The sequence below is a fragment of the Bradyrhizobium sp. JR3.5 genome (assembly GCF_054057015.1).
On the sequence record NZ_JBSRYV010000002.1, the window covers coordinates 4299868 to 4356473 of the forward strand.

The 56606-nt window shown below is 63.0% G+C and carries 51 protein-coding genes and 10 pseudogenes (2 of these 61 only partly in view); 26 read left to right on the forward strand and 35 right to left on the reverse strand.

Features of this window, described 5'->3' with window-relative positions; genetic code table 11:
- The 3 genes in view from ACVWW1_RS37525 to ACVWW1_RS37535 are tightly spaced (at most 14 nt apart) and all read right to left on the reverse strand, a layout consistent with a single transcriptional unit that may run on beyond the window.
- Window positions 1-2, reverse strand: partial view of a hypothetical protein gene (locus ACVWW1_RS37525; RefSeq protein ID WP_456659343.1) — a 2-nt sliver only. 301 nt of this gene lie to the left of the window's left edge; just 2 of its 303 coding nucleotides fall inside the window; only part of the start codon is in view: it crosses the left edge, with 2 bases visible at window positions 1-2; the stop codon falls past the left edge of the window.
- Between the two features lie 14 nt (window positions 3-16).
- On the reverse strand, window positions 17-1600 hold the full coding sequence (locus ACVWW1_RS37530) for a bifunctional aminoglycoside phosphotransferase/ATP-binding protein (protein WP_456659344.1): 1584 nt from the start codon (window positions 1598-1600) through the stop codon (window positions 17-19).
- Window positions 1597-2580, reverse strand: a complete 984-nt coding sequence (locus tag ACVWW1_RS37535) for a zinc-dependent alcohol dehydrogenase family protein (protein WP_456659345.1) — start codon at window positions 2578-2580, stop codon at window positions 1597-1599. Before ACVWW1_RS37535 ends, ACVWW1_RS37530 begins: the two co-directional genes overlap by 4 nt.
- A 131-nt stretch (window positions 2581-2711) precedes the next feature.
- Between ACVWW1_RS37535 and ACVWW1_RS37540 the strand changes: the two genes are divergently transcribed.
- From ACVWW1_RS37540 to ACVWW1_RS37550, 3 genes are all read left to right on the forward strand, one after another.
- Complete coding sequence (locus ACVWW1_RS37540; protein WP_456659346.1) at window positions 2712-3185, forward strand: Hsp20/alpha crystallin family protein; 474 nt, start codon at window positions 2712-2714, stop codon at window positions 3183-3185.
- A gap of 74 nt (window positions 3186-3259) precedes the next feature.
- Window positions 3260-3736, forward strand: a complete 477-nt coding sequence (locus ACVWW1_RS37545) for a CBS domain-containing protein (protein WP_176533362.1) — start codon at window positions 3260-3262, stop codon at window positions 3734-3736.
- On the forward strand, window positions 3718-6489 hold the full coding sequence (locus ACVWW1_RS37550; RefSeq protein WP_456659347.1) for a bifunctional acetate--CoA ligase family protein/GNAT family N-acetyltransferase: 2772 nt from the start codon (window positions 3718-3720) through the stop codon (window positions 6487-6489). Before ACVWW1_RS37545 ends, ACVWW1_RS37550 begins: the two co-directional genes overlap by 19 nt.
- On the opposite strand, the gene ACVWW1_RS37555 is transcribed toward ACVWW1_RS37550, so the two are convergent.
- Window positions 6459-6869, reverse strand: a complete 411-nt coding sequence (locus ACVWW1_RS37555) for a hypothetical protein (RefSeq protein WP_456659348.1) — start codon at window positions 6867-6869, stop codon at window positions 6459-6461. The genes ACVWW1_RS37550 and ACVWW1_RS37555 overlap by 31 nt on opposite strands.
- A 181-nt stretch (window positions 6870-7050) precedes the next feature.
- On the opposite strand from ACVWW1_RS37555, the pseudogene ACVWW1_RS37560 reads away from it, so the two are divergent.
- The 3 pseudogenes from ACVWW1_RS37560 (at window position 7051) to ACVWW1_RS37570 (ending at window position 10034) form a co-directional block, all read left to right on the forward strand.
- A pseudogene (locus ACVWW1_RS37560) lies at window positions 7051-8164 on the forward strand (MlaE family ABC transporter permease).
- Between the two features lie 2 nt (window positions 8165-8166).
- Window positions 8167-8905: pseudogene (locus ACVWW1_RS37565) on the forward strand (ABC transporter ATP-binding protein).
- 18 nt (window positions 8906-8923) lie between these two features.
- Window positions 8924-10034: pseudogene (locus ACVWW1_RS37570) on the forward strand (ABC-type transport auxiliary lipoprotein family protein).
- Between the two features lie 82 nt (window positions 10035-10116).
- Here ACVWW1_RS37570 and ACVWW1_RS37575 read toward each other — a convergent pair.
- From ACVWW1_RS37575 to ACVWW1_RS37585, 3 genes and pseudogenes are all read right to left on the reverse strand, one after another.
- Window positions 10117-11303: pseudogene (locus tag ACVWW1_RS37575) on the reverse strand (acetate/propionate family kinase).
- Between the two features lie 9 nt (window positions 11304-11312).
- Window positions 11313-13733 (reverse strand): annotated as a pseudogene (locus ACVWW1_RS37580) (phosphoketolase family protein).
- A 485-nt stretch (window positions 13734-14218) separates the two neighbouring features.
- Window positions 14219-14476 (reverse strand): hypothetical protein, encoded by a 258-nt coding sequence (locus ACVWW1_RS37585; RefSeq protein ID WP_176533355.1) that lies wholly within the window; start codon window positions 14474-14476, stop codon window positions 14219-14221.
- 210 nt (window positions 14477-14686) lie between these two features.
- On the opposite strand from ACVWW1_RS37585, the gene ACVWW1_RS37590 reads away from it, so the two are divergent.
- Window positions 14687-14923 (forward strand): hypothetical protein, encoded by a 237-nt coding sequence (locus ACVWW1_RS37590; RefSeq protein ID WP_456659349.1) that lies wholly within the window; start codon window positions 14687-14689, stop codon window positions 14921-14923.
- A 243-nt stretch (window positions 14924-15166) separates the two neighbouring features.
- A complete protein-coding gene (locus ACVWW1_RS37595) occupies window positions 15167-15460 on the forward strand; it encodes a hypothetical protein (RefSeq protein ID WP_456660856.1) in 294 nt (97 codons plus the stop codon).
- 2 nt (window positions 15461-15462) lie between these two features.
- Here ACVWW1_RS37595 and fixJ read toward each other — a convergent pair whose 3' ends face one another.
- The 4 genes from fixJ to ACVWW1_RS37615 form a co-directional block, all read right to left on the reverse strand.
- Window positions 15463-16071 (reverse strand): response regulator FixJ, encoded by a 609-nt coding sequence (fixJ, locus tag ACVWW1_RS37600; RefSeq protein ID WP_176533353.1) that lies wholly within the window; start codon window positions 16069-16071, stop codon window positions 15463-15465.
- Complete coding sequence (locus tag ACVWW1_RS37605; RefSeq protein WP_456659350.1) at window positions 16068-17498, reverse strand: PAS domain S-box protein; 1431 nt, start codon at window positions 17496-17498, stop codon at window positions 16068-16070. The genes fixJ and ACVWW1_RS37605 overlap by 4 nt, the downstream gene beginning before the upstream one ends.
- 101 nt (window positions 17499-17599) lie before the next feature.
- A complete protein-coding gene (locus ACVWW1_RS37610; RefSeq protein ID WP_456659351.1) occupies window positions 17600-17827 on the reverse strand; it encodes a hypothetical protein in 228 nt (75 codons plus the stop codon).
- A 1-nt stretch (window position 17828) separates the two neighbouring features.
- Window positions 17829-18185, reverse strand: coding sequence for a hypothetical protein (locus ACVWW1_RS37615; RefSeq protein ID WP_456659352.1), 357 nt, complete (start codon window positions 18183-18185; stop codon window positions 17829-17831).
- A gap of 699 nt (window positions 18186-18884) precedes the next feature.
- On the opposite strand from ACVWW1_RS37615, the gene ACVWW1_RS37620 reads away from it, so the two are divergent.
- From ACVWW1_RS37620 to ccoS, 12 genes are all read left to right on the forward strand, one after another.
- Window positions 18885-19634, forward strand: a complete 750-nt coding sequence (locus ACVWW1_RS37620) for a CBS domain-containing protein (protein WP_456659353.1) — start codon at window positions 18885-18887, stop codon at window positions 19632-19634.
- Window positions 19631-19840 carry a hypothetical protein gene (locus ACVWW1_RS37625; protein WP_456659354.1) on the forward strand — a complete coding sequence of 70 codons (210 nt, stop codon included), beginning with the start codon at window positions 19631-19633 and terminating at the stop codon, window positions 19838-19840. The genes ACVWW1_RS37620 and ACVWW1_RS37625 overlap by 4 nt, the downstream gene beginning before the upstream one ends.
- Window positions 19841-19928: 88 nt before the next feature.
- Window positions 19929-20291: a hypothetical protein gene (locus ACVWW1_RS37630; RefSeq protein ID WP_456659355.1), complete on the forward strand. Its 363-nt coding sequence runs from the start codon at window positions 19929-19931 to the stop codon at window positions 20289-20291.
- A 113-nt stretch (window positions 20292-20404) separates the two neighbouring features.
- Window positions 20405-20902 (forward strand): hypothetical protein, encoded by a 498-nt coding sequence (locus ACVWW1_RS37635; protein ID WP_456659356.1) that lies wholly within the window; start codon window positions 20405-20407, stop codon window positions 20900-20902.
- 26 nt (window positions 20903-20928) lie between these two features.
- On the forward strand, window positions 20929-22551 hold the full coding sequence (ccoN, locus tag ACVWW1_RS37640; protein WP_456659357.1) for a cytochrome-c oxidase, cbb3-type subunit I: 1623 nt from the start codon (window positions 20929-20931) through the stop codon (window positions 22549-22551).
- A gap of 8 nt (window positions 22552-22559) precedes the next feature.
- Window positions 22560-23294, forward strand: a complete 735-nt coding sequence (ccoO, locus tag ACVWW1_RS37645; RefSeq protein ID WP_176533347.1) for a cytochrome-c oxidase, cbb3-type subunit II — start codon at window positions 22560-22562, stop codon at window positions 23292-23294.
- A gap of 10 nt (window positions 23295-23304) precedes the next feature.
- Window positions 23305-23469, forward strand: a complete 165-nt coding sequence (locus ACVWW1_RS37650) for a cbb3-type cytochrome c oxidase subunit 3 (protein WP_050402627.1) — start codon at window positions 23305-23307, stop codon at window positions 23467-23469.
- Between the two features lie 6 nt (window positions 23470-23475).
- A complete protein-coding gene (gene ccoP, locus ACVWW1_RS37655; RefSeq protein ID WP_456659358.1) occupies window positions 23476-24348 on the forward strand; it encodes a cytochrome-c oxidase, cbb3-type subunit III in 873 nt (290 codons plus the stop codon).
- A gap of 96 nt (window positions 24349-24444) precedes the next feature.
- Window positions 24445-25902 (forward strand): cytochrome c oxidase accessory protein CcoG, encoded by a 1458-nt coding sequence (gene ccoG / locus ACVWW1_RS37660; protein ID WP_456659359.1) that lies wholly within the window; start codon window positions 24445-24447, stop codon window positions 25900-25902.
- Between the two features lie 15 nt (window positions 25903-25917).
- Window positions 25918-26418: a FixH family protein gene (locus tag ACVWW1_RS37665; protein WP_456659360.1), complete on the forward strand. Its 501-nt coding sequence runs from the start codon at window positions 25918-25920 to the stop codon at window positions 26416-26418.
- An 11-nt stretch (window positions 26419-26429) separates the two neighbouring features.
- Window positions 26430-28616: a heavy metal translocating P-type ATPase gene (locus ACVWW1_RS37670; protein ID WP_456659361.1), complete on the forward strand. Its 2187-nt coding sequence runs from the start codon at window positions 26430-26432 to the stop codon at window positions 28614-28616.
- The gene (ccoS, locus tag ACVWW1_RS37675) at window positions 28616-28783 is read left to right on the forward strand and encodes a cbb3-type cytochrome oxidase assembly protein CcoS (RefSeq protein ID WP_176533342.1); all 168 of its coding nucleotides are present in this window, start codon (window positions 28616-28618) and stop codon (window positions 28781-28783) included. The genes ACVWW1_RS37670 and ccoS overlap by 1 nt, the downstream gene beginning before the upstream one ends.
- On the opposite strand, the gene ACVWW1_RS37680 is transcribed toward ccoS, so the two are convergent.
- Window positions 28765-29187 carry a hypothetical protein gene (locus ACVWW1_RS37680; protein WP_456659362.1) on the reverse strand — a complete coding sequence of 141 codons (423 nt, stop codon included), beginning with the start codon at window positions 29185-29187 and terminating at the stop codon, window positions 28765-28767. The two genes, ccoS and ACVWW1_RS37680, sit on opposite strands and share 19 nt — an antisense overlap.
- A 106-nt stretch (window positions 29188-29293) precedes the next feature.
- Between ACVWW1_RS37680 and ACVWW1_RS37685 the strand changes: the two genes are divergently transcribed.
- Together ACVWW1_RS37685 and ACVWW1_RS37690 are read left to right on the forward strand one after the other, a co-directional pair.
- Window positions 29294-29617 (forward strand): hypothetical protein, encoded by a 324-nt coding sequence (locus ACVWW1_RS37685; RefSeq protein WP_456659363.1) that lies wholly within the window; start codon window positions 29294-29296, stop codon window positions 29615-29617.
- Window positions 29618-29672: 55 nt separating this feature from the next.
- Entirely contained in the window at window positions 29673-31016 is a 1344-nt protein-coding gene (locus tag ACVWW1_RS37690; RefSeq protein ID WP_456659364.1) for an NRAMP family divalent metal transporter, read from the forward strand.
- A gap of 324 nt (window positions 31017-31340) precedes the next feature.
- Here the strand turns inward: ACVWW1_RS37690 and ACVWW1_RS37695 are convergent, their stop codons facing one another.
- From ACVWW1_RS37695 to ACVWW1_RS37735, 9 genes are all read right to left on the reverse strand, one after another.
- Window positions 31341-31706, reverse strand: a complete 366-nt coding sequence (locus ACVWW1_RS37695; RefSeq protein WP_456659365.1) for a hypothetical protein — start codon at window positions 31704-31706, stop codon at window positions 31341-31343.
- Window positions 31707-31955: 249 nt separating this feature from the next.
- Window positions 31956-32901 (reverse strand): IS630 family transposase gene (locus tag ACVWW1_RS37700; protein ID WP_456659366.1). Its coding sequence is split into 2 segments (ribosomal slippage): window positions 31956-32564 and window positions 32566-32901, totalling 945 coding nucleotides; the frame shifts between segments, so codons are not numbered across the junction.
- 417 nt (window positions 32902-33318) lie between these two features.
- Complete coding sequence (locus ACVWW1_RS37705) at window positions 33319-34545, reverse strand: IS91 family transposase (protein WP_176396397.1); 1227 nt, start codon at window positions 34543-34545, stop codon at window positions 33319-33321.
- Window positions 34546-34565: 20 nt separating this feature from the next.
- On the reverse strand, window positions 34566-35426 hold the full coding sequence (locus tag ACVWW1_RS37710; RefSeq protein WP_029085027.1) for a tyrosine-type recombinase/integrase: 861 nt from the start codon (window positions 35424-35426) through the stop codon (window positions 34566-34568).
- 389 nt (window positions 35427-35815) lie between these two features.
- Entirely contained in the window at window positions 35816-36553 is a 738-nt protein-coding gene (locus ACVWW1_RS37715) for an amino acid ABC transporter ATP-binding protein (protein WP_456659367.1), read from the reverse strand.
- Complete coding sequence (locus ACVWW1_RS37720; protein WP_456659368.1) at window positions 36537-37190, reverse strand: amino acid ABC transporter permease; 654 nt, start codon at window positions 37188-37190, stop codon at window positions 36537-36539. The genes ACVWW1_RS37715 and ACVWW1_RS37720 overlap by 17 nt, the downstream gene beginning before the upstream one ends.
- Before the next feature lie 4 nt (window positions 37191-37194).
- Entirely contained in the window at window positions 37195-37812 is a 618-nt protein-coding gene (locus ACVWW1_RS37725) for an amino acid ABC transporter permease (protein WP_456660772.1), read from the reverse strand.
- Between the two features lie 50 nt (window positions 37813-37862).
- The gene (locus tag ACVWW1_RS37730) at window positions 37863-38657 is read right to left on the reverse strand and encodes a transporter substrate-binding domain-containing protein (protein ID WP_456659369.1); all 795 of its coding nucleotides are present in this window, start codon (window positions 38655-38657) and stop codon (window positions 37863-37865) included.
- A complete protein-coding gene (locus ACVWW1_RS37735; protein WP_207835353.1) occupies window positions 38657-39415 on the reverse strand; it encodes a GntR family transcriptional regulator in 759 nt (252 codons plus the stop codon). Before ACVWW1_RS37735 ends, ACVWW1_RS37730 begins: the two co-directional genes overlap by 1 nt.
- A 113-nt stretch (window positions 39416-39528) precedes the next feature.
- On the opposite strand from ACVWW1_RS37735, the gene ACVWW1_RS37740 reads away from it, so the two are divergent.
- Together ACVWW1_RS37740 and ACVWW1_RS37745 are read left to right on the forward strand one after the other, a co-directional pair.
- Entirely contained in the window at window positions 39529-40944 is a 1416-nt protein-coding gene (locus ACVWW1_RS37740; RefSeq protein WP_456659370.1) for an amidase, read from the forward strand.
- Window positions 40941-41777 carry a hydratase gene (locus ACVWW1_RS37745; protein WP_456659371.1) on the forward strand — a complete coding sequence of 279 codons (837 nt, stop codon included), beginning with the start codon at window positions 40941-40943 and terminating at the stop codon, window positions 41775-41777. Before ACVWW1_RS37740 ends, ACVWW1_RS37745 begins: the two co-directional genes overlap by 4 nt.
- A 277-nt stretch (window positions 41778-42054) precedes the next feature.
- On the opposite strand, the gene ACVWW1_RS37750 is transcribed toward ACVWW1_RS37745, so the two are convergent.
- The 8 genes and pseudogenes from ACVWW1_RS37750 to ACVWW1_RS37785 all read right to left on the reverse strand — a co-directional run bounded on the left by ACVWW1_RS37750 (window position 42055) and on the right by ACVWW1_RS37785 (window position 51272).
- Entirely contained in the window at window positions 42055-43047 is a 993-nt protein-coding gene (locus ACVWW1_RS37750; RefSeq protein WP_456659372.1) for an oxidoreductase, read from the reverse strand.
- A gap of 35 nt (window positions 43048-43082) precedes the next feature.
- Entirely contained in the window at window positions 43083-44015 is a 933-nt protein-coding gene (locus ACVWW1_RS37755; RefSeq protein WP_456659373.1) for a sugar-binding protein, read from the reverse strand.
- Between the two features lie 93 nt (window positions 44016-44108).
- A complete protein-coding gene (locus tag ACVWW1_RS37760; RefSeq protein ID WP_456659374.1) occupies window positions 44109-45191 on the reverse strand; it encodes an ABC transporter permease in 1083 nt (360 codons plus the stop codon).
- On the reverse strand, window positions 45191-45958 hold the full coding sequence (locus ACVWW1_RS37765; RefSeq protein WP_456659375.1) for an ATP-binding cassette domain-containing protein: 768 nt from the start codon (window positions 45956-45958) through the stop codon (window positions 45191-45193). Before ACVWW1_RS37765 ends, ACVWW1_RS37760 begins: the two co-directional genes overlap by 1 nt.
- A gap of 36 nt (window positions 45959-45994) precedes the next feature.
- Complete coding sequence (locus ACVWW1_RS37770) at window positions 45995-47347, reverse strand: carbohydrate porin (RefSeq protein WP_456659376.1); 1353 nt, start codon at window positions 47345-47347, stop codon at window positions 45995-45997.
- 306 nt (window positions 47348-47653) lie between these two features.
- Window positions 47654-48716 (reverse strand): annotated as a pseudogene (locus ACVWW1_RS37775) (ABC transporter permease).
- Window positions 48713-50242: pseudogene (locus ACVWW1_RS37780) on the reverse strand (sugar ABC transporter ATP-binding protein). Before ACVWW1_RS37780 ends, ACVWW1_RS37775 begins: the two co-directional pseudogenes overlap by 4 nt.
- Window positions 50243-50306: 64 nt before the next feature.
- A complete protein-coding gene (locus ACVWW1_RS37785; protein ID WP_456659377.1) occupies window positions 50307-51272 on the reverse strand; it encodes a sugar-binding protein in 966 nt (321 codons plus the stop codon).
- 241 nt (window positions 51273-51513) lie between these two features.
- Between ACVWW1_RS37785 and ACVWW1_RS37790 the strand changes: the two are divergent.
- Window positions 51514-52788, forward strand: a pseudogene (locus ACVWW1_RS37790) (ROK family protein).
- A gap of 79 nt (window positions 52789-52867) precedes the next feature.
- Window positions 52868-53626, forward strand: coding sequence for an SDR family NAD(P)-dependent oxidoreductase (locus tag ACVWW1_RS37795; protein ID WP_176533329.1), 759 nt, complete (start codon window positions 52868-52870; stop codon window positions 53624-53626).
- A 110-nt stretch (window positions 53627-53736) separates the two neighbouring features.
- On the opposite strand, the gene ACVWW1_RS37800 is transcribed toward ACVWW1_RS37795, so the two are convergent.
- The 6 genes and pseudogenes from ACVWW1_RS37800 to ACVWW1_RS37825 all read right to left on the reverse strand — a co-directional run.
- A complete protein-coding gene (locus ACVWW1_RS37800) occupies window positions 53737-54030 on the reverse strand; it encodes a hypothetical protein (RefSeq protein ID WP_456660857.1) in 294 nt (97 codons plus the stop codon).
- A 67-nt stretch (window positions 54031-54097) separates the two neighbouring features.
- Window positions 54098-55090: pseudogene (locus ACVWW1_RS37805) on the reverse strand (xanthine dehydrogenase family protein molybdopterin-binding subunit); the annotation flags it as partial.
- The gene (locus ACVWW1_RS37810; RefSeq protein ID WP_456659378.1) at window positions 55005-55526 is read right to left on the reverse strand and encodes a molybdopterin cofactor-binding domain-containing protein; all 522 of its coding nucleotides are present in this window, start codon (window positions 55524-55526) and stop codon (window positions 55005-55007) included. The pseudogene ACVWW1_RS37805 and the gene ACVWW1_RS37810, both read right to left, overlap by 86 nt.
- A 281-nt stretch (window positions 55527-55807) precedes the next feature.
- Window positions 55808-56110, reverse strand: a pseudogene (locus ACVWW1_RS37815) (xanthine dehydrogenase family protein molybdopterin-binding subunit); the annotation flags it as partial.
- Window positions 56111-56125: 15 nt separating this feature from the next.
- Window positions 56126-56584 carry a (2Fe-2S)-binding protein gene (locus ACVWW1_RS37820; protein WP_176533328.1) on the reverse strand — a complete coding sequence of 153 codons (459 nt, stop codon included), beginning with the start codon at window positions 56582-56584 and terminating at the stop codon, window positions 56126-56128.
- 15 nt (window positions 56585-56599) lie between these two features.
- Window positions 56600-56606: the final stretch of an FAD binding domain-containing protein gene (locus ACVWW1_RS37825; protein ID WP_456659379.1), read on the reverse strand. It continues 887 nt past the right edge of the window; 7 of the gene's 894 nt are visible here — the last part of the coding sequence; its start codon lies beyond the right edge, outside the window — the gene reads right to left on this strand; its stop codon occupies window positions 56600-56602.

The following is a 56606-nucleotide window of genomic DNA, read 5'->3' on the forward strand; positions in this document are numbered from 1 at the left end:
AATTCCGGATATTCCCTTAGGGGGCGTTCCGCACGTCGGAAGGCCACGGTTCGTTTTGAAAACAGGACATGCTGCGGTGGAGTGTCGTGGCGGCCGAACCGGAGGCGTCCACGATTTCCCAATCGATGTCGCCGGTATCAATCTTTGCTTGGGCGTTGACAACGTCGACCGTCGCATCGGAGGCGTCGTGCCGTCGCGATGCGACACGTTGCAGCCGCGCGGCGTCATCGGCAGTCAGAAATATCCCGCTGAGTTCGACCCTGGCGCTGCGGGCAACGACTTTTGCGGCGTCGCGTTCGGCTTGCTGCAGGAATGCGGCGTCGAGGATAACCGAGATTCCTTGCGCCAAGGCGTGCCCGGCACGATCCAGCATGGCCTGGTAGACGCGGTCGGATGCCTCGGGAGTGTAGGTCTCGGGCGGCAATGTGGCGTGCTCGGCGACGTGATTGAGCTGCTTGCGAATGACATCGGATCGCAGAACCAGGGCGCCCGGGGGCGGCGCGATCAGATACGCCATGTCGCGCGCCAGCACGCTCTTGCCGGTACCGGACTTCCCGCCAATTGCAAGCAGGCGGGACGGAGCCGGTTCAATGAGCCGGCGTGCAAGCTGGAAATACCGTTTTGCGTGGGCGGTGATCGTTTGGTCGCTTTGGTATTGTCGCTGCTTGGTGAAGAGCACGTTGGCGCGTATTCCAGCGCGCATCGACAGAAACAGCGGTACCAAGGACAGCGCGTTCGATTGTGCATCCCAGGTGGCTTGCACGTAGCTGTTGAACAATCTGTTGGCCGTCGGCTCCTGCCCAAAGTACAGCAGGTCCATCACGGGGAATGCGAGGTCATAGAGGACGTCGGTCGTCGCGATATTGGGGTCAAACTCGATCGCATCGAACAGAACGGGCTGGCCGTCGAGCAGGACGATGTTGCCGAGATGTGCGTCGCCGTGACAATGCCGGACCTGCCCAGCGGCGGCGCGGCGGCGCAGCAGTTCGAGGTTGCGCGCGAGGGCCTGATGACTCAGTTCGTGCAATCGATCGATTTCCTCTCGGGAGAGAACCGGCTCGGCGCAAAACTGCTCCATATTGCGCTTGATGATGACAGGGAGCGAGGCAAGCCATGGGGATCCTTCGCGTCCGGTTGCGGTCCGATGGGATTCGAGCAGGATGGCGGCCAGTCTCTCGCCAAGCTCCGGCCGGATTGCATCTTGCTCGGCAAGATGATCGAGCGTCTTGTTTTCGTCGAAGCGAGCCATTTCGACGGCCCATTCGACAACCGGTCCGGTCCCCCCGACCGCAAGCCCATCGCGCCCACGCGTGATCGGAACCACCCTGTGATAGATGGCGGGGGCGTTGCGCTTGTTGATGGCGATCTCATCCTCGCAGGCGCGCCGCCGCTTCTCCAGTGTCGAGAAGTCGAGATAAGGCAGCTTGACAGCTCGCTTGATCTTCAGAACACGCGAAGGTTCGAGAAAGACGATCGAACAATGGGTGTCGATCCGCTTTACCGGCACGGTCGGCTGGCCAGACCCGGCCAGGAACGACAATACAGCGGCTTGGCCAGTCTCGCCTGTGGCCGCGTCGGGTATTGATGTCGGCGTCGTCATGGTTTCAAAACGGCTGCGCCGACGAGCTTGCCGTCCCGCAAGCGCGCCAGTGCTTCATTCGCCTGGTCCAACGGAAAGACGGTGACGTGTGTCCGGATTCCAGCCTTTGCCGCCGTCTTGAGAAAGTCGACGCCATCTTGTCGCGTCAGGTTGGCAACGGAAACGATCTGCCGTTCACCCCAAAGGATGTCGTAGGGAAAGCTCGGAATATCCGACATGTGAATGCCGGCACAGACCACGCGTCCGCCTTTGCGCAGCGTGCGCAGCGCGAGCGGGACAAGCGGCCCGGTCGGGGCGTAGATGATTGCGGCATCAAGCTCGGCCGGCGGCCGATCTCCCGAAGCGCCGGCCCAGCATGCGCCGAGCGATAAAGCCAAGTGCTGGGCCTCGGTGTCGCCCGCACGGGTGAAAGCGTACACATCCCGCCCTTGCCAACGCGCCACTTGCGCGACGATATGTCCCGCCGCGCCAAAGCCGTAGATGCCGAGTTTGCGGCCATCGCCAGCCATCACCAGGGAGCGCCAGCCGATCAGGCCGGCGCAGAGCAGCGGTGCAAGCTCCGCGTCCTCGCCGTCTTCACCGAGCGGAAAGCAGTAGCGCGCGTCTGCCACCAGCTGGGTGGCAAAGCCGCCGTCCCGCGTATAGCCGGTGAACAGGGGGGCGTCGCAAAGGTTTTCCTTGCCTTCCCGACAGTAGGGACAATGCCCGCAGGTCGATCCGAGCCAAGGGACGCCGACGCGTGTGCCAAGATGCGCATGGTCAACGCCGTCACCGATCGCATCGATACGGCCAACCACCTCATGGCCGGGAACGATCGGATAGGCGATGTCGGGCAGTTCTCCGTCGACGACATGCAGGTCGGTGCGGCAAACGCCACAGGCGCCGACCTTGACGCGGACCTCGCCCGGTCCCGGAAGCGGGTCGGGCCGCTCCGTATATTGCAGCCGCGCGCCTCGCGCGGGCAGGATCATGGCGTGCATGACGGGACTCGCTTGGGTCTGTGCCCCTCCTTTGATCACATGACATTGGCCCGGTTTTGATCCCGGTCAACAGCCGAGTGGCTGCTCCTGACTAATGTTGGCACGCGAGCGACACTCAAAAGGAGGTACTGATGGTCAACGACATGATCCCCGTTCGAACCGAGCGCGCCGTGGCGCGGCGGGAGAGCAACCCCTTCACATTTCTGCAGCAGGAAATCGATAGGCTGTTCGATGGACTCGGCCGCAATTTTCCGGCATTCGCCGCGCCGCCGGCAATGATGCCGCGCATGGACGTCAGCGAGACCGACAAGACCGTCGAGATCTCCGCCGAACTGCCCGGCCTCGAGACCAAGGACGTTCAGCTCAACCTCGCCGACAACACCCTCACGATCCGGGGCGAGAAGAAGAGCGAGCGCGAGGAGAAGGACAAGGACTATCACCTGATCGAGCGCAGCTTCGGCGCGTTCTCGCGGTCCGTTGCATTGCCCGAGGGCGTCAAGGCGGAGGACGTCAGCGCCGAAATCGCCAAGGGCGTGCTCAAGGTCACCGTCAAGAAGCCGGCTCTCAAGCAGAGCAGGCAGATCGACATCAAGACGGCGGCGTAGCCGCCCTGCCGGGCGCGTCGCTCGTCAGGTAGCGATGCGCCCACGAAATAACCATCCATCCAAGGGGATCAGCCATGTACGAGTTTCTTCAGGAAACCGTCGCGAGCAACATGACGAGGTCGGTACGAAGCGTCGCTCCCGAAATGACCGTCAGCGACTTGTACCGGTTGTTCGCAAAAGACGACTATGACGCCTATCCCGTGCTCCGCGACGATGTCGTGGTCGGGTTCGTCACGAAACTCGACGCCCTGAAAGTGTTCGCCTGTCCGACAGATCATATCTTGCCACGTTACGACGATCGGATGGGAACGACGGTCGATGAGATCATGTCGTCCGATGTGATCGCGGTTGAGCCGGACACAAGTCTGCAGCGTGTTCTGCAGATGATGGTCGCACATCGGCTCAAGAGCCTGCCCGTGATTGATAACTATCGCCACCTGGTCGGGATCATTGCTCGCGAGGATGTCATGCGGGCGCTGGCACGCTGCACGAAGCGGCAGGCGCCTCCGCTCGTTCCTTGCGAGACCGTCCGATGTCTACGTTTGGCCTAGAACGGGTTCTTTCGCCTCGAACGGTCGCACTTGTCGGTGGCAGTTCGCGTCCATCTTCGCTCGGCCTGGCGGTGCTCATGAACCTCAAGGCGTGCGGCTTTTCCGGCCGCATCGCCGTGGTCAATCCGAACTACGCCGCGATCGACGGCGAGATTACGTCCCCGGATCTCAAGTCACTTCCATTCGTTCCGGACCTCGTTGCGATCACGGCGCCCGCGGCCGCGATTCCCGGCATCATCTCGGACGCTGCCGCGGTCGGTGTCGCCGGTGCGGTGATCCTGTCCGCCGGCCTCGGGCACGGCGCCGGCTCGCTTGCCGAGACGGTCGCGCTGACGGCGCGCATGCACGGCATGCGCCTGATCGGGCCGAACTGTCTCGGCGTCATGGTGCCGCGCGCAAAGCTCAATGCGAGCTTTGCCGCGCATCAGCCCGCCGAAGGGCGTCTTGCCCTGATCTCGCAGTCCGGGGCCGTCGCTGCAGCGATGATCGAATGGGCGGCAGAGCGGCGGCTCGGCTTCTCCGGCATCGTATCGATCGGAGACCAGCTCGACGTCGATGTCGCTGATTTGCTCGACTATTTCGCGCAGGACGATCACACCACCGCGATCCTGCTTTACCTCGAGGCCGTCAAGGACGCGCGCAAATTCATGTCGGCCGCGCGCGCCGCGGCGCGGCTCAAACCACTGATTGTCGTGAAAGCGGGCCGGATGGCCCAGGGCGCCAAGGCCGCCGCTACCCATACCGGCGCGCTGGCCGGTTCGGACGCGGTCTATGATGCAGCGTTCCGCCGGGCCGGCATGCTGCGCGTGTACGACCTTCGGGAATTGTTCGACTGCGCCGAGTTGCTCGGCCGCGGCTTCGTTCCGCGCGGCAACCGGCTGTCGATCCTGACCAATGGCGGCGGGCTCGGCATCCTCGCGATCGACCGGCTCGTTGAGCTCGGGGGTGTTCCAGCGAGCCTGTCGGCGGAGACGATTGCGGCGCTCGATCGGGTTCTGCCGCAAGGTTGGTCTCGCGCCAACCCCGTCGACATCTCCGGCGACGCCGATGCTGCCCGCTACGTATCTGCGCTCGACGTGCTGCTCGAGGACGCCAACAGCGACGCTGTGCTGGTCATGAATGTGGAAACGGCGGTCGCGCAGACCGAAGGAATCGCCGAAGCGGTGGCACAATGCGTTCGTGACCGTCGGACCAGGAAGAGTGACGTTGCCGCGCTGGTGCTTGCATCGTGGGATGGTGCCGACGAGCGCACCGCGGCAACCTTTGAAGCTGCCCGCGTCCCGCATTTTCCTACCGAAGATGACGCGGTGCGCGCTTTCATGTACCTGGTGAGATACCGCGAAGCCTCCGTCGCACTGACCGCAATCCCGCCCAGTATCGCCTCGACGTTTACGCCGAAAACGGCGGCGGCAAGGAGCGTGATAGCGAAGACGCTGTCTGAAGGGCGGGAATGGCTCGACCCGGCCGAGATCGTCGCCCTGTTTGAGGCTTACGATATTCCGATCGTTCCTACCGTCGCCGCCCGTGACGCCGACGATGCCGCAGACAAGGCCGCGCCGTTTCTGGCCCAGGGACTTGCGGTTGCGGTCAAGGTGTTCTCCCGCGACATCAGCCACAAGTCGGATGTCGGCGGCGTCATCCTCGGCTTGCGGACGCGCGAACGTGTCGCCGAGGCAGCGAGGGCAGTATTGTCGCGCGCGCGGAACGCGCGGCCGGATGCCGTCCTGCAAGGCGTGACGATCCAGCCGATGATCGAGCGGCGGGCGGCACGCGAATTGCTCCTCGGCATTGCCGACGATCCGACCTTTGGTCCCGTGATCGTGTTTGGCCGCGGTGGCACCGCGGTCGAGGTGATCAACGACAAGGCGCTGGCGCTGCCACCGCTCGACATGAACCTGGCGCGCGACCTGGTGAGCCGGACACGGGTCTCGCGGCTCCTGGCTGCCTATCGCGATGTGCCCGGTGTCCCGGCCGATGTCGTGCCCCTCACCCTCGTCAAGTTGGCGCAGATGGCGGCCGATATTCCGGAAGTCGCAGAGCTCGACATCAATCCGCTACTGGCGGACGAGGCCGGCGTGCTGGCGCTCGACGCACGCGTGGCAGTCCGCAGGCCACCGCGGCTGTTTGCAGGTCAGACGCGGCTCGCGGTGCGGCCTTACCCGTCGCAATGGGAAGGAGAGCTTGCCCTGAGGGACGGCTCGCGCGTCGTGATAAGACCGTTGCGGCCGGAAGATGAGCCCATGGTCGAGAGCTTCTTCAGGCGTGTAACGGCCGAGGATCTCAGGCTTCGTTTCTTCCAGGCAATGAAGAATTTTTCGCATACGTTCATTGCGCGGCTGACCCAGCTCGACTACGCGCGTGCGATGGCCTTTGCGGCGCTGGATCCGAGCACCGGCGCCATGGTGGGAGCAGTCCAGCTTCATTCGGACTCGCTCTACGAGAATGCCGAATACGCAATCCTGCTGCAGTCCGACCTCAAGGGCAGAGGATTTGGGTGGGCGCTGATGCAGCTTCTGATTCAGTATGCGAGGTCGGAAGGGCTGAAGCGGCTGTCAGGTGAAGTGCTGGCCGAGAACACCACCATGCTGAACATGTGCCATGAACTCGGGTTCACCGCCGTGACAGAGCCGACCGACCGCCGGATCGTCAATGTCGTCCTCGACCTCTCCCTTTCGGCCGTGGATGCCTTGGGGGCCGACATCCTGATCCGGCGCAGTCGCGATCAAAGCGGCGTGACGGAGACGACCCGATAGGGGTGCATGCCGTCCGCCTCATGAACGGAGACGTATTCGCCGAGCCGAAAGCGCTCGTTGCCGAAATGATATCCGGCTTCATCGGCTGTCAAACCGGCCACGTCGTAATGGAAGCGCCAGCTGCCGCCCGGACCATGAACGAGGTGACCGAGCTGATCGTCTTCCGTGGGGCGCTGACGAACGACGCGGCAAGCCTCGCGATGGGTTTTCCAGGTCTCGACATCGATCCGCGATGCCGTGTCGAGCGGGGCGACGATGATATAGCCGATCGCGGGCGCACCCTCGGGGTGATCATGCTCGCGCGCGCGCTCAAGCCGAACCTGCCTGAACGAGTGCGGCAACGCAGTGTTTTGCAGAGGCGTGAAGGCGGCGCGATTCATCAGAAATCTCCCTGAACATGCCCGAGCTGCCGGGCAATCTGTCAAATCATAAGGCCGCCGCTTGCCAGGCCGTTGATCTCGGTCAAGCGCATTCCGGGGCACGGTGAAGCCGATTGCGCTGGGTCAAACACAGCCGGCTCCAGCGCCCTAAGGTGAGGAGTTGCAAATTGGAGTCAGAATCTTGCTCAACGCCCCGGCCCTGACAGCGAATGCGGACGATCCGCGCGTGCTTACCGCATGTGGGGCCTGGAACGTTGCCAACGTCGAAGCGCTGGAGCGGCTGTGTACGAACGCCGCGCGTACCGACATCGGCTCGATCGATGTACGTCGCGTCACCGCGCTCGACACCGTCGGGGCCTGGCTTCTTGAAAGGCTCGCCCGCGGCGGTGCGGCCAGGGCAGCGCTCACGGGTGCCGATGGTCCATATGGCGACCTGCTGGAAGAGGTGCGAGGGCTGAACCGTTCCGGCCCCGCCGAACGCAGATCAGTCAACCCAGTGCTGCAGAGACTCGATCAGCTCGGCCGCGGCAGCAGGCGGTTGGCGTCCGATTCGGCAGCATTCCTGCATATGCTCGGCGCCTTCAGCGCAGCGCTGCTCGGCATTTTCAGGCATCCGCGATCGTTCCGATTGACGTCGACCGTCTATCAGCTCGGCCGGGGTGGGCTGGCAAGCGGTGCCGATCATGGTGCTGATCACGTTCCTGATCGGCGCCATCATTGCTCAGCAAGGCATCTTCCATTTCCGCCGCTTTGGCGCGGAATCCTATGTCGTCGACATGGTCGGCATCCTCGTGCTGCGCGAGATTGGCGTGCTGATCGTGGCCATCATGGTGGCCGGACGCTCGGGCAGCGCCTATACGGCCGAGATCGGTGCGATGAAGATGCGCGAGGAGATCGATGCGCTCAGCACGATGGGGCTCGATCCTGTCGCAGTCCTGATTCTGCCGCGGATCCTGGCACTGGTGGTGGCGCTGCCGATTCTCGCCTTTCTCGGCTCGCTCGCAGCGCTCTATGGCGGCGGGCTCATCGCCTGGCTCTATGGCGGCATGAGTCCGGCGATCTTCATCGCACGCCTTCACGACGCGGTTTCAGTCACTCATTTCGAGGTCGGTATCATCAAAGCGCCATTCATGGCACTCGTGATCGGGCTTGTCGCGGCGGTGGAGGGATTGAGCGTCAAGGGCAGCGCGGAGTCGTTGGGGCAGCAGACGACGGCGTCGGTCGTGAAATCGATCTTCCTGGTGATCGTGCTCGACGGATTGTTCGCGGTCTTCTTTGCTTCGATCGGGATGTAGCCATGGTCGACACGCCAGCGATCCATATCCGCGACCTCGTGGTCGGCTTCGGCGAGAAGATCATCCTCGATCATCTCGATCTCGACGTGAACGATGGCGAAATTCTCGGCCTCGTGGGGGCGTCCGGCGGCGGAAAGTCGGTGCTGATGCGGTCATTGGTCGGTCTGCTTCCGAAGCGGAGCGGGCAGATTGATTTCGCGGGCGACAGCGATGACGAACGCCGCTGGGGCGTGCTGTTCCAGCAGGGAGCGCTGTTCTCGGCCTTGACGGCTCGCCAGAACATCCAGTTTCCGCTGCGCGAGCGTGCGCGGCTTTCCCCGGGGCTGCTGGACGAAATTGCGGACGCCAAGCTCGAGATGGTCGGCACTGACGCGCGAAGATGGGGACAAGTATCCGTCTGAGCTCTCGGGCGGCATGACCAAGCGGGTTGCGCTCGCGCGGGCACTGGCGCTCGACCCCTCGCTCTTGTTTCTCGATGAGCCAACGTCCGGGCTCGATCCCATCGCTGCAGGCGAATTCGATACCTTGATCCGGACGCTACATCGGACGTTGCGTTTTACTGTGTTCATGGTGACGCACGACTTGAACAGCCTGCAAGCCATCTGCGACCGCGTCGCCGCGCTTGCCGACGGCAGGATCGCGGCCATCGGGCAGCTGTCATCGGTGCTCAAGTCCGATCACCCCTGGGTCCAGGCTTACTTTCACGGAGCCCGGGCGCAGAAGCTTGGCCTCGGCAATTAGGCAGAGAGAGAGACGCAAATGGAAATCCGCGCGCCCTACATTGTCGTTGGTGCATTCGTATTGTCGGCAATCGTCGCCGTGTTCGGCTTCGTCTACTGGCTGAACAATTTCGGCGGGATCGGAAAGGCGGGAGACATACCAGCTCGTGTTTACCGACCCCGTGCCTGGCCTTCTCGTCGGGGCGGGCGTTCTCTTCAACGGTATCCGCGTCGGCGAGGTCACGGCCCTTGAACTGGTCCCGGAACGCCCGCGCGAGGTTCGCGCCGGGATCGCAGTCGCCGAGCGCACGCCGGTGCATACCGATACGCGTGTCGGCCTCGACTTCCAGGGGTTGACTGGTGTCCCGGTGATCGCTCTGGAAGGCGGTGATGATCCCCAGGCGCCGCCGGCGCGCGAACCGCTGGTGGCCGAAAAGGGGGCCGGGCGGAGCATGACGCAGGCAGCCCGCGATGCGCTACGCCGGGTCGATGCCGTCCTGTCCGACAACGCCGCGCCGCTGCACAGCACGATCGACAATCTCAGCACGTTCGCTGAAGGGCTCGCGCGCAATACGCCGAAGCTCGATGGAATTGTGGCCGGACTCGAACGCATGACCGGCGGCGGTGCGCCCGCGCCGCGCAAGGTGGCGTATGACCTTCACGCGGTGGACAGCTTCGGCGCGCAACGCCATGCGAAGCTGCCCGAGCAGCTGGTCATGGCGGAGCCGACCGCGATCGCCCGCCTCCAGACCCAGCGCTTCTTGTTCACGCCGGATGAGGAAATTCAGGGATTCGAAGGTGCGCAGTGGAGCGATAGTCTCCCGGTGCTGGTGCAGGCGCGGTTGCTGCAGAGCTTCGAGAATTACGACGTCGAGCATGCGCCACTGCGCGCCGACAGCGGCGTAGAAGGTGCGCCGCGTCTGCTGATCGACCTGCGCCGGTTCGAAATCGTGCAGGGACCTCAACCGCGCGCGACGATCTCGTTGTCCGCGAAGATCGTGGATCGAAATGGTCAGGTAAAGGCTGCAAAGCTTATCGAGGGATCCGAGGGAATTAGCTCGCTGACGCCGTCCGAGGCGGCCGCCGCCTTCGATAAGGCTTTCGGCACCCTCGCGAGGGAGCTCGTGATGTGGGTTGCGGCGACGGACTGAACCGGATCGTTGCAGCGTCTCACAACGAACGTCCTGGATCAGACTTGCTCGGCGGCTGCCGCCAAGCCAAGGTCGTCTCGACCTAACGACCTGTGACCAGCAGGCTGCGGCAGTGCCGCGCAATACTGACTTCCTCATTGGTCGGAATGACCAGTACGTCGACAGGGTTGCCCTTCGCGGCGATACGCTGCGCGCCCTGAGCATTTGCGGCTGCATCGATGCTGACCCCGAGCCAGGAGAGGCGATCGCAGATGCGCTGCCGGATTTCCGGGGCGTGCTCGCCGATGCCGCCGGTGAACACCAGGCCATCGAGGCCGGCGAGGGTATTTGCCATCACGGCGACTTCTGCGGCGACACGAAATGTGAAGAGATCGACGGCTTCGCGAGCCGCAGGATCGTGGCTCGCCAGCAGGGCGCGCATGTCGGCTGACACCCCGGAGACGCCGAGCAGACCCGAACGTTCGTACAGCAGGTGCTGCACGTCATCGACCGACATTTTTCTCTTCCTGCATGAGATAAAGCAGCACGCCGGGGTCGATCGTTCCACAGCGTGTCCCCATCACGAGACCGTCGAGTGGGGTCAATCCCATCGTGGTGTCGACGCTGTCGCCCTTTCGCAAGGCACAGAGGCTCGCGCCATTGCCGAGGTGTGCCACGACGACGCGCTTGTCGGCCCATTGCGGCGCGATCGCGGCGAGCCGGCTGGCGACGTATTCGAAGGAGAGGCCGTGGAAACCGTAGCGGCGGATGCCGCGCTGCTCAAACTGCCGCGGGATGGCAAAGCGGCTCACCGGCGGCGCCAGGCCGTGATGAAAGGCCGTGTCGAAGCAGGCGATCTGCGTCAGCTCCGGCTGCAGTGACCGCACGGCCCGGACCGGCGCAAGGCAGCGCGGCTGGTGCAGCGGCGCCAGCGGCGTCAACGCCTCCAGCGCAGCGAGAGTCTGCCCTGCGATGACGACTGGCCCGTAGAACTCGCGGCCGCCATGGACGATGCGATGGGCCGACGGCGGCGAGGCTGCCGCCGTCGAGATAGTCCTCGATCCAGGCAAAGATATCGCCGAACAGGCCGTTGTCTTCCAACGTGCCGCTCGCGCGGCGCTTCTCGAACAGCGGCCTGCCCGAGGCATCGCTCATCACGATGCGCGGGACCTTCTCCTGCTCGTCAAGCAGGCCCTTGCATTGCAGCTCTGGCTCGGACGGCGTGATGTCGAACAGGCCGAACTTGATGCTGGACGAGCCGGCGTTAAGCACCAGGACGCTGTCGGACATGAGTGTGCCTCAGTCAACGGATTTGTGACCTGTCGCTCCATAGGGCCAGATCCAGTCACGGATTTGCGGCATGTCCTCGCCATGCTCGCGCACGTAGCGCGTATGCTCGATCAGGGCGTCACGGAACTGCTGCTTGACGTGGGCGGCCGCGATGTCGAGCCCCGGCACGCGTTCGATTGCTTCGATGGCGAGATGGAAGCGGTCGAGGCCATTCAACACCACCATGTCGAACGGCGTCGTGGTGGTGCCTTCCTCCGCAAAGCCCCGCACGTGCATTCCGTCGTGATTGGTGCGGCTGTAGGTCAGGCGATGGATCAGATAAGGATAGCCGTGATAGGCGAAGATGACAGGCTTGTCGCAGGTGAACAGGCTGTCGAAGTCGCGGTCGGACAGGCCGTGCGGATGCTGCTCCGTCGGCTGCAGCGTCATCAGGTCGACCACGTTGACGACGCGGATCTTCAACTGCGGCAGCGCCTTGCGGAGCAGATCGACGGCGGCGAGCGTTTCCAGCGTCGGAACGTCGCCGGCGCAGGCCATCACCACGTCTGGCTCGGCGTTGACTGCTTCGGTGCCGGCCCATTTCCAGATGCCGATGCCCGCTTCGCAATGGGTGATCGCATCGCGCATCGAAAGCCATTGCGGCGCGGGTTGCTTGCCGGCGACAATCACATTGATGCGGTCATAGGTGCGCAGGCAGTGGTCTGCGACCCAGAGCAGGGTGTTCGCATCGCCGGGATAGGCGGGAAGTAGACGCGGACGATGTCGGCCTTTTTGTTGGTGACGAGATCGACGAAGCCGGGATCCTGATGACTGAATCCATTGTGGTCCTGACGCCAGACATGCGAGGTGAGGAGATAGTTCAACGACGCGATCGGCCGCCGCCAGGGCAGCGCGCGCGAGACCTTCAGCCATTTGGCATGCTGGTTGAACATTGAATCCACGATGTGGATGAAGGCCTCATAGCAGGAGAAGAAGCCGTGGCGGCCGGTAAGCAGGTAGCCCTCGAGCCAGCCTTGGCAGAGATGCTCGCTTAGGACCTCCATCACGCGGCCGTCATGGGCGAGGTGGACGTCATAAGGTTCGATGCCCTCCATCCAGACCCGGTCGGTGGCCTCGAAGACCGCGTCGAGCCGGTTGGATGCGGTTTCGTCCGGACCCATGATGCGGAAATTGCGGGCCTCCGCATTCAGCTCCACGACCTCGCGCAAGAACTTGCCGAGTTCTCGCGTGGCTTCCGGCGACGGCGTCACCCGGAGCGGTCACCTCGACCGCATGCGCACGGAAATCCGGCAGCTTCAATTCCCGCTTCAGGAGGCCCCCGTTGGCGTGCGGGTTGGCCCCCATCCGACGGTGGCCTGCGGGCGCAAGGGCTTGCAATTCAGGCACGAGCCGGCCGCTCGAATCGAACAGCTTGTCGGGCTCGTAGGTGCTCATCCAATGTTCGAGCAGTTTCAGATGCTCGGGGTTTCCGCGCGGGTTGGCGATCGGCACCTGATGTGCACGCCAGAAGCCTTCGACCTTCAGCCCGTCGACTTCCTTCGGTCCGGTCCAGCCCTTCGGGCTGCGCAGCACGATCATCGGCCATCGCGGTCGCTTAAGGCCGCCGGTCTGCTGGTGCGCGGCTTGCTGGATCGAGCGGATGCCGGCGAGCGCGGTATCGAGTGTGTCGGCCATCAACCGATGCATGGCATGCGGATCGTCGCCTTCGACGAACAGCGGCTCGTAGCCGTAGCCGATGAAGAGGCTGCGGACTTCCTCATCATCCATCCGCCCAAGCACGGTGGGATTGGCAATCTTGTAGCCATTGAGGTGCAGGATTGGCAGCACTGCGCCGTCGTGCACCGGGTTCAAGAACTTGTTGGAATGCCAGGACGCCGCGAGCGGACCGGTCTCCGCCTCGCCGTCGCCGACGACGCAAACGGCAATCAAATCGGGGTTGTCGAACACTGCGCCATACGCGTGAACCAGTGCATAGCCGAGCTCACCGCCTTCGTGGATCGAGCCGGGCGTCTCCGGCGCCGCGTGGCTTGGAATGCCGCCGGGGAAGGAGAACTGGCGGAACAGCTTGCGCAAGCCGTCCGCATCGCGCGTCACCTCCGGATAGATTTCGGTGTAGGTGCCTTCGAGATAGGTGTTCGCAACCATGCCGGGACCACCATGGCCAGGACCGCAAATATAGATGACGTTGAGGTCGGAAGTGCGGATTGCGCGATTGAGGTGGGCATAGATGAAATTGAGCCCAGGCGTGGTGCCCCAATGCCCGAGCAGGCGCGGCTTGATATGCTCCGGCTTCAGCGGCTCTTTCAGGAGGGGATTCGCGAGCAGATAGATCTGTCCAACGGAGAGGTAATTGGCGGCGCGCCAATAGCGGTCGAGCAGCTCAAGATCATTCGTGCGTGCTTGCTCGTTTGGAGTGGTCGCAGATTGCATGTCGCTCTCCAGGGATTCAAAGATGACCTCAGCCGCCGCTATCGGTTCCACGTTAGAGGGCGAATATGACGGGAATGGCTTGAGCCAGCTCAAAAGATGCACGCCAATTCGGGCCGCAACGCCCACGTTTCTCCCAACGTCCATCAACACGGGACGTTCAAGGAACAGAAAGCTCGATGTCGGAAACGGAACCGGACCCCCGCGAGGTCAGTTTCGCTCGCGCTCCAGGAGTTCCGGTGATGCGTCGCTTCGTGAGCATTGCCTGCGCTGGCGCGGCGCTACGCGGTCGAGGACAACATCCATCACGTGCCTGCGTTCTGTCGTAAGCTCGCGCGGCGGGACAAAAAGATGCCCGGCAAAAGCGAGCCGGGCATTAAATACCGAGACAACCTCACGGGAGTATGGGTGCTCGTCCTGGTAGCTTGATGTAGTCATGCGACGGCCCGGGGCGGATTGATCCAGCGCAAGGAACCGAAGATTGCGCCTCACCGCAAATGGAGAGCGGATGGTTCTTGCTCCAGGTCGTTTGGCACCATTCCATATGTCCGCAGCACGGTGGTTCTCGTCTCCGGATAGCCGGTACAGACGATAGCTGCGGCACCAGCGTGGCCGAATGTCTTCCATAAGTGCTTGGCATGCTCTATCGCCGCTGCGGGGCTGCCGCACTTGGCCTGCTGGCCCGGAACGAGCCCGCCATCGGTCCGGTCGTACGGCAGGGCAATGAATTGCGTGATCCCGTCCATTGATGCCCCTTTTCTCGTTCGGTCGATGTCACCCAGCAAAGCATTGTGCGGTGACAGCCATTATTGATCTGCCTCAGCTCATTTCGTTTGATCCGGATCAAGGCGGAATAGGCGCGCATCTCGTTTGCTGTTGATGGGTTCGAAAGGGAGCTTGCTTGCCATTGAGCTTCCTCCTCTCGAAGATGGCTGGTCAGGGTCATGGGAAACCTCGTGTATTTTCCGGAATCGCGTCGGGCGAACCACGAAGAGGTGGCGTCGAGAGCGGACATTCGCCATTCCTTCCGTCAAGCGTTGTTGATGCTCGAACTGCAACTGCTCCAGATCGGCGGCTTGGTCGCCGTGTGTCCGGCCGGAGGGGCCAGGACGAAGCTGCAGCAGCAGCACGACCAACTACTTGGTCGCCTTGCGGTCACGCGACAGCATGCGCGAGCGCTGATCGGCGATTGATGTCGGCCCACATTGCGGGCGGCACCGTTCGCCGAGGCGCGACATTTCATCGGATTGACGATAGATCGTCCCGCTCGTCGCCATGCGAAAAATGAGCCCTGCTGCAGGATTCCGATAGGGGATTTTACGTGAGTTAAATCTCGCCGCCCAATAGTCCGCGCAGCCCCGGTGGCCGATATTGACTTGCCCACGCCCAGGTCAGATCGGGCAACCCGTTTGCGGTAAATCAGTTGGTGAAAAGCGATGAATTTCAGGATCTCTCTGGCGCAGCGCATCTACGCAATTGTTGGGCTGAGCTTTTGCGGGCTGACTGGGCTGGCCGCTATCCAGGCGGTATCGATCGAGTGCGCATTGCCGGACGCAGCGACAGGCGAGCCCGTCGAACTGGAGATCGATGGGCTCTCGTTCCGACTTGGCGGTGTCGTAGCGCGTATGGATCCCGGGTCGGTATTGATTAACCTGAATCAGTCGCCGGAAACTGCGCAAAAGTTGGCCGCGGTGCTCTCGGGCGGGCGTGCGCGCTCGGCAGCAGCTTAAGGTTAAAGCCCGGCAGCGATCGCGATCCGCATCAGCTCCGACATGCTGCGCACATTGGTCTTGGCCATCAGATTTGCTCGATAGACCTCGACCGTGCGCGGGCTGATGCCAAGGTCATGGGCGATCACCTTGTTGATCTTGCCCGCCACCAGCCCTCGCAAGACATCACGTTCGCGCGGCGAGAGGTCCACCAGACGAGCTTCAGCGTCGCGCTTGACCGTTTCGTCGGCCGGTGCCGCGGACTGTGTTTGCAGAGCCTCGCGGATCGCACGCAACAGCGCTTCGTCCTCGAACGGCTTTTCGATGAAGTCAACCGCGCCAGCCTTCATCGCCTCGACCGCAAGTGCGACGTCACCATGGCCAGTCATCAGAATGACGGGGCATGCCGCTGCGTCAGCCTTGAGTTTGCGGACCAGTTCGAGGCCGCTCATACCGGGCATGCGTATGTCGCATACGATGCAGTCGACCGTGCTGCTCTTGAGATGATCGAGAAAACTGGTTGCCGTCTCATAAGTCGTTACGGCAAAGCCGTTGACATCGAGCAGGAATGCCAGTGAGTCCCGCATCGCCGGATCGTCGTCGATGACAAGAATTGTATGCCGCGTCGTCATGCTTCTTCTCCGTCCTCCGCGAACGGGAGGATGAACTGAAAAACCGTGCCGCCTCCGGAGTTTGGCATCACATCGATGCGTCCACCATGGGATTCGATGATGGTCCGGCAGATCGAGAGGCCGACGCCCATGCCATGCTCCTTTGTCGTGATAAAGGGCTGAAACAGGCGGTCGGCGATGTCAGGGCTGATGCCCGGACCGGTATCGGCAATGGTGAACGTCGCTACACCGTTAGTCTTGGTGACGCCGACGGTCAATTCGCGGCGCGGGCTGGAGGCCATCGCCTCGATCGCATTGCGAACCAGGTTGAGCACGACCTGCTGAATCTGGATCTTGTCGACGATGATCGAGGGCATGTCCCGGTCGCTGCGGATCGCGAACCTGACTCCCTGCTCCTTGGCGCCGAGCAGCGCCAGTGCGACAGCCTCTTCGAGCAGGGTGGCGGGACTCTCCAGGGAGTGTTGGGTCTCGCCTTTGGCAACGAATTCGCGCAAGCGCTTGATGATGTCGCCGGCTCGCAGCGCTTGCTGTGCGGCTCGCTCGAGCGCGTCACGAATTCGCGTCGCGTCCGGTGTCTCCGGCGTCAGCAGCCGGCTCGCGCCGCGCATATAGTTGGTAATGGCGGATAGTGGCTGATTGATCTCATGGGCGATAGAGGACGCCATTTCGCCCATGGCGGTCAGCCGCGACACATGGACCAGCTCGGACTGCAGCTCCTGAAGCCGCCGTTCTTGCGCTCGACGCTCGGTGAGATCGCGGATAAAGCCGGTGAAAAAGCGTTCTCCACGTACCTTGGCTTCGCCGACGGCGAGTTCCATCGGAAAGGTCGAGCCGTCGCTCCGTTCTCCAACCACGATGCGGCCAATGCCGATGATGCGCCGTTCGCCAGTCGTAAGGTAGCGTTCGAGGTACCGGTCGTGCTCGCCGCGATATGGCTGGGGCATCAGCTTCGAGACGTTCTTGCCGACGACCTCGTCCGGTTTCCAGCCAAACAGCCGCTCGGCCGCCGCGCTGAAGGAACGAATAATACCGTGGTCGTCGATGACGATCATGGCGTCAGGGACCGTGTCGAGGATCGACTGTAGGTGGGTCTGCCGATTTCGCGCCTGATCGCTTTCCCTCAAGAGCCGGTCGCCCATGAAGCCGAGGATCGGGCCGAGGATCGCAAAGCAAGCGATATCCATCAGATTCGCAGGTTCAGTAACCAGGCTTGTCCCGAGGAATTTGACGCTGATGACGAGGCAGAGCAGGGTGGTGACGATTGCTGGGCCGCGACCGCCGGCGAAAGCGGCAAACAGCACGGCGGGCACATAGATGATCGTGAAGGTCCGGTCTTCGAAATAAATATCAAGCCCCGCGCGCACCGCGAATACGAGCGCTGCCGCTGCCACGGCAGTGCCATAGCGGTACCAGATGCGATCGGACATATTTCCCCGGCGAAGGCCTCAGCTGAATCAATACTACAACGTTCGGACGGCCGAAGCCACCGGCCGTTCGGCACGAGCTGGCCACGGCGGCGGGGACAGGTCTATCTGATCCAGGCGCGCCAATGCGTCGGCTGCACCATGACGCGTTCGGCGGTCGCCGCCTTTACCCAGCCGCCCGGGACGCGGCGGCATGGAAAGACGAGCTTGTGAATGGCGTTGCCCTCGATCACGGCGAGTTCAAGATCTCGACCGAAGGGGGCCACCGCGACCCCCTCCCATGTCGCGCTGACGCCTGCCTCGGGGCGTTCGGGAGCGTCGCGTGCTGGCACGTCAGGCAGCCTTCTGAGTACCCTCGTCGACACTGCTGGTCTTTCGTGCGAGCAGGTTCAGCTCGATCGTGCCCAGCGAACGTGCGGTCTCGATCGCGTACGTCGCGTCGTTCGCCCCGCGCGCGGTGACGCCTTTGGCCCAGTCCTGCAGAGCAGTGATCTTCTCGGCCACCGAGGCGGTGGAATTGAACCTGCGGAAAAGCTCCCAGGCTTCGTTCGATTCGATCTGGATCTGCTCGAACCAGTGCTGGTTTGCCTCGATCAGTTTCTCCGAGAATTCCGACTGGACCGCTATCGCCCGCTTCGCGTAGCTCTGGACGGCGTCGGAGACGGGACGGGCTTCGCTATGGTCTGTCATGTCCAAAATCCTTCGTTGAGGAAAGTATTGTTTCTCATGCCGGCCGCCTGCGCGTTGACGCGCGTCAACTTGATGGTGGTTTCCGGCCCGCGCTGGTTCTCGTGACCAGGCTAGCTGCGCTTGGGACTGACGACGGCACCGGTTCGCAGATTGATGAAGTGGACGCCGTCGCAGGCAGCGCAGGAGATCGAGTGCAGCTCGTCAGCCAGTGGCTCGGATGCGTCGGCGGGTAGCAAGCCTTGAACCCGATCGCCGGTATTTGGACACGAGAATATGATGGGGCGCCAAGCCCTTATGTCTGCCATTTGCACGATCCTGACGGATGAGCATCCTTAACGGTGGCGCGGCGCTCCGGTTTTGATGCAGGTCAAAATTCCGGCCGGGTGGTCGGATCGGGGCAGGCGGCGGCCTAGAACGGTTGGCGCCGATGGAGCTGGTGGGCGCTTGACCTGGCGGGCTGCCTTAGCGGCCGCCTTGGCGGCAAGCGCATCCAGGCGAACGTCACGACGACAATCGCCAGCACTCCCATCGAGGCAAGCAGGTTCTGCAACATGAATTTGATCTCCTGACAGAGCGTCAGCATCGTCGATCATCGGTCGCGGCGCCTTGATATCCGTCAAGCGCAGGCGTTGAGGGAGATCAAAGCAGATGAGCCGACGGCGTGTGACCTTGGTGACGAGCGAAGGAAGGAGATTAGCAATGCGCGCACATCAGATCATGGCGAGACACGTCATCACTGTCGGAACCGAGGCATCCATTCTCGATGCCGCGAAGCTGATGATGGATCACCATATCAGTGGCCTGCCAGTGGTCGATGCGGCTGGAAGACTGGTCGGCATCCTGTCGGAGAGCGATTTTCTGCGGCGAAGCGAGATCGGCACGCAACGCCGGCGTAGCCGCTGGTTTCAGTTCCTTCTCGGCTCCGGCTATGCAGCCGCGGACTTCGTCCACGAGCGCGGCCGGAAGGTCGGAGAGATCATGTCGTGCGATCCCGTCACCGTGACGGAAGAAACGCCCTTGCCCGATCTGGTCGATCTCATGGAGAAGAGGGGCGTCAAACGGTTGCCGGTGATGCGCGACGGGCGCCTCGTTGGCCTCGTAACACGTGCGGATCTGCTGCGGGCCGTAGCATCCGTCGCGCACCAGATTCCGGATCCCACGGCGGATGACACGCACATCCACGATCGCATCGTGCGGGCACTCGATGGTGCAAACTGGTGCCCGCTCGGGCTGCAAGTCTCGGTGCGCAACGGCGTGGTGCATCTCCGCGGAGTCATCATGGATGAGCGGGCGAGGCAGGGAGCGATTGTCGCCGCGGAGAATGTCGCCGGCGTCAAGGAAGTGCACGATCACCTGTGCTACGTCGATACCTATTCCGGCTTCTATATCCAATCCGCGGAAGACGAACGAGCGGCTGCCGCGAAAGCTGCGAAGGAGAGGGCAGGATGATCGCTCGTCCCGCAATCCTGTTGTTCCCGTTGATCGCGACCGCAGTGGTCAGCGCAGAAGTCGTGGGATTCGCCGTAACCTTACTTGCGATCTGCCTGATCGTCGGCTTCGCGATCGTTGCCTCCGGTTGGACCGTCAACGGCAAGTCGACGTCAATACCAGCAGTCCGGCCGTCATCCGCAGACCGGAAATCCCACCGCAAATAGCAGCTCCCGTCCGGTTTTGTTTGCGGATCTCGTGAGCTGCGCGTCACGACAAGTGCGACGCTCATGGACGCTGTGGTCGGGATCGCTGATGGCTCTGTTCGCATTCGCTATTCTCCACAGATACGACATCTGCTCCTGCACGACATTCTTGCGAAAGATCAATACCGGCATCGCGCACTCATGGCAGCATAAACAACAATCAACCAGCCCATGCGAGGGTGCCATGCCATCATTTGACGTTCGTTTCATCAAGACCGTTTGCGACGACACCGGCCATGAACACCGCGCCTGCCAGGCAGCGTTCAAGGTCGACGCCGCCTCGCTTTCCACGGCTGCACAGTTGGCCGAGGCCGACTTCTGCAGACAGAAGGGTGTTCGAGACTGGACGATCTTTGCCGATTCCATGGAGCTTCGGACACCGCCGGCTTTGCCATCAGCCTGGGGCGGCTGACGATTTTTGGGTGGCGATCGCGATCGACTGCCGGGGCTTCGCGTTTGACCAAGATCAAATCGGAAATCAGCTTCTTTAGCTAAAGGTGGAGAGCCAAAAAGGGGGTATGCGAAATGACCGATCGATCAGCTGGCAATAGCTCGCCGCAGTTCGAGAGTCTTATCGGTCGCTTGCGTGCGTTTCTGTCTCGATGCCGCGAATTCGATCTGATAACCGATCGGGAGGTCGACGAGATCGCGCACGAGCTCAATCTCTCGACGTTGGACCTTCGTGCGCTTGCCCGCGAGCGAGGCTCGCCGGAGTTGCTCAGCAAGCGTCTCGAGCATGCAGGTTTGTCCGAACAGATGCTCGCCTCTTCCCATTGCGATGTGTTGCGTGATCTACAGCGAGTCTGCGGTCTATGCCGTGAGAAGGCACGTTGCACCGCAGATCTCGCGCGGGAGCGGCGGGCCAGTCCGGCAAAATATTGTCCGAACGAACTGACCCTGACCGCGCTGAGCCGCGGCGCCAGCGGCACGCGGCATGGCGCCGAAATTGATGCCGATCAAACGGCTGGCAGCGAGACTGTGATTTTCATGACGTCATCGCACCCAAAGAAAGCCCCCACATGACAGGTCCATCTTCCGTTTCAAAGTCGATGACGATGGGAGAATCCGGCTTGGCGTCGGTACTCGCAGTTTTTGCATTCGTTAGCTTTCTCGGCGCGGCGATGGGGCACGATACGGCGTTCAGCTTTCACGCGTCGCTTGCTTGCGCCGCCAGCCTGATCTCCGTGATCATGATCGGCAATCGCTACCTTAACCGTCCGGCCGAATTGCCTCCGGCGGAGATCGGCGGGCGCCCCAATTACAATCTCGGCCCAATCAAGTTCGCTTCAGCCATGGCGATGTTCTGGGGCATCGCGGGTTTCACGGTGGGTTTGATCATCGCCATGCAGCTGGCCTGGCCGGCGTTTAACTTCGATCTGCCCTGGACGACATTCGGTCGCCTGCGGCCGCTGCATACGTCGGCCGTGATCTTCGCGTTCGGCGGCAACGTCCTGATCGCTACGTCGTTCTATGTCGTGCAAAAGACCTGCCGCACGCGCCTTGCAGGCGACCTGTCGCCCTGGTTCGTCGTGGTCGGCTACAACTTCTTCATCCTGATCGCCGGCACGGGCTACCTGCTCGGCGTCACCCAGTCGAAGGAATACGCCGAGCCGGAATGGTACGCCGACCTTTGGCTGACGATCGTCTGGGTGACGTATCTGCTCGTCTTCCTGATGACGCTGGTGAAGCGCAAGGAGCCGCATATCTTCGTCGCCAACTGGTTCTACCTGGCGTTCATCATCACGATCGCGGTGCTCCATCTCGGAAATAACCCCGCGCTGCCGGTCTCTTTCCTCGGCTCGAAGTCCTACATCGCCTGGGGCGGTGTGCAGGATGCGATGTTCCAGTGGTGGTACGGCCACAATGCGGTCGGTTTCTTTCTGACCGCCGGCTTCCTGGCGATCATGTATTACTTCATCCCGAAGCGGGCGGAGCGTCCGATCTATTCCTACCGGCTTTCGATCATCCATTTCTGGGCGCTGATCTTCCTCTACATCTGGGCCGGCCCACATCACCTGCACTACACGGCACTGCCGGACTGGGCGCAGACGCTCGGCATGACATTCTCGATCATGCTCTGGATGCCGTCCTGGGGCGGTATGATCAACGGCCTGATGACGCTGTCGGGAGCCTGGGACAAGCTGCGCACTGACCCGGTGCTGCGCATGATGGTGGTGTCGGTCGCCTTCTACGGCATGTCGACCTTCGAAGGCCCGATGATGTCGATCAAGGTGGTCAATTCGCTGAGCCACTATACCGACTGGACCATCGGCCATGTGCATTCCGGTGCATTGGGCTGGGTCGGCTTCGTCTCGTTCGGCGCACTGTATTGCCTCGTCCCGTGGCTCTGGAATCGCCAGCTCTACAGCCTGAAGCTCGTCAACTGGCACTTCTGGATCGCGACGATCGGCATCGTGCTCTACATTTCCGCGATGTGGGTGTCGGGAATCCTGCAGGGCCTGATGTGGCGTGCCTACACCTCGCTCGGCTTCCTCGAATACTCCTTCATCGAGTCTGTCGAGGCCATGCATCCCTTCTACATCATCCGCGCGGCCGGCGGCGCGCTGTTTCTGGTCGGCGCCCTGATCATGGCCTTCAATCTCTGGATGACGGTCAACGCCGGCCGAGCCAGCGAAACCGAGGGCGCCGGTGCTCTCCAGCCTGCCGAATAGGTCACGCAATGTCCCTTTGGAATCGACACAAGATCTTTGAGAAGAACTCGATCATCCTGATCGTCGGCATCCTCGTCGTCATTGCGATCGGCGGACTGGTCGAGATCACGCCGCTGTTCTACCTGAAGAGCACGATCGAGGCGGTCGACGGCGTGCGGCCCTATACGCCGCTCGAGCTCGCAGGCCGCAACATCTATGTCCGCGAGGGCTGCTACCTCTGCCACTCGCAGATGATCCGCCCGCTGCGCGACGAGGTCGAGCGCTATGGCCACTACTCGCTGGCCGCCGAGAGCATGTATGACCATCCGTTCCAGTGGGGCTCCAAGCGCACCGGACCTGACCTTGCGCGCGTCGGCGGCAAGTACTCCGACGACTGGCACGTCACGCACCTGATCAATCCACGCTCGATCGTCCCGCAATCGGTGATGCCCGGATACCCGGCGCTCGCCAGGACGGAACTCGACCCATCGGACACCGCGGCCCATCTACGCACGAATCGCGCGGTCGGCGTGCCCTATACCGACGAGCAGATCGCCAACGCGGCCGCGGATCTCAAGGCGCAGGTCGATCCCGACAGCCCCGGCTCCGACGCGTTCCAGAAGCGCTATCCGAAGGCGGTGGTCCGCAACTTCGACGGCAAGGCCGGCAATCCGACCGAGCTCGACGCACTGATCGCCTACTTGCAAATGCTCGGCACGCTCGTCGACTTCAAGCTCTACAACGAAAAAGCCAATCTGCGGTGAGGCCACGAGCATGAAAGCGATCATTCAAGTCGAGAATTTTGCGTCGAGCCTGGTCGGCACACTTTGGACCCCCGTCTTTGTCGGGATATTCATCGCCATCGTCGTCTACGCGCTTTGGCCCCGTAACAAATCTCTCTTCGATGCTGCAGCCCGGATGCCGCTGCGGGAGGACTGACCGATCATGAGCGAGCACAATGAGATCGACCGCGTTTCCGGCCGCAGCACGACCGGTCATGAGTGGGACGGCATCAAAGAACTGAACACGCCGCTGCCGCGGTGGTGGGTCCTGACATTCTATGCAACGATCATCTGGGCGATCGGTTACTGGGTCGTTTATCCGGCCTGGCCACTGGTCTCGGGCTACACCACCGGTCTGTTCCAGTATTCCACCCGCGCCAGTGTCGCGACCGACCTTGCCGATCTCGAGAAGCTGCGCGGCGAGAAGATGGCGGTGCTCGGCAACGCGTCGCTGGCCGACATCGAGAAGGATCCGGCCCTGCTGGCGCTGGCTCGTGCCCGCGGCAAGACCGTGTTCGCCGACAATTGTGCGCCGTGCCACGGCAGCGGCGGCGCCGGCGCGAAGGGTTATCCGAATCTGAACGACGACGACTGGCTGTGGGGCGGCTCGCTTGACCAGATCATGCAGACGATCCAGTTCGGCGCACGTTCCGGACACGCAAAGACCCATGAAGGGCAGATGCTGGCGTTCGGCCGCGACGGTGTCCTCAAGAAGGACGAGATCGTGACCGTCGCCAACTACGTGCGCTCGCTTTCCGGTCTTTCCACCATGCCGAAGTTCGACCCCGCTGCCGGAAAGAAGATATTCACCGAGAACTGCACCAGCTGCCATGGTGACAGCGGCAAGGGCAACCCAGAGCTCGGCGCGCCGAACCTGACCGACCAGATCTGGCTCTACGGCTCCGACGAGGAGACGCTGGTCGAGACCATCACCAATGGCCGCGCCGGCGTCATGCCGGCCTGGGTCGGCCGGCTGGACCCGGTCACCGTCAAGGCACTGACGGTCTATGTGCACTCGTTGGGGGGCGGCAAGTAGCCGCCACCGCGAGGACATCCAGGTTCATTGACCGAGGTCAAACCCGGACCTGGTGCGGGGATGTAGGCTTCAATAAGAGCCTCATTCGAGCAATCCATGAACAAGCCCGTGCCCCCTGATAAACTCATAACCGACGAAGACGGGCCGCTTTATGCGCCTCGCAAGAAGGTTTTTCCCCAGAGCGTCTCCGGCCGATTCCGTTCGATCAAATGGCGGCTGATGGCCGTTTGCCTCGGCGTTTACTATCTGCTGCCCTTCGTGCGCTGGCATCGGGGCCTCGGCGCTCCCGATCAGGCGGTCCTGATCGACTTTCCCAACCGCCGCTTCTATTTCTTCTTCATCGAGCTGTGGCCGCAGGAGGTCTACTACTTCACGGGCCTTCTGGTGCTGGCGGCGTTCGCCTTGTTCCTGATGAACGCGCTGGGCGGCCGAATCTGGTGCGGTTATCTCTGCCCGCAGACGGTCTGGACCGATCTGTTCTATGCGGTCGAGCGCCTGGTCGAAGGCGACCGTCGCGCACAGATGAAGGCCGATGCCGGGCCAATGACCGTAAAGCGCGCCGGTCGCCGAGTGCTGAAGCACGCGATCTGGTTGATGATCGCGTGGTGGACCGGCGGCGCATGGGTGCTCTATTTCGCCGATGCGCCAACTCTGGTGCGCGATCTGGCGACCTTTCAGGGACCGGCGATCGCCTATGTCTGGATCGCGATCTTGACCGCGTCGACCTACCTGCTGGCCGGCTATATGCGCGAGCAGGTCTGCGTCTATATGTGCCCGTGGCCGCGGATCCAGGCCGCACTGACCGACGAATGGGCGCTCAACGTCACCTATAAATACGATCGCGGCGAGCCGCGTTGCTCGGTGAAGAAGGCGTTCGACATCCGAGCGCTCGGCGAGAAGGCCGGCGATTGCATCGATTGCAACCAGTGCGTTGCCGTGTGCCCGACCGGGATCGACATCCGCGATGGCGCGCAACTCGGCTGCATCCAGTGCGGCCTGTGCATCGATGCCTGTGACGCCGTCATGACCAAGGTCAGCCGCAAGACCGGTCTGATCGGTTACGATAACGATATCAACGTTCAGCGACGCATTGCCGGCAAGGAAGAAATCTTCAAGCCCGTTCGCGCTCGCACAGTCGTCTACGCCGGCCTGATCACCGTGGTCTGCGCGGTGATGCTTTACGCGCTGATGTCGCGAACCCTGCTCGACGTCAACGTGCTGCACGACCGCAACCCGATCGCGGTGCGTCTCAGCGACGGCGCGATCCGCAATGGATATACGCTGCGCTTCCTCAACAAGCGCGGCTTCGATCGTGTGGTCGCGATCGACGTCGATGGACCGGCCGACGCGAAGTTGCACGTCATCGGTGCGGACTCGGTGACGCCAGACCGTCCGATGATCGTCCTCGGCCGTGATACCACCACCGAACTTCGCGTGCTGGTGACGGCACCGCTAGATGAAAAAGCGGAAAAGTCGGTGCCGGTCACGTTTCGCGTCACCGACATCGGTCTCGGAGAGGTCGCCTCTGCGACCGACCACTTCGTCCTTCCATAACGATGGAATCCAGCCATGGCAGCCTCAAGTTCAGTCGCGCGACCCATCACCGGACGTTTCGTCCTGATCACGACGATCGCGTTCTTCGCCGTCGTCATCAGCGTGAACATAGTCATGATGCGCCTCGCCATCACGACTCTTCCAGGCACTGAAGTCGACAGCGCCTACAGTGCCAGCCTCGCCTATCAGCGCGAGATCGACGCAGCCAGGCACCAGAACGAGCGCGACTGGCAGGTCCAGGCGCATATCGATCGGCGGCCTGATGGAAGTGCCGCAATTGCACTTGAGGCACGCGATCACGCCGGCGCGCCTCTTACGGCATTGAATTTCCTCGCTCGGCTCGAACGACCGATCGATCGTCGCGCCGATCGGGCGATCGAGATCAGTGAGACCGGCCCCGGCAGCTATCGCGGCCGCGCCGAGGGCGTCGCCGCGGGGCAGTGGGACCTGGTGATCGAGGGCGACGCGGATGGCCGCCGCATGTTCCTGTCGAAGAACCGAATCCTGCTGAACTGAGGGGAAATCTCATGCAGGCGGATATCGATTTCTCTCACTATCTGAAGAACGCGGGCACCGGGCTCATCCATCTCGATCTCGCAGTCGAGGGCATCAATTGCGCGGGCTGCATGGCCAAGATCGAGCGCAATTTGTCGGCCATCCCGGACGTCACCTCGGCCCGCGTGAACCTGACCGACAGCCGCCTAGCGCTGGAGTGGAAGGCGGGTGCCGTTGATCCGGCGCTGTTCGTAAGCCGGCTCGCGGAGCTCGGCTTTAAGGCCTATCCGTTCGAACGCGACGATGCCGAAGCGCTGGAAGCGCAGCGGGCACAAGGCCTGTTGCGCCGGCTTGGCGTCGCCGCCTTTGCGGCGATGAATGTCATGATGCTGTCGATCCCCGTATGGTCCGGCAACGTCTCCGACATGCTGCCCGAGCAACGCGACTTCTTCCACTGGCTGTCGGCATTGATCGTGCTGCCGGCTGCAGCCTATTCGGCGCAGCCTTTCTTTTCGTCGGCGCTGTCGGCCCTGCGAGCGCGCGGCGTCAACATGGACGTTCCGATCAGTATCGGTATCGTGCTCGCGCTGGCAACCTCGGTGATCGAGACGATAAATCACGCCGAACATGCCTATTTCGATGCCGCGATCATGCTGATCGCTTTCCTGCTCGCCGGTCGCTACCTCGATCAGAACATGCGGCGGCGTACTCGAGCCTTTGCCGGTAACCTCGCGGCGCTGAAGGCGGAGACCGCGACGAAGTTCATTAGCGCAACCGAGATCAGAACGGTCCCGGCAGCTGCGATCCGCCCCGGCGACATCGTGCTGCTGCGGCCCGGCGAGCGCTGCGCGGTCGACGGCAATGTGATCGAGGGCCGCTCGGAGGTCGATCAGAGCCTGATTACGGGCGAAACCTTGCCGGCGATGGTGGCGCCTGGCAGCGCCGTGTTCGCGGGGACGCTGATCCGTTCCGGTACATTGCGCGTCCGCGCGTCGGCGGCCTCGGGTGGCACGTTGCTGGATGAGATATCCCGGCTGCTCGATCACGCGCTGCAGGCGCGCTCGCGCTATCTGCGTCTCGCCGAGCGGGCGTCGCGGCTCTATGCGCCGGTCGTGCACGCAACGGCGTTTCTGACGCTGCTGGGCTGGCTTGCCTATGGCGCCACCTTCCATGATTCGATCGTGACGGCGATTGCGGTCCTGATCATCACCTGTCCCTGCGCGCTGGGGCTCGCCATTCCGGCCGTGCAGACCGTTGCATCCGGTACGCTGTTTGGCTCGGGCGTTCTGCTCAACGCCGGCGATGCGATCGAACGCATCGCCGAGGTGGACCGGGTGATCTTTGACAAGACCGGCACGCTGACGCTGCCCGAGCTCGATGTCACCAATTTCGCAAGCATTCCCGACGACGTCATCGAGCTTGCCGGCCGGCTGGCCCTGTCGAGCCGTCACCCGGTCGCGGCCGCCGTGGCGCGCGCGGCCGGCGCCGCCGCGCCGCTGCCCGGTATCGAGGAAGATCCGGGGCAGGGCGTCCACGGCTACCATCAGGGTCACCCGATCCGGCTTGGCCGGCCGTCGTTCTGCGGTGCCGACAGCCTCGCCAACGAGCTTTTGCATCGCGACCCTGAGGCCTCCGTCGTCGCATTCAGCCGTGGCGATACCAGGCACGTCTTCGCCGTTCGCCAGAAGCTGCGGGCCGACGCGGCTGACGTTGTCTCGGGTCTGGAACGGCTCGGCCTGGCGGTCGAGATCGTTTCCGGGGACCGCGAACCCGCCGTTCGACTCGCGGCCGAGACGCTCGGCATCCATGAATGGCGCGCCGGGGTTTCTCCGGTCGACAAGATCGCCCGGATCGAGGAACTGGCGCGTCAGGGCTGCAAGGTGCTGATGGTCGGTGACGGCCTCAACGATGCCCCGGCGCTAGCTGCGGCGCATGCCTCGATGTCGCCGGTTAGTGCGACCCACGTGAGCCAGGCGGTCGCGGATGCGGTCTTTCTCGGCGAGCGCCTCGCGCCGGTGCGGACAGCGATCGTGGTCTCGCGCAAGGCGCTGCGCTTGATGCGGCAGAATCTCTGGCTTGCCGTGGTCTACAACGTCATTGCGGTTCCGATCGCGATCGCAGGCTTGGTGACGCCGCTCATCGCAGCCGCGGCGATGTCCGGCTCGTCGGTGCTGGTCATGCTCAACGCGATGAGGGCGCGGGGGCGGGGGACGGTCTGATGGAAGTCCTGGTCTATCTGGTTCCGCTCGCCCTTGCGCTCGGCTTCGTCGGCCTGCTGGGCTTTCTATGGTCGCTGAAGAGCGGCCAGTATGACGATCTCGATGGCGCGGCGTGGCGGGCAATTGCCGACGACGAACCCGCGAACGATCAGGGTCCGTCCAAATAGTGAAAATAGACCAGCGAGACTGCCGAGACGACAGTCAGCGCCGTGCTGGCGAGCGCCAGGATCAGCGTCCAGTCGGGACGCCGCTGCGACGGAGAAGCACGTGACCGCAGCAGCAGCACCGTGACCAGCCGATTGATGGCGGCAAGGCGTGGCATGGTCAGCAACAACTCATCGGCGGGACGTCGGGCTGCCAGTAGCGCCAGTGGGTCGGCGCCATCGCAATGGGCTGCATGGTCGCGGCATCGAACCATCCACCCGCCATGCTTGAGACAGGGGAAGCCTAGCCTGTGCTGTTCGACGTCGATCACGGCAATCTCGACCGCGCAGTCGACCGGGGCGGTCGCGATGTCCCGCCACCCGAAAAGGGTGAGCCAGCGGAACAGTGAGGGGAGTGTTCGACGCATGCCGCGAAGCCTCTGACTAGAACGACCAATCATCGCACGCTCGATCGCCGATGCGATTGATATGGCTCAACCGAGAGTAGGCTGGCAGCGAGGAGGTCGACGTTGCTTGATACAGCTCAACCCGGTCACCGGGAATGCGGCCCATGAAGAGGATTGGAAGGCGGGAGTTTTCATGATCGAGAGTTCTGGACGTGTCAAAGATCCGTCTCATTTGCCGAAGCAGCTCGCGCACGAGATCGCTGTGGTCGGGCGACAACGGAAGCGCCAGGACGACGTAGACTATTGGCAGTCACGCGCGGAGCGGACGAGGCGACAGGCCAGCCGATATCGTGACCAAACCATCCGCGATCACTTCATGAAGATTGCTGCCGGATACGACGAGCTTGCCCGATCGGCGCGCAGCGTGCGCGACGGCACAGAGACGATATAGGTCAATTACCGGAAACGCGGCGTATTCTGGAAATGACCGGAACACAGGAACTACTATGGTTGAACCGATCGAGGCGCAGTTTGCCGGACGCTTGGCCGACGCGCCTAGATGCGCCGCGGATTTGCCCAGAAGGTCCAAGACTGTCTGGGCGCGCCTGAAGGACCATCCGCTATCGCGCCTCGGTCCGGGCCTTGTCACCGGCGTGGCCGACGACGATCCGAGCGGCATCGCCACCTACTCCCAGGCTGGCGCCCAGTTTGGGCTGAACATGCTCTGGACGATGCCGTTGGCATTTCCGCTGATGGCGGCGATTCAGTCCATGTGCGGAAGGATCGGGCGGGTTACCGGCTTAGGCCTGGCCGCCAACATCAAGACGGCGTTTCCGCCCATTGTGCTCAAGGGCGTCGTGCTGCTCCTGTTGATCGCAAACACCCTCAATATCGGAGCCGATGTCGCGGCCATGGGTGAAGTCGGCGAGCTCGTCACCGGCGTCGACCGGCACGCGATGGCTGTCGTCTTTGTCGTTGCGACGCTGCTGCTTCAGATATTGGTGCCGTATCACCGCTACGTCTTCTTCCTGAAGTGGCTAACGCTCTCGTTGCTGGCCTACGCCGCGGTGCTGTTCACGGTCCACGTCCCCTGGGGCGAAGTAGCGTTACGAAGCGTATGGCCGCAATTGCAGCTGAACTCGGACACGGCCGCCGTCGTCGTCGGCGTCTTCGGGACCACCATCAGTCCCTACCTTTTCTTCTGGCAGGCTTCCGAGGAGGTGGAGGACATGCATGCGAACGGCGGCACTTCGCTGATGCAGGATCCCGCCAGCGCACCGAAAGAGTTGCAACGGATCCAATGGGACACCTGGAGCGGAATGTTCTATTCCGACATCACCGCCTATTTCATCATCCTGGCGACCGCCGTTACGCTGCATGTGGCGGGAATCACCAACATCGAGACCGCGGCGCAGGCGGCCAGCGCGCTGCGGCCGCTCGCCGGAGATTTCGCCTTCATCCTCTTTGCCATTGGCATCATCGGCGTCGGCCTGATCGGCGTGCCGGTCCTCGCGGGCTCGGCGGCGTATGCGCTCGCCGAAGCCATGGGCTGGAAGGAAGGTCTCGAGAGAAAGGCACGAGACGCGCGCGGATTCTACGGCGTGATCGCGGTCAGCGTCATCGCCGGGTTGCTCATCCAATATTCTCCGATCAGTCCGATGAAGGCGCTGTTCTGGAGTGCCGTCATCAACGGGGTCGTCGCCGTGCCCCTGATGGTCGTGATCATCCTGCTCGCCTCGAAACCTTCGGTCATGGGTCCGCACACCTCGGGCCGGTCGATCATCGTCCTCGGCTGGATTGCGACATTCGTGATGGGGCTGGCAGCCATTTTGATGTTCTTGCCAGGGTAGTCCGGCGAGGCGCGCGAGCTAGTTAGCTTCTTTGAAGCGTCGAGCAGAAGTGCAAGCGAAAACCTCTCCGCTCGACGCACTCGAACGATACGTAAGCGACGCAGCGTGCATCGCAGCCCGGCAGGATGTATCCTGCCAGGCTGCGTCATCGGCGTTCCCGAGGGCAGGTCGGGCCGCTCAATGATCGGTGATCGCCGTCGCCTCCGATGCTCATCGGAACGTCGATTTTTCTTCTTAGATGTCCAATGATCGTCAGCATCGCGGTAGCAATCGGATGAGCAGCGGGAGTGCGACGCTCTCCGAGCCGAACCGGGCGGCCAGCGCTCAGATATCGCCGAGTCTGCACCAGGCGAGGTCGATCAGCGTACCGATTCGCGTGGATTGGGCCTGTAATTGTTTACGGTTCTCCGGATTTTCGATCTTTCCGATCACGATGGATGTTCGCGCATGAGTGATCTGAAGAGCGAAAACCGCCTCTTGTAGCGCCTCGCGCGCTTTATGCCGGTGAACACTCCAAAGCTTCAAACGGATCGATCGGCGCTGCTCGGCATGCCAGCGACGGCGCGGGGCGGTGACGCTTACGTCGATCGAGGTTCGCGATGTCCGGCATGGTGGTTCTCCCTTGGCGTGTGCTCGGTGTTGATGTCCTTTCGGGGCGCTCAGGAGCCAGTCGCGACCGAAAAGCAGCATTGTCGGACATTTTTCCGAGGTTATGTTTGTGGCGGAGGGCGGCTCAAAGGAGATCGTACGAATGGGGAAGCCGACTGGGCTGCTATGAGGCTATGGCGTCTCTGAGCGACTGATAGGGTGAGTTCGGTGGAAACGCGTCGGGGGGAACGTTGGTAGCGCTCTCTCCCGCTACCAAGGCTACGAATTTGTCCGCCAGCCTACGATCTCCTGCGACTTCGCGCTCGTCACGCTAGCTAGAGCATGATGTGTTTATACGGAAACGTACCCTGAATTTTTGAGATAGTTGGCGCACTCCTCCTTGGAGAAGACGTCGAGGAGTTCGCCGACCTTGCGAAGCCAAGTCGCTTCGACATCACGCGGCTGCGCGGCTCGCATCAGGTGTTTGAGCTTGGCGAAGACCTGCTCGATCGGATTGAGGTCGGGGCTATAGGGCGGCAGGAAGAGCAGATGGGCTCCTGTGGCGCGGATGGCGTTGCGCGCCGCCTTGCCCTTGTGACTGCCGAGATTGTCGAGAATGACGAGTTCACCCTTTGCGAGGGTCGGCGCCAGCACCTGCTCGACATAGAGGGTGAAGAGCTCGCCATTGATGGGGCCGTCGATGACCCATGGCGCGCTGATCCGGTCGTGGCGCAGCGCCGCGATGAAGGTCATGGTCTTCCAATGGCCGAAAGGCGCAGACGCCTGGAGACGTTGCCCACTCGGTCCCCAGCCTCGCAGCGGCGCCATGTTGGTTTTGATCCAGGTCTCGTCGATAAAGACCAGGCGCGAGGCGTCGATCCTGCCCTGATGGGTCTTCCAGCGCGTCCGTTTACGCGCGATATCGGGACGATCTTGTTCGGCCGGCAGGATCGTTTTTTTTGAAGCTCAGCCCTTCGGCATGGACGAACGTCCACACTGCCCGCACGTCGGTCTTGATCCCGCGCGCAGCCAGTTCCTGCGTCAGCTTCCGCAAAGTGAATGGGCCGGAGCGAATGCGTTTGCGCAGCCAGTCGGCATTGGTGCCGGACAGAACCGGCTTCTTGTGACCGCCGATCTTGCCGGGAGAAACGCCTCCGGTCTCCCGCCGCAGATTCTTCCACTTTGTCACACAGGAAGGACTGATCTGAAGCGCTTCTGCAATCGAACGCACGGTCTCGCCCGCGTCAGCCCGCGCCAGAGCGAGTTCACGAAGATCTTCCGAATAGGGTCGCGTCATCCATGCTGGCCCCCGTTCCAGCATGGAGTTTGAATCAGAAATTGTCCCTTCTGGGAATCTGGAGGGTTCTGTGAGGTCGCGCTCACGCGAGGGCGCGGCAGGCGCTTATGACGCGACCTCATTGAAGCCGGATTGAACGAAGGCGCGGGAGGCTATTCGCGGTTTTGCAGCTATGGGGATTGTTCGAGATCGCCATGCCCGATCTGCTGGCTCGGCGCGTGAGGCAGAGACACAGGAGTGCGCATCCTGGAAGAGTTGAGATCAGACGCGCTTCGCCTGAGATCGCGATAGGCCTTTTGCTGCATCGGACGGTTGTTGTCGCGCAGTGTGACAGCACGGATTCGACATCGTCCGCGATGATCGAGACGCTGGGAGCGAAATGACGAATGATGATCGTCGTGCACGACATGACTTGGCTCACGATGTGTCGCATCGGAACGGTGATGTTCGAGGGCTGGGGCGTCTGAAGCTATGTCGAAAGCGCTCAATGATGCGCATGACGCCACCACAATCGGGACAGGCAGGAACCTCGGCCCAGGTTTGAGCCTCCGAATCCACAGGCGACGGCTGGCCATCGTTTGGGGCTGTTCGCTCATGATCGAGAAGTTCGCGGCAAAGGGCGAGCTTGGCAGCGCGATGGCGGTTGGCCATGAAGCCGAAGTGGCGGATGCGGTGGAAGCCGTCAGGCAGCGTATGAAGCAGGAAACGGCGAATGAACTCATCGGGCTTGAGATTCATGATCTTTGTCGCGCTGTTTTGGCGATAGTCCTTCCATGAGAAGGCGACATGATCGTCGTCGAGTGCGACGAGCCGGCTGTTGGCGATCGCGACGCGATGGGTGTAGCGGCCGAGATAGGCCAGGACCTGTGCGGGTCCGCCGAAGGGCCGCTTGGCGTAAACAACCCAGTTGATGCGTCGCATGGCGTCGAGGTGGGCCGCAAAGGCAGCCGGCTCGGCCAGAGCTCCGAGATCGCCGAAGAAACGCAAGGCACCGGAGTTGAAGGCTGCCGACAGACGTTTGAGAAAAAGTGTGCGAAATAGTCTGGACAACGGTTTGACGGCCAGGAAGAAGTTCGGTCGGCAAGCGGTCCAGCGCGCGCCATCGGGCGAGAGGCCGCCACCCGGAACGACGCAATGGACGTGGGGATGATGCATCAGCGTCTGTCCCCAGGTGTGGAGGACGGCGACGCCGCCGATCGCACCGCCGAGCCGGCGTGGATTGGCGGCGAGCGTCGTCATCGCCTCGGCGGCAGCCTTGAACAGGATGGCATAGACGACGGCCTTGTTCTGGAAAGCGATCGCGGCGATCGGTGCGGGAAGTGTAAAGACGACGTGGAAATAGGGAACCGGAAGCAGGTCGGCTTGACGCGCGGCGAGCCACGCGGCTCGGGCTCTCCCCTGACACTTCGGACAGTGCCGATTGCGGCAGGAATTATAGGCAACGCGTGTCGTGCCGCAGTCGTCGCAAGCCTGCATGTGGCCGCCGAGCGCCTCGGTCCGGCACGCAACGATCGCGCTCATCACGCGCCGCTCGACCCGCCCCAGATGACCGGCATGTACACGGCGATAGGCGTCGCCATGCCGGCGCAGAATATCGGCAATCTCGATGGCGGGCCTGTTGGAGCGGATGTCGGAGCGGGTCATGACCCGCATCCCGCTGCGGGTCATCCAGGTGGCGTCACCTCCAGCGACAGGCGATCGAGCGGGCTCTGCGTCGCTCGGATCGTATCGGTGGCGACCTGCGTGTAGCGCGCTGTCGACGACAAATTATTGTGCCCGAGCAAGACCTGGATGATCCGGATATCGGTTCCGTTCTCGAGAAGATGTGTCGCGAAGCTGTGGCGCAGCGTGTGCAGCGTGACGCGCTTGGTCAGGCCCGCAGCCTTCACCGCCGACCGGCAGGCGGCATGCAGCACGGTCTGATCGATCGGATGATCTTCGTCACGACCAGGGAACAGATAAAGCCGCGGCCGGGCGAGCCGCCAGTAGGTGCGCAGGATGCCCAGCAGCTGGGGCGACAGCATCACGTTGCGATCCTTCGCGCCCTTGCCGTGGCGCACCTGGATGACGCCGCGGGCGCTGTCGATGTCTTCGATCCGCAGTCCCGCAACCTCCGAGGCCCTGAGCCCGGCCGCATAGGCGGTGGTGAGCGCGGCGCGGCTCTTCAGGCTCGATACCGCTTCAAGAAACTGAACCACTTCGTCGGCGCTGAGAACGACCGGCAGCTTGCGCGGTTCTCGCGCATAGGGAATGCGCTCTGGGATGAGCGCCTCGCCGAGCGTGACGCCGTAGAAAAACCGTAGCGCACAGACGATCTGGTTCAGCGCCGGCCATGAGATGCCGGTCGAGACCAAATGCACCTGGAAGGCGCGGACGTCTTCCAGCTCTAACCGGTCAGGCGATCGGCCAAAATAGCGGCTGAACTTCGAAACCGCGCTGATGTAGGATCTTTGCGTCGCCGGCGACAGATTGCGGACGGTCATGTCTTCGATCATGCGGCGGCGAAGAGGGCTCAAATCGGCCATCTCGATACTCCTGTCTGAGGGGGTGGGCTCCAACACCCACATCCTCTCAGCCAGGAGGCGATCTATGCCACCTTGCCCCCTACGCCGCGGCAGCGGCTTCGTTCAATCCCGATTCCGGCAAAAAACAACATGCTCTAACTGGCGAATCGTGTTCAGCCGCGAAAGGACGGTGAAATCTCCGAGAGCGGACTGTCTCGCTAGCCGATGAGGCGCTTCTGGACCGGGAACCTGTGGTGCAAAGTAGGGCGCGTCCCTAATGATGGTGTAGCGGGAGAGCAGTGTCCCCATGCGCGCGCCTCGAATAGCGCGCCGTTGGGGCGGGCCTTGCGGCGGTCATCGGCGATTTGCCGACAGGATGGGTTGCGACACGCTAACGCAACCGACGACCGTCAATTGTGGAGCGATGATAGGAACTGTCGAAGCTCGGGAGTCCTAGGATTGGCAAAGAGCTCGTCGGGCGGTCCCATCTCATGAACCTTGCCCTGATGCATGAAGATCATCCGATCGGCGACCTTGCGCGCAAAGCCGATCTCATGGGTAACCATCATCAACGTCATGCCATCCTTGGCGAGGCTTTCGACGACGCGCAGAACTTCGCCGACGAGCTCCGGATCGAGCGCGCTGGTGATCTCGTCGCACAACAGCACGGCCGGTTCCATCGCAAGTGCGCGTGCAATAGCGACGCGCTGCTGTTGGCCGCCCGACAGGCGGTCGGGCATGGCGTCGTATTTCTCCTCCAGACCGACGCGCGAGAGCAGCGTGCGCGCCTGTTCTTCGCCTTGCTCAGTTGTGCGCTTCTTGACGAGCTTCGGCGCCAGCATGATGTTGCGTCCGACAGTCAAATGAGGAAACAAGTTAAAGCTCTGAAAGATCATCCCCACCTGTTGGCGCAGCTCACGCATCGCAGCCGCGCTGTCGTGATCGATCTGCTTGTTGTTGACCAGGATCGCGCCGCTGTCGAAGCGCTCCAGCCCGTTGATGCAGCGCAGGAGTGTCGATTTACCCGAACCGCTCTTGCCGATGATCGCGATCACCTCTCCCTGGTTCACGTTCAGGTCGACCCCTCTAAGGACCTGTGTCTCCCCAAAGGATTTGTAAAGAGCGGCGATCTCAACGATGGGCGGCATGGAGCGTCCTTTCGAGAGCGCGGGCCGTAAGGCTGATGGGATAGCACAGGGCAAAATAGTTCAGTGCGACCAGGGCATAGACTGTGAAAGGCCTGAAGGTTGCATTGGTGATCATGCCTCCGGCCTTGGTCAGTTCGACGAAGCCGATCACGGAGGCGAGTGCCGTGCCCTTGATGACCTGGACCAGGAATCCGACGGTTGGAGGCACCGCGATGGTGAGCGCCTGAGGAAGGATGACGTGACGCAACTGCTCCCAGAAATTGAGAGCCAGGCTGCGGGCGGCCTCCCATTGGCCGCGCGGAACGGAGGCGACGCAGCCGAACCAGATCTCGCTTAGAAAGGCACTGGTATAGGCGGTCAGCGCCAGCGCCGCGGCGGTCCAGGGCGAGGTCTGGATGCCCAGCAGCGCCAGGCCGAAATAGGCCAGGAAGAGCTGGATCAGAAGCGGAGTGCCCTGGAAAAGCTGAACATAGAGGCTGACGAGACGGCGCGCACTGCGCGAAGGTGTCAGGCGGGCAATCAAAAGGGCGAACCCGACGAAACCTCCGCCGATGAAGGCAATCAGCGACAGGCCCACCGTCCAGCGCGCGGCGAGCAGCAGGTTGCGCAAAATATCCCACAGCGTGAATTCGACCATGCCCTCAATCTCCGAACAGGAAGCGTGGGCCAAGCCAATTGAGCAATCGCCTCAGAGTTATCGACAGGGCAAGATAGATCAGAGCTGCGACGATGAAGGCCTCAAACGCCCGGAAGTTGCGGCTCTGAATCAAATTGGCGGCAAAGCTCAGCTCTTCGGTGGAGATTTGACCGCACACGGATGAGCCGAGCATGACGATGATGATCTGGCTGACGAGTGCGGGCCAAACCTTGCGCAGCGCCGGCGGCAGCACGACGTGAAAGAAGGTCTGCATGCGCGACAACGCAAGGCTCAGTGCGGCCTCGACTTGGCCGCGCGGCGTCGCGCCGATGCCGGCGCGGATGATCTCGGTGGCATAAGCGCCTAGATTGACCACCATCGCGAGGATAGACGCGACTTCCGGCGACAGCCGCAAGCCCATAGCTGGCAGGCCGAAGAAGATGAAGAAGAGCTGCACGATGAACGGCGTATTGCGGAACAGTTCGACATAAGCACCCGTCACGGCCTTCATCCAGACCGGCCCGTGAATGCGCGCCCAGGCGCATCCAACGCCCAGCGCAATCCCTGCAGTCGCGGAAATCGCGGTCAATCCAAGCGTCCATGCGACGCCCTTGGCGAGCATGCGCCAGTCGACAAGGATGGCCCCAAAATCGAGATCGGCCACAGCCCGGCTTACTCCGGAAGGTCGCCGGTGGACCTGCCGAGCCACTTCCGCGAGAGGGCCTCAAGGGTGCCGTCGGCCTTGGCCGCGAGGATGATCTCGTTGAGCTTGGCGCGCAACGCGTCCTCGCCCTTGCCGACGCCTATGAAGTTCGGGCTGTCCTTGAGAAGGAATTTGTATTCGGCGCCGAGCTGCGGGTTCTTGGTGATCATCGCCGCGGCGACCTGCGCGCTGGTGGCAACGGCTTGAGTCTGGCCGGCGACGAAGGCGGAAATCGTGGCGTTGTTGTCTTCGAACCGGCGGACCTCGGCGGTCGGAGGCGCGACCTTTGTCAGTTCGGCATCATCCACCGAACCGCGCGTCACTGCGATTGATTTCCCAGCCAGCGCTTCAGGTCCCTTCAGCTCCGTTGCCTTGGGGGCGAATACGCCGATGAAAAACGGCGAGTAGGCGACGGTGAAGTCGATGACCTTCTCGCGATCGGGATTCTTGCCGAGCGTCGAGATGACTAAATCGGCCTTCTTGGTCTGAAGATAGGGGATACGGTTGGCGGTCGTGACCGGGATCAGTTCCGGCGTCGCCCCAAGTTTTCCGGCGATCAGGCGCGCCATGTCGATATCGAGACCCTGCGGCTGCATGTCGGAGCCCACGAAACCGTAGGGCGGGAAGTCCGTTGGAATAGCAATCCTGACCGCCTTGCTGCGAACGATGCCGTCGAGCGCTGTCTGTCCGAAGACCTCCGAGGCGGCGAATACCGAGAGAATGGCGGCGAAGCCGATCGACAAACTGCATCTAAAAAATCGCATCACGATTTCTCCTTACTGAATCGAAGAGGCCCGGCGAGTCGCCGAATGGGCCGTCTTCTGCTTCGTCTTGTATGCAAGTCTTGTTCCACGCGGTCGATCGGCGACAGAGCCTGCCGCAACGTCGCCAGCGGGTCGCTGCCGGAGGTGAGGCGAAGCTTTTCCTTCCAGGTGCGGAGATGGACGCCCATGCGCTTTTCGGCAAGCGACATGTCCCGCGCCTCCAGGGCTGCAACGATTCCGACATGCTCGTCGAAAGATCGAGTGGCTTCGCTTTGCGTCTGGTGGTGTGTGGCGGTCAGCGCCGTGCGAACGGTCAGGTCGCGCAGAGTCTGGGCAAGAAGTTCGTTTCCGAGGCAGCGGGCAAGACAAACATGGAAATCGCCCAGAATGAAGCTCCTTAGTCCGACGTCAGAGCCCTTTATCGCCTTCGATTGACGCCGCAAGTGATCCCGCAAAAGCCTGAGTTCCGCCTCGCCGAGCGGACGGGCACCACGCAACAGTCCGGTCTCGATCACGAGTCGGGCCTCGAACGCTTCCCCTGCCTGTTTTTCCGTCGGCTCCAGCAGGTACCACCCGCGGCGGGCGCTGACCGATACGAGGCCTCGTGTTTCGAGCCGCACCAGCGCTTCGCGCACGATGGTGCGGCTGCAGCCGAACAACTCGGCCAGTTGCTGCTCGCCGAGACGGCTTCCTGGCTCCAGTTTCTTCGCCAGGATGGCGTCCAACAAGCGGTCGCTGATCTGCAGGGCGGAAGTCATCACTTGCCTCGAACGAAGGCTCATTCTTGCATGGATGCAGCATCGTTGTATACAAGATTGGCGCGTGATACATGCTTTCGCCCTGAACCGGCTCTTGGAACGGCAGTCCCCGCATGACCCATTTCTGGCATCTCGATGCCGCGCAATTGATCCAAGGGTATGCGCGGCGCGCATTCACGCCGGTCGACGTCATTGAAGACTGTCTGGATCGCGCACGGAATTTCGACTCATCGCTCAACGCCTTCTTGCACTTCAGTGAGGCCGACGCGCTGGAGGCGGCAGAGGCAAGCGGCAGGCGCTGGGCGGAGGCGAGGCCGCTTGGCCCGCTCGACGGGGTCCCGGTCTCGGTGAAGGACAACCTGCATGCCGCTCGCATGCCGACCACATGGGGCAGCGCGCTGATGCGCGGCTTCGTCGCGGCGCGGGACGAGGATCCGGTGTCCAAGATACGGGCGGCGGGCGCGGTGCTTTTCGCAAAGACCAGTTTGCCGGAGTTCGCGATGCAGGGCTTTACCGCAAATGCCCTGAAAGGCACGACCTTCAATCCCCTCGATCTGTCGCTGACACCAGGCGGTTCCTCGGGCGGCGCGGCAGCCGCCGTTGCCGCCTTCTGCGGACCGCTGGCGCTGGCGACCGACGGCGGCGGTTCAATACGGCGGCCGGCCTCCCATTGCGGCCTTGTCGGCTTCAAGCCGTCAGCCGGGCTCGTGAAGCGGCGCGGTGGCTTACCGGAGATATTTCTTGACCACGAGGTGGTGGGCGGGATTGGGCGAAGTGTTGCGGACGTTGCCAACTTCACGGAGATACTGGCCGCGCAACCGCTCGCCGCCGCTTCGAAAAAGGCCAGAATCCTGTATGTGCCGCGCTTTTCGGGCGCGCCCGTCGACCCTGGCATCGCCGATGCGGTCGAGAGTGCGGCCCAACGCTTCGAAGCGATGGGACACCTCGTCGAGTGTCCACCGTCATTCGACCTCTCCGACGAGATCAACAGCTTGTGGCCGCAGCTTTCCGCGATCGGTCTGGCATGGCTGTTTGAAGACGGCGCACACTGGCCTGAACTCGGCCTCCGCCGCGGGGCGCGACCAGACCAGGCGATGTGCGGCGAGGTGGCCCGCGCTACTCTGCAAGAGGGCCGCTCGGCGCGAGCTACCGCACTGTTCAATCTTGTCAATGCGATTCAGCAGCTCAAGCGGCGGTTGGATGAGCTCTTCGATTCCCATGACGCGATCCTCACACCCGCCACCGCGGCTTTGCCCTGGCCCGCCGACCGCCCCTACCCTGAGACGATCGCCGGACAGGCGGTCGGGCCGCGGGGACACGCCGTCTTCACCGCCATCGCCAATGCCGCTGGCTTGCCGGCGCTCGCGATACCTTGCGGACGGGTATCGGGGCTACCGACCGGCTTCCAGTTGCTTGGCCCGAAGGGGGCCGACGCCGCCGTGCTCGCATTGGGTCGGGAATATGAGCGGAACTTTTCTTACGGCCGCCTGTCGCCGGAGCCCAGCCTCACCGTGGGGAGGACGCCGTGAGTAATGCGGGTGAAGCGGCGGACCGGTTGGTCACGGCCCGAAACAGCGGGCGGCCGGTCTTGTGGCGTGACATTCTCCCTTTGGATCGCGTCGGCGCCTACGCGATCCAGGATGCCACGCTTTCCCGGATCGGCCCGTCCGGCGGCTGGAAGGTAGGGGCGTCGGGCCCCGAGGCCGAGCCCATTTGCGCGCCGCTGCCGGCATCGGGTCTGCTCGCCTCCGACGCGCGACTTGGTCCGGAATTCCGCCTGCGCGGTGTGGAAGTGGAAGTCGCGCTCCGGGTCGGGCGAACTCTCACGGCTGAAGATGCCGCGTTGCCCGACCGCGAACTGGCACGCGCCTTCGACGCCGCGTATCCCGCCATCGAAGTGGTCGAGACGCGTCTTGAGAATTGGAGGAATAGCGCTGCCTTGGCCCAGCTTGCGGATTTGCAGAGCCACGGCGCGTTACTGCTCGGACCAGCCTCGACAGTTAGCCTGCCCTCCGTCGATTTGAGGGGCGTCGAGGCGCATCTCTACGTCGGGGACGAGATCAGCCGGCAAACGACGGGAGGCAATCCGGCAGGCAATATCTGGCGTCTGCTGCGCTGGCTCATTTCACCATTGTGCGGACCGAAGCGTGCCTCTTTCACCGGGCCACATCGTCACAACCGGCTCGTGCACCGGCATGCTCTTCGCAAAAGAACGCACCAGCGTCCGTGCGCGCTTGGCGGGTCTCGGCGAGGTTGCAGTCGACTTCTGAGAAACGATGCTTCCTTGGTCTGCATTACCCGGTTCAGTCAACTCTGGGCAGCCAACGGCTTCACCAAAATTGCGCGCGAGGAGATCTTCTAGCTCACAACACTCGTATCGCCTACCGGCGTTGATCATTCGCCGGTAAAAGCCGGACATTGACCATGACTGAGATCAGGATCCTCAAGCACCAACGGCCTCCTTCGTGCGCAAGATTGGAGAAGATATCGCAGGTAGGGTTGGTGTGTGGAAAAGCGGTAGCGTTCCCCCGCTACCAATCGTACGATTTTGCACGCCAATCTACGATTTTCTGCGATTTCTTGCGCTCGGTGTTAGCGCGCGGACTTACCCAATTTCCTCCTGCCGCCACCTGGAAGCGCTATTCTCCTCGAGCGATTTCCTCGTCAATGGACGCTAGGCTCGGATAGTCGAGATACCCTTTATCCGACCCGCCATAGATCCCGATCGGCTGTGGCGAGTTGTAAGGACCGCCGGCTCGTATCCGCGCCGGGAGGTCCGGATTGGCGAGAAAGAGGCGGCCGAACGCGACCGCGTCAGCCTCGCCGGAATTGACGATGTCGGCGGCACGCTCGGGGGTGATGCCGGCATTGACGATGAGCGGTCCGCGATAGTGCTCGCGGAAGATCACCAGCATTCGTTCGTAATCCGGCGCTCCGGTCCACGCGTTGGTGTCCGCAAGGTGCAGATAGGCGAGCCCGGCGGTCTGTAGCCAGGGCGCGAGCCGACCATAGGTGTCTTCCGGCTTCGGGTCCCGCGTGCTGTTGTAATCGGCAAAGGGCGACAGCCGTAGTCCTATCCGCGATCGCGGCATGACGTCGGAAATCGCCGCAACAACTTCGAGAAGCAATCTGGAGCGCGCTTCGATGCTTCCGCCGTACTGATCGGTTCGCAGATTGATCGTCGGCGAGGGAAACTGGTGAACCAGATAGCCGTTGGCGCCGTGAATCTCCACACCGTCAAACCCGGCGCGAACGGCGTTGGCGGCCGCCCGTCGAAATTCGTCCACGACGGTCTCAATCTCCACCCTGGTCATCGCGCGTGACGACGTGGCTGCGACGCGCACATAGGCGCCGTTGGCAAGCAGCGCCCATACCTGAAGCTGTTCCAGATCGTCATTCACGCCTGACGGTGACAGTGGTTGCCGGTTGGATAGCAGACCGCGCGCGCTCGCGCGGCCGGCATGCCAGAGCTGCGCGATAATCCGGCCCCCTTGCTTGTGGATCCGCTCGACGACCGCTTTCCAGCCCTCGGTCTGCGCGTCGGTCCACAGGCCCGGCGTTCGATCAAAGGCGTTGGACATCGGTCCTACATTACTGCCCTCGCTGACTGTGCGCCGAGCCGCAATTTCCACGAAGAGGCGACGCCGCCTCCGGGCTGCGCACGCTGCTACTTCAGCATCGCCGCGACGTTGTCCTTTGTCACGACGTCGAGACCGGTGTGGATGATCTCCGGCACCTTCTGGCCCTTCTTGATGGCAAGCAGCGTATCCATCGCTTTCTCGCCCATCTCGAACGGACGCTGGCCGATCAGTGCGTTGACATAGCCCTCGTTCAGAAGTTCAAGCTGCATCTTGAGGGTATCGGCCACGACGAGCGTGAACTTGCCGGCGTCGAGGTCCTTCTTGCTCTTGCTGGCGAACGCCTTGAAGCCTTCCGGGGCGAACATCGGCCAGCCGCCGACCGGGATGATCGCCGCGAGATCGGGAACAGCGGTGCGCAGATCGGTCATCTGCTGAACACCCAGCGCGGGGTCGTCGTTGCAGAACGTCGGCGATCCCCCCACTTCGGTCCACTTCGAGCCTTTGAGCGCTTCCCGGACGCCATCGACGCGTTCGGCCAGGTTCTTCGCACCCGGCCCGCCGGAGACCATCGCGTACTTGCCGCCATCGGGCCGGAGCTTCAGCAACTGCTTGCCGAGCGCGACGCCGAACTCCTTGTTGTCGGTGCCGATATAGCCAATCCGCTTCGAGCCCGGCGCGTCCGCGTCAAACGTGATGACGGGAATGCCGGCCGCATTTGCCGCCTCGATCGACTTGGTCATGGCCGCGACATCGGCGACCGAGATGGCCAGGCCGTCCACCTTCTGGGTGATGAAGTCCTGGATGATCTGCGCTTGCGTCGCCGGCTCGTGCTCGACGGGACCCTTGTAGATGCATTCGATGTTGCCGAGTTCCTTGGCGCGCTTCTGGCAACCGTCGCGCGCGAAATCGAAGAACGGATTGTTCATCGCCTTGGGCACGATCACGAATTTGTAGCTCTGGGCAAGGCCGGGTGTCGCCATCATGGCGAGGACCGCAGCGGCAACAAGTGCCTTCTTCATTGTTTCCCTCCACATTTTTTGTGCCCTATCTCTTGAAATCAGCGGCTCCCGAAGGCGGATAGGCGGACATTGTGATCCTCCAGGACGAACTCTTCAGGCCATGCGCGAGCGAAGACGATCGACCAGCACCGCTGCGATGATGATCACGCCCACCAAGGTCTGCTGCCAGTAGGAGTTGATCTGCGCGAGCACGAGGCCGTTGCGGATCACTTCGAGCAGCACGCAGCCGACGATCGCCCCGAGCGGGCCGCCGGCGCCGCCGGCGAGATTGGCGCCGCCGATGACGGCGGCTGCAATCACGTTGAGCTCGTAGGACGTCGCCATGTTTGCCGGCGCCGATCCCAGCCAGCCCGAGATGATGATGCCCTGCAGACCCGCGGCGAGCGCGCAGATCACATAGATCTCGATCTTCACCCGTACGACCGGAATGCCGGTCAGCGCGGCCGCCTTCTCGTTGCCGCCGACGGCAAAGACGTGGCGGCCGAAACCGGTGTGGTGCAGCACGATCGCCATCGCCACCGCAAGAACCACGAGATAGATGAACGGCGCCGGCATGCCGAATACGACGCCGGATGTCAGCGCGTAGAGATAATCGGCTTCGGGGCCGCTGGGAAAGCTGCCGCGGCCGTTGGAGACGACGTAACCGAGGCCGCGCACGATCGACAGCATGCCGAGCGTGGTGACGAAAGGCGACAGCCCGAGCACTGCGATGCAGAAACCATTGACGAGACCGACGATCAGCGCGACGCCGAGCCCCGCAAGGACCGAGACGAGCAGGATCAAGCCGGGCATATTTGCGATCACGGTTTTGCCGTCGTCGGCCAAATGCACGAACCACTCCGCGCCGGGCATGCCGGGCGTCGAGATTTGCGTCATGACCATCGAGGTGATCATCGCGGAAAAGCACATCACCGAGCCCACCGAGAGATCGATGCCGCCCGTGATGATGACGAAGGTCACGCCGAGCGTGGCGATGGCGATGAAGGAAAAGTTCTTCGCCACATTCTGCATATTGCCTTCGGTGAGGAAGTAGGGGCTGGCGAAGTTCATCACCACGAACAGCGCCACCAGCGCGAGCAGGACGTACCCGGTCTGCGAGGCAAAGAAGCCGCTCTGCCACCATTTGGTCTTGCCCACATTGGTGAAGGTGATGGGAGATTCCAGGGGCGTGGCCATTACGCAGCCTCTCTCGCTCCCGTGATGAGGGAGGTGACTTCCTCGGGGCTGGTGTCGCCGATCGCCTTGTCGGCACGTTTTTCGCCGCGGCGCATCACCACGACGCGGTCACAGACCGCGAACACGTCGGGCATGCGGTGCGAGATCAGCATCACCGCGACGCCCTGTTCCTTCAGGCGATGGATCAGGCTCAGCACCTGCTCGACCTGGCGGACCGAGATCGCGGCCGTCGGTTCGTCCATCATCACGAGCTTGGCATTGGACAGCCGAGTCCGTGCGATCGCGACCGCCTGACGCTGGCCGCCCGACATCTGCTTGACGAGATCGTGCGGTCGGGTCTCCGAACGCAGCAGCTCGCCGAACAGCTCCAGCGCACGGGCTGCCATCGCCTTGTGGTCGAGAAACGCGAACGGACCAAGCTTGCGCTTGAGCTCACGGCCGAGGAAGACATTGGACGCTGCCGTGAGATTGTCGGCGAGCGCGAGGTCCTGATAGACCACTTCGATTCCGACCGCGCGGGCATCGATCGGCCGGACGAAATGAACCGGCTTGCCGTCAAAGCGAATCTCGCCGTGACTTGGCGGGAAGTTGCCGGCGATGATCTTGACGAGCGTCGACTTGCCGGCGCCGTTGTCTCCCATCAGGCCGACCACCTCGCCGGGAGAAACGCGCAGGTCGACGCCATGCAACGCGCGAATGGCGCCGAACTCCTTGCCGATGCCCTTCAACTCCAGGACGGCCAGCCCGGCGTCGTGAGGGGTTACCATGGCTGGTTTCGCTCAGGCATGCTGGCAAACTCCAGCTCAGAAGTGCACAAGCGTGCGCAGACCAAGGACCCAGGCATTCTCGGTCTTGATGCCGGCGGCATTATAGCCGCGCCCGCCGGGATTGATTACGTACTGGGCGTCGAACTTGAGGTTCATCCAGCCAGTCGCCTGCCACCCGTACCAGGCTTCGATCGGAACTTCGTTTCCGCCCGCATTCAGGGTGAGCGCAGCGGAATTCACGTGGGTCGTACCCACCGCGAAGCCGACTTCGTCTTCCGGGCGCCAGGAGAACGTTCCGGTGTGCCTGAAGCCCAGGGCGACCTGATAGTCCTGATACGACGTCCGGTGATCGGCGACCGTCGTGTTGAGGAACATGTACCAACCCTGTGCCTTTGCACCCTCAACGGTCAGCCGCTGCAGGATCGACTCATAGACGCCATAGCGGCCGCGTTGATCGCCCAGATTCTGGTCCGAGACGCCGCCGATGCCCGGGGCGATCGCGATGATACCGGGGAGGCCGCCGTCAATCGTCGACGCGCTGTCATACCAGCCGCCGAATCGCCAGGTCCCGTTCAGGGGACCGCCGCTCGGCGCCCAGACCACCTCGACCGGCACCAGCACGCCGGAGGCCCGGCTCGAACCGGGGACGCCTGGCAGGAAGTAGGTCGCGGAGTCCGACGTCGTCAGATAGTTCGGATTGGCGTCGTAGACGCCGACCGAAAGCTGCCATTCCTTGGTGAAGTTGTAGTGTGCGACACCGGCCCATTGGCTCACTGGCCAGTTGTAGATGTAGCCACCCTGGATATTGCCGGGCTGGCCGCCGCAGAAGGTCAGGTTGATGAACTCGCACAGGCCGAAGAAGAAGTCGGAGCCGACCGGAAGACGGCCGCCCTTGAGTTCAAGGCGGTCATCGAACAGCTTCTGCGAGTAGTAGAGTTCGGTGAGGCGCAGGATATTGCCGCGGCCGAACACTTCGTTGGTCAGCTGCAAGGCCGGAATGCCTGCGTCGTCGTTCAGATTGTGGCCGAAGCGGTCGACCAGCGTGAGGCCAACCAGGCCGCCCTGGATGCCGGCAAGCTTCGCCATATCGAACTTGGCCTGAAAGAACAGCTGTCCGGCGTTGGCGCCGACATTCTTGTTGCCGCCCGACAGATTGCCGACGGCTTCGTCGCCCAGCGTCAGGGCCAGCGAGATACCCCGCTCCTTCAGCTGCGTTCTGCCGAGATCGCCGAACAGATACGGTCTCGTCCAGAAATCATCGGTCTCAGCGTAAGGAATGGGCGGAGCTTTCGTTAAGAGATCGGCCGCATGCGCGCCGCCGCTGAACAAAGATAACAAAGCGATCCCCACGCCGCATGCCCGCGCGGTGTTTACAGACCAAAGTGACATTTTCTGTACTCCCAGCGTCCCCGGCTTTGTCCATTTTTGTGTCGCGTTCCCGCCCAAAGCCCTTCAGCCTGGAACGCGCTCCTTTCAGTGTCGCGATCCGTCAACTTGAGATAGAAAATCCACGCGCGCCAAAGCCCTTGAGGACGGTGGTGAGGGTCTGCCAGCGGCCCGGCCAGGCTCGACCTGCGGCGCCAACGTGGACGTGAGCCTCGGATGCTTGATCAGTCTTGCGCATCGAACTCTTCCCCTTGTCCTCTACTCGAGTCGCCGTGGCTATATTCCCGGTCGAGATTCTTCGCAGTCGAGTCACGCCTGATCTCCCGCGCTCGTCGGCAACGCCGTCGCGCCGTGCGCAGATGCGCTTTGCAAAATTGTGGTTTCCTTTGCTCGAGGCGCCGTGCGGGCGAGGCCGGCCAGCGCCGCCTTGCGCCGCCGGCGGGCCTGCAATTGCTGATCCGCCAGAACGCCGATCAAAATCACGGTCCCCATCACCGCGAAGTTCAGGGAGTTCGGAATGCCGAGGATGTTCACGAGGTTCTGCAGCACCTGGAGCAGCGCTGTGCCCAGCACGATACCGAGAATCGAGCCCTCGCCGCCGCGCAGGCTGCAGCCGCCGAGGACCGCAGCGGCTATCGCATAGAGTTCGTAGAAATTGCCGAAGGAACTCGGAGAGACCGAGTTGGTGTAGAAGACGAAACATCACGGTCGAAACGCCGGCGAGGCCGCCGCTGATGACATAGGCGGTCGCGATCACGATATTTGTGTTGATACCGGAGAAGCGCGCCGCTTCCTCGTTCTTGCCCACGGCATAAAGCCAGCGTCCGTAGACCGAACGATGCAGCAGCACGCCGAGGATCAGCGCCAGGATGATCAGGAAGATGAAGGTGTTCGGAATGCCCGCGATATTGCCGGAGGCGACGTTGCCCAGCGTGCTGGCCTCGTCACCATAGCCGAAGCCGCGTGTCGAATCGCTGGTGTAATAGCGCGCGGCGCCGCGATAGATCAGCAACCCGCACAGCGTCACGATGAAGGGCTGCATTTTCAGCCGGGTGATCAGGAAACCCTGGATGCCGCCCAGCGCGAGCCCGCCCGTCAGGACCAGCAACAGCGCGAACGGCCAGGGCACCTGATACGTCGTCAGAAGGTCGATGAAGACGACGCCGAGCAGCGCGAACATCGAGCCGAGCGAAAGATCGATGCCTCCGGTGATGATGACGAGACCTTCGCCCAGTGCGAACACACCGAACAGGCCGATCAAATTGGCCATGTTCAGCAAGTTCACGAACGACAGGAAGGCCGGATTGATCGCGCCGGTGATGGCGGAGATCACCGCCAGCAGCAAGAACAGGCCGAGTTCCTTCTTCATCATGGCGCAGCGGCCTCCAGGGTTTCGAGCGCCTGGCCGACCGCCAGCCTCAACACGTTGTATTCGCTGAACTGGTCGCGCTCGAGCACGCCGCTGACGCTGCCTTCATGCATCACCGCGACGCGGTCGGAGACGCCGATGACCTCTTCCATGTCGGAGGAGATCATCACGATCGCAACGCCGCGGTCGGCGAGGCTGCGCATCAGCGCGTAGATCTCGCTCTTGGCGCCGACATCGATGCCGCGGGTCGGCTCGTCGAAGAACATCACGCGCGGCTGCATCGAAAGCCACTTGCCGAGCACTACTTTCTGCTGGTTGCCGCCGGAGAGAGCGTCACGGCTTCGATGTCGAGGCTCGGCGCCTTGATCGACAGGCTCCTGGCCTGGTCTTTCGCGATTCTGCGTTCGGCCGCGCCGTTGACCAGCCACATCCGCGCATGATCCAGCAGGCTCGCGAGCGTCACGTTCTCCCGGATCGGCAATTCCAGCACCAGCCCGGACTTCTTGCGGTCCTCCGGCACCAGATAGATTCCTTGCCTGATCGCATCGCGCGGCGAGGCGACACCGACCGGTTCGTTGTCGATCCTGATCTCACCCCCCAGCAGCGGGTCAACGCCGAACACCGCGCGGGCAAGGGAGGTGCGGCCGGCGCCGACGAGTCCAGCGAGGCCGAGGATCTCGCCGCGCCGCACGGAAAGGTCAATCTGCCGGTCGGGAAAGGCGGTCGTTACGACGCCGGCGATATCGCAGCCGCCCGGCTGCGGCGAGCGCGCCGGCGGCGTATACAGCGCCTTCAGGTCGCGGCCGATCATCAGCCGGATCATCGCGGCATGGCTCAGCTCGTCCCGCGCCAGTTCCCCCACCGTGCGCCCGTCGCGCAGCACGACGACGCGATCGGCACAGCTCATGATCTCGCCGAGCCGGTGCGAGATGTAGATCACCGAGATGCCGTGGACCTTCAGGTCGGCGATCACCTCCAGCAGCCGCTCCGTCTCCGAAATCGTCAGGCTGGAGGTCGGCTCGTCCATGATGATCACGCGGGCATCGATCGAGAGCGCCTTGGCGATCTCCACCATCTGACGCTCCGCGATCGACAGATTGTCGACCAGTGTGTTCGGTGTGAAATCGGCGCCCAGCCGTTGCAGCAGCGGCGTCACGCGGGCGCGCATCTCCGCGTTGTCCACCAGCTTCAGCGGGCCGCCGGCGAGCTTCTCGCGCCCGATGAAGACATTGGCCGCGACGTCGAGATTCTCGAACAGGTTCAGCTCCTGGTGCACAAAGGCGATGCCGGCCAGGGTCGCCTCGTTCACCGTCATCCTTGCGTGGTCGCTTGCCGCCGATGCGGATCACGCCCGCGCTCGGCGCGATCACGCCGGCCAGCACGCGCATCAGCGTCGATTTGCCGGCGCCGTTCTCGCCGATCAGGCCCAGCACCTCGCCGCGGCAGACGCGCAGATTGACGTCGTCGAGCGCCCTGACGCCGGGATAGGTCTTGCTGATTCCGCTGAGTTCGAGCAGCGTCTCCGGCATTCGGCATGTCCTCCTGCATCCCACCCGGCGGCCTGTGGCGGCCGGGCGGCGAAGTCGACTGAAGTTACTTCTTCAGCAGTTCCTTCAGTTGCCCGGCGAACTCGGCGACGTTGGTCTTGCTGATCACCTTGGTCGGCACGATCAGCTTGCTGTCCTTCGGAATCCAGGACTTGTCGCCGTTCAGCGTCTTGATGATGTTGGTGGCGGAGAGATAGCCGAACTCGTAGGGCTGCTGCACGACCGTGGATTCGATCGCGCCGTCGGAAATGCCCCGCAGCGTCCGCTGGTCCTCGTCGAAGCCGACGATCTTCACCTTGCCGGCCTTGCCTGCGGCCTTCACCGCATCATAGATCAGCGGGGTCTCGTAGCTCCACAGGCCGGAGAGCAGCGCGATGTCGGGATATTTGACGAGCACGTTCTCCATGTTCGCCTTGGCCTTGGCAAAGTCCACCTGGTCGGTGAACACGTCGACCAGTTCGACCTTGGTGCCGGCGATCGATTCCTTGATGCCCTGTACGCGCTCGCGGGCGTTGTCGGCGTCCATCGTCCCGACGAACAGCGCGATCTTGCCGCCGTTCGGCAGCGCCTTCTTGATCTCCTCGCCGGCCTGCCGCCCGGCCGCGACGTTGTCGGTGCCGATATAGGCGAGACGGTTGCTCTGCGGCGCGTCGCTGTCCGTCGTGATCAGCACGGTCTTGGCCGCGACCTTGTTGAGCTCTTCGGTCGCATGCGGCGCATCGTCGACCGAGATCGAGATGCCGGCGACGCCGCGCACCAAGAGGTCGTCCAACTCGCGCCGCTGGCCAGCCGCGGTGCCTTCGTTGGTGACGATCAGCTCGATATTGTATTCCGGGTGCTCTTTCTGCGCCTTCTCGAGCCCGCGGCCCGCGATGGTCCAGAAGTCGGCCGCGACATTGGTCACCAGCGCGATGGTCTTTTTCTGCTGCGCCTGTGCTATCCCTGTCGCCATCGCGAGCGCGGCTGCGCCCGCCAATAGCGGCACGATCAATCGTTTCATTGAGTCATTCATATGCACCTCCCTGTCGACACCCCCGGTGAGGGGTTTTCACGCTCGGCGCTTTTCACGCCTTATTTTATTCACGTAACTAATAAATTAGCGCGACAAAATGTCCAGTCAAGGATGTTATTGCCCGTACCTTCAAGCAATAATAGTGTTTTAGTGACGTATTGTTGCCACTATCGACGCCTTTTGACCATTATATGAGTTGCACGCGTTGAATAACTTCATCAAGCGAATTAAAAAGGCTGACATGAATGAACAGCCCGAACCGCTGAGACGCGCGCTTCGAGTCTGGCCCGCGGATCGAACCGCAGCCGGCTCGTCGAAGTCTTGCGGCGTCAGGGGCCATTGCCGCGCGTCGAGCTGGCACGCAGCACGGGGCTGAGCTTCCCGGCCATATCGGCCATCACGTCGAAACTGATGGCGGAAGATCTGCTGTGCGAAGCAGTGACAGAGACGGCGACGTTGTGGCCCGACGATACCGACGAAGAGGATACGGATGGCCTGAACGGCCGCCGCCGCGGCCGGCCGGCGGTCCTGCTGACCCTGAACCCCGAGTTTGGCCGCATCATTGCGGTCTCGCTGCGCATGAATCTGATCGAGACATTGATCGCCGATTTCAGCGGCTCCGCCCTGGCGCAGTCGCGACTTGAGCTGACGACACGCGCGCTCGATGCAGCCGCGTTGTGCGATCTCGTGATCGCGCAGATCGACGCCATGCTTGATGCGACGGCCACGCCGAGACATCGGCTGTTGGGAATCGGGATTGCGTTGCAGGGCATCGTTGACTCCGACACCGGCCGGCATCTGTGGAGCCCGGCGCTGTCGATCACCGACGTCGATCTGGCAACGCCGGTCCGCCAGGCATTCGGCGTCGAAGTCGTGATGGCGAACGACGCGGTTGCGGTTGCGCTGGCCCTCGCGGCCGCCGAACCGGCGCTGGCGCAGGGCCTCACGGCCACGATCATGGTGGGCCACGGCGTCGGCATGGGCGTCGTTGTCGACGGTGAAGCGCGCGACGGTGCCGGCGCAGGCAGTGAGATCGGCCATGTCAAGCTGGCGCCGAACGGTCCGCAATGCCGCTGCGGTCAGCGCGGCTGCATCGAGGCCCATCTCGCCGACTATGCGCTCTACCGCGACGCGCGTACCTTTCTCGACCTGCCGCCGGCGGTGTCGCAGCAGCCGTCCGAGGCGCAGATGGCTCTGCTGCGCGCGCGGGCGCGCGCCGGCGATCCCCGTCTCGAGCAGTTATTCCGGCAGGCAGGCCACGCGCTTGCCGATGGCGGTCGCCACGACGATATCGGTGCTGCGCCCGCATCACATCATCCTCGCGGGTCCGGGCCTGCAGGCATTCGACATGATGCGCGGTGCCTATGAGGAGCGGCTCGAGCGGGCAGTGTTGCCGTGGCTGCTCAAGTCTACCGCGATCCATGTGCGTCCAAGCGAATCGGCGACGATTGTCGACGGCATGGTGCGGCGGACGCTGCGGGTCGTGGACCGAAACCACATGGAGACGACCGAGTGAACCTCGGGAGCCGTGGCTCTTGGCTGGAGCCGCGGCAACGCAACCGACGCGCTTCAGGCGCCAAAGCGAGAGAATGCCAATGCAGGGTGCCATCTATCCAAGCCTCAAGGACCGGACCGTCCTGGTAACCGGTGGCGGTTCCGGCATCGGCGAGGCCATCGTCCGCCAATTCATCAGCCAGGGCGCACGGGTCGGATTCATCGATATCGATGTGACGTCCTCGGAGCAGCTGCTGTCCGATTTGGGAGCGCATGCCCGCGTGCACTTCGAGCACGCCGACCTGCGCGACATCGCCGCACTGCGGCGCGCGGTTACCGGCATCCGTGAGGCGCTCGGGCCGATCACCATCCTGGTCAACAATGCGGCGCGCGACGACCGTCACGCGATCGAGGACGTGACGCCGGAATTCTGGGACGAGCGGATCGCCGTCAACCTGAAGCATCAGTTCTTCAGCGCCCAGGCGGTCGCACCCGACATGAAACAGGCGGGGGGCGGTTCGATCGTCAACATCGGCTCGGTGAGTTGGGTGATCGGTCAGGGCAACATGCCCTGCTACACTACGGCCAAATCAGCCGTTCAGGGCCTCACCCGGGCGCTGGCCCGCGATCTCGGGCCGCACAACGTGCGGGTCAACTCCATCCTGCCGGGATGGATCATGACCCGGCGGCAGCAGGATCTGTGGTTGACGCCCGAAGGTGTGGCCGAGCTGATGCAGCGCCAATGCCTCAAGCGCAAGCTCGTGCCTGACGACATCGCCCGCGTCGTCCTCTTTTTCGCCGCCGATGACAGCGGCGCCTGCACCAACCAGAGCCATATCGTCGACGGCGGCTGGGTCTAGCGACACGGCCGACCGCGTTGACGAGTTGAACGGAGGCGCGGCGAGCCTGACGGGCGCGGTGAAGCTGTGCTCCCGTGCTATTGCGGGAATGGTCTGCCGCCAGCTTGTTGCTACGTATTGGCAGCTGTCAGATGCGAACGTATCAGATTGTCGGCCCACGCATCGGCAATGTGGGGAAGGGGCAGATCCTGCTTGCGATCGAGCAAGAGTTCGAGCACGCGTGGCGGGGTCAAGGGAAGTGCCTGGACGCGCTTGCCTGTAGCGTTTGCAACTGCGCATGCGACGGCCGCTCCGACATTCAGGATGGGCACCTCGCCGGCACCCTTGGTCCCGAGCGGTCCGATCGACGGCGCACCCTCGTAAAGACTGATCTCCACCGGCACGACATCGAGCGCCAGCGGCACGCGATAGGTCTCGAAAACCGCTCTGGCAGACGCGACCGTTGCTGCCGATCGTGACTTCCTCGTGCAACGCATAACCCAGCCCCTGCACGACACCGCCCTGGATCTGGCCATGGATGGCGCGCGGGTTCAGCGCGCGGCCGACGTCCTGCACCACGCGATAGCTGAGCACCTCGACATGTCCGGTTTCCGGATCGACGGCGACCTCGCAGTCGTGGACCGCGAACACGGGGATGTCGATTGCGTCGATGAAATGTCCGGCCACGCAGCCCGGCATCGCCGGTACGCCGGCGCCCGTGAACGCGCCGGTGCCGGACACCGGGCCAGCCAGTGCCTGGGCGCGGGTCGCGACCTCCGCGACCGTACGGCCGGAGCCTGGCGCGCCGGCGATTTCGATCCGACCGTCACGCATGACGAGGTCATCGGGCGCAGCTTCGATCATCTCGGAGGCGACCTTCAAGAGCTTCGTGCGCACCTCCTGCGCTGCCGACAGACTGGCCGCGCCGAGCGAAACCGTGGTACGGCCGCCGCCGACGCCGACATCATAACCGGCCGCATCCGTATCGGCGGCGCGGACGATCACATGCTCGGGTGCAATGCCGAGCGTGCTGGCCACGATCTGCGGCAGGCTCTGCATCATCGAGCCGGATCCAATCTCCACACCGGACGTGACCAGCGTCGCCGTGCCGTCGGCATTCATGTTCACCGTCGCGGCCGATGGGCCGACGAAGACGAACCAGGTGCCGACGGTGGTCGCACGTCCGTAGAGCCGGCCGTCGGTGCGCGCCGGCGGCGGCGCTGCCGCGTCGCGCAGCGTATCCATCCGGTCGAGCATCGGGCCGAGCACATCGCCTTCAAACACCTGGCCGGTGGCGCCGAGATCCCTGTCGCCGAGCACATTGCGGCGGCGGAAGGCAAGCGGATCCATTCCGATCCTCGCCGCGATCTCGTCGGTGTGGCGCTCCAGCGCAAAGGTGTTATAGACGCCGTTGCAGCAGCGGAACGCGCCGTTCGGCGCCCGTGTTGGTATAGACCGCGCGCGAGACCATGCGCACGCTTCCAAGCCTGTAGTTTCCGCCGAGCGTGTGCGCGGTCATGGTGGTCAGGAAGATCTGTTCGCCGCCATAGGCGCCGCAGTCCATCAGGACGACCGCCTCGCGCCCCACGATGTCTCCCGCGCGCGTCACCGCCGAGCGAATGCGGATATCGGCGTTCTCGCGGAAGAGACAGGTCAGCATCTCCTCCTCGCGCGAATTGACGAGGCGCACCGGCCGGCCGCTGGCGCGGGCGAGCAGGGCGGCGAAGGGTTCAACGGCCAGATCGAACTTCAGACCGAAGCCGCCGCCGACCGGCGGCACCGTGACGCGGACCTGCGACGCCGGCACGCCCAGCAGGCGCGCGGTTGCATTGCGGACGCTCCAGGGAACTTGCGTTGACGTCTCGATGTGGAAGCGTCCGTCCTCGTAGCTCGCGACGACTGCGCGCGGCTCGAAGGCCACGTGGTTCTGCCGGCCGACGCGAGAAAGCAGCTTTCGACGATCTCGACGTCGGGCCGGGCAAAGGCTGCATCGACGTCGCCGCGAACCACGGTCGCCTCCCAGGCGACGTTGCCACCACGCGCGCTGCCTTCGAGCAAGACCTCATAGCTGCGCCAGTCCGGATGCACCAGTGGTGCATCCGATGCCAGCGCATCCGCCATGGTCAAGACTGCGGGGAACGGCTCGATCTCCACGTCGATCGCCGCGAGTGCGGCCTGCGCCTGCGCCAATGTGGCGGCTGCGACTGCGGCGAGCGGCTCGCCATCGTAGCGAATGACGTCGCGGGCGAAGAGGGGATGGTCGGCGATGCCGATCCCGATCATGCCGGGTGCATCCGCTGCCGTCACGATCGCCCGCACGCCCGGCATGCAGGCTGCCCTGGAGGTATCGAGACGAACGATCCGCCCCGCCGGCACGCCGGCGCGCAGCACCGCGGCATGCAGCATGCCGGGCAGATATCGGTCGATGGTATAGCGCGTTCGGCCACGCAGCTTGTCGGCGGCGTCACGTCGGCGCAGATCCATCGTCGCGGAAACGTCTGACATCCTTGCGCCTCCCGATCATGCCGTGGCCAAGGCGAGCAGTGTCGCCTCGACGATGCGTTCATAGCCCGTGCAGCGGCAGATATTTCCGGTCAGCGCCGCCCGGATGTCGTCACGGGTGGCATCCGGCCGGGTCGTCAGGAGATGCGTCAGGCTCACCACCATGCCGGGAAAGCACATGCCGCACTGGACGGCATCGCTGGCCTCGAGCGCGGCCTGGATGCGGTTCAGCATTCCCAGAGGTGCAAGGCCTTCGACGGTGTGAATCTCGCGGCCATCGGCCAGCGCAGCGGGCAGCAGGCACGACGGCGTAGGCTCGCCGTCGACCAGCACCATGCAGGCGCCGCAAAAGCCCTCGCGACAGACAGGTTTCGCGCCGGTCAGATGCATCTCTTCGCGCAAGATATCGACCAGCGGGGTGGCAGGATCGGCCGCAGAGGAGAGGCGATCGCCGTTGACGGTCAGGCTGAATCCCATGTCATCTCCGCGCGTTCATGAA

Coding starts and splice junctions, on each gene's coding strand:
- ACVWW1_RS37530 (WP_456659344.1), bottom strand. CDS start 1,600: ATGACGACGCCGACATCAATACCCGACGCGGCCACAGGCGAGACTGGC.
- ACVWW1_RS37535 (WP_456659345.1), bottom strand. CDS start 2,580: ATGCACGCCATGATCCTGCCCGCGCGAGGCGCGCGGCTGCAATATACG.
- ACVWW1_RS37540 (WP_456659346.1), top strand. CDS start 2,712: ATGGTCAACGACATGATCCCCGTTCGAACCGAGCGCGCCGTGGCGCGG.
- ACVWW1_RS37545 (WP_176533362.1), top strand. CDS start 3,260: ATGTACGAGTTTCTTCAGGAAACCGTCGCGAGCAACATGACGAGGTCG.
- ACVWW1_RS37550 (WP_456659347.1), top strand. CDS start 3,718: ATGTCTACGTTTGGCCTAGAACGGGTTCTTTCGCCTCGAACGGTCGCA.
- ACVWW1_RS37555 (WP_456659348.1), bottom strand. CDS start 6,869: ATGAATCGCGCCGCCTTCACGCCTCTGCAAAACACTGCGTTGCCGCAC.
- ACVWW1_RS37585 (WP_176533355.1), bottom strand. CDS start 14,476: ATGGACGGGATCACGCAATTCATTGCCCTGCCGTACGACCGGACCGAT.
- ACVWW1_RS37595 (WP_456660856.1), top strand. CDS start 15,167: ATGAATTTCAGGATCTCTCTGGCGCAGCGCATCTACGCAATTGTTGGG.
- fixJ (WP_176533353.1), bottom strand. CDS start 16,071: ATGACGACGCGGCATACAATTCTTGTCATCGACGACGATCCGGCGATG.
- ACVWW1_RS37605 (WP_456659350.1), bottom strand. CDS start 17,498: ATGTCCGATCGCATCTGGTACCGCTATGGCACTGCCGTGGCAGCGGCA.
- ACVWW1_RS37615 (WP_456659352.1), bottom strand. CDS start 18,185: ATGACAGACCATAGCGAAGCCCGTCCCGTCTCCGACGCCGTCCAGAGC.
- ACVWW1_RS37620 (WP_456659353.1), top strand. CDS start 18,885: ATGCGCGCACATCAGATCATGGCGAGACACGTCATCACTGTCGGAACC.
- ACVWW1_RS37625 (WP_456659354.1), top strand. CDS start 19,631: ATGATCGCTCGTCCCGCAATCCTGTTGTTCCCGTTGATCGCGACCGCA.
- ACVWW1_RS37630 (WP_456659355.1), top strand. CDS start 19,929: ATGGCTCTGTTCGCATTCGCTATTCTCCACAGATACGACATCTGCTCC.
- ACVWW1_RS37635 (WP_456659356.1), top strand. CDS start 20,405: ATGACCGATCGATCAGCTGGCAATAGCTCGCCGCAGTTCGAGAGTCTT.
- ccoN (WP_456659357.1), top strand. CDS start 20,929: ATGACGATGGGAGAATCCGGCTTGGCGTCGGTACTCGCAGTTTTTGCA.
- ccoO (WP_176533347.1), top strand. CDS start 22,560: ATGTCCCTTTGGAATCGACACAAGATCTTTGAGAAGAACTCGATCATC.
- ACVWW1_RS37650 (WP_050402627.1), top strand. CDS start 23,305: ATGAAAGCGATCATTCAAGTCGAGAATTTTGCGTCGAGCCTGGTCGGC.
- ccoP (WP_456659358.1), top strand. CDS start 23,476: ATGAGCGAGCACAATGAGATCGACCGCGTTTCCGGCCGCAGCACGACC.
- ccoG (WP_456659359.1), top strand. CDS start 24,445: ATGAACAAGCCCGTGCCCCCTGATAAACTCATAACCGACGAAGACGGG.
- ACVWW1_RS37665 (WP_456659360.1), top strand. CDS start 25,918: ATGGCAGCCTCAAGTTCAGTCGCGCGACCCATCACCGGACGTTTCGTC.
- ACVWW1_RS37670 (WP_456659361.1), top strand. CDS start 26,430: ATGCAGGCGGATATCGATTTCTCTCACTATCTGAAGAACGCGGGCACC.
- ccoS (WP_176533342.1), top strand. CDS start 28,616: ATGGAAGTCCTGGTCTATCTGGTTCCGCTCGCCCTTGCGCTCGGCTTC.
- ACVWW1_RS37680 (WP_456659362.1), bottom strand. CDS start 29,187: ATGCGTCGAACACTCCCCTCACTGTTCCGCTGGCTCACCCTTTTCGGG.
- ACVWW1_RS37690 (WP_456659364.1), top strand. CDS start 29,673: ATGGTTGAACCGATCGAGGCGCAGTTTGCCGGACGCTTGGCCGACGCG.
- ACVWW1_RS37695 (WP_456659365.1), bottom strand. CDS start 31,706: ATGCTGCTTTTCGGTCGCGACTGGCTCCTGAGCGCCCCGAAAGGACAT.
- ACVWW1_RS37705 (WP_176396397.1), bottom strand. CDS start 34,545: ATGACCCGCTCCGACATCCGCTCCAACAGGCCCGCCATCGAGATTGCC.
- ACVWW1_RS37710 (WP_029085027.1), bottom strand. CDS start 35,426: ATGGCCGATTTGAGCCCTCTTCGCCGCCGCATGATCGAAGACATGACC.
- ACVWW1_RS37715 (WP_456659367.1), bottom strand. CDS start 36,553: ATGCCGCCCATCGTTGAGATCGCCGCTCTTTACAAATCCTTTGGGGAG.
- ACVWW1_RS37720 (WP_456659368.1), bottom strand. CDS start 37,190: ATGGTCGAATTCACGCTGTGGGATATTTTGCGCAACCTGCTGCTCGCC.
- ACVWW1_RS37725 (WP_456660772.1), bottom strand. CDS start 37,812: ATGCTCGCCAAGGGCGTCGCATGGACGCTTGGATTGACCGCGATTTCC.
- ACVWW1_RS37730 (WP_456659369.1), bottom strand. CDS start 38,657: ATGCGATTTTTTAGATGCAGTTTGTCGATCGGCTTCGCCGCCATTCTC.
- ACVWW1_RS37735 (WP_207835353.1), bottom strand. CDS start 39,415: ATGACTTCCGCCCTGCAGATCAGCGACCGCTTGTTGGACGCCATCCTG.
- ACVWW1_RS37740 (WP_456659370.1), top strand. CDS start 39,529: ATGACCCATTTCTGGCATCTCGATGCCGCGCAATTGATCCAAGGGTAT.
- ACVWW1_RS37755 (WP_456659373.1), bottom strand. CDS start 44,015: ATGAAGAAGGCACTTGTTGCCGCTGCGGTCCTCGCCATGATGGCGACA.
- ACVWW1_RS37760 (WP_456659374.1), bottom strand. CDS start 45,191: ATGGCCACGCCCCTGGAATCTCCCATCACCTTCACCAATGTGGGCAAG.
- ACVWW1_RS37765 (WP_456659375.1), bottom strand. CDS start 45,958: ATGGTAACCCCTCACGACGCCGGGCTGGCCGTCCTGGAGTTGAAGGGC.
- ACVWW1_RS37770 (WP_456659376.1), bottom strand. CDS start 47,347: ATGTCACTTTGGTCTGTAAACACCGCGCGGGCATGCGGCGTGGGGATC.
- ACVWW1_RS37785 (WP_456659377.1), bottom strand. CDS start 51,272: ATGAATGACTCAATGAAACGATTGATCGTGCCGCTATTGGCGGGCGCA.
- ACVWW1_RS37795 (WP_176533329.1), top strand. CDS start 52,868: ATGCAGGGTGCCATCTATCCAAGCCTCAAGGACCGGACCGTCCTGGTA.
- ACVWW1_RS37820 (WP_176533328.1), bottom strand. CDS start 56,584: ATGGGATTCAGCCTGACCGTCAACGGCGATCGCCTCTCCTCTGCGGCC.